Source organism: Micromonospora sp. NPDC049107, assembly GCF_040648595.1.
In the GTDB taxonomy this organism is placed as follows: domain Bacteria; phylum Actinomycetota; class Actinomycetes; order Mycobacteriales; family Micromonosporaceae; genus Micromonospora.
Genome location: NZ_JBEZEC010000002.1, coordinates 20,847 through 78,517, shown reverse-complemented (window position 1 = coordinate 78,517; position 57,671 = coordinate 20,847). Strand labels below are relative to the sequence as shown.

At 72.6% G+C, this 57,671-nt stretch carries 50 protein-coding genes (1 of these 50 only partly in view); 29 read left to right on the top strand and 21 right to left on the bottom strand.

Annotated features, from left to right (window positions below):
- The 4 genes from AB0B55_RS05520 to AB0B55_RS05505 all read right to left on the bottom strand — a co-directional run.
- On the bottom strand, positions 1-108 hold the 5' portion of the coding sequence (locus AB0B55_RS05520) for a cytochrome b N-terminal domain-containing protein (protein WP_355049385.1). It extends 1,524 nt beyond the left edge of the window; the window shows 108 of its 1,632 coding nt (coding positions 1-108); the start codon lies at positions 106-108; the stop codon falls past the left edge of the window.
- Positions 105-1,208: a Rieske 2Fe-2S domain-containing protein gene (locus tag AB0B55_RS05515; protein WP_355049384.1), complete on the bottom strand. Its 1,104-nt coding sequence runs from the start codon at positions 1,206-1,208 to the stop codon at positions 105-107. Before AB0B55_RS05515 ends, AB0B55_RS05520 begins: the two co-directional genes overlap by 4 nt.
- A 64-nt stretch (positions 1,209-1,272) precedes the next feature.
- On the bottom strand, positions 1,273-2,112 hold the full coding sequence (locus tag AB0B55_RS05510; RefSeq protein ID WP_357126730.1) for a cytochrome c: 840 nt from the start codon (positions 2,110-2,112) through the stop codon (positions 1,273-1,275).
- 72 nt (positions 2,113-2,184) lie between these two features.
- Positions 2,185-2,784 carry a heme-copper oxidase subunit III gene (locus tag AB0B55_RS05505; protein WP_357126727.1) on the bottom strand — a complete coding sequence of 200 codons (600 nt, stop codon included), beginning with the start codon at positions 2,782-2,784 and terminating at the stop codon, positions 2,185-2,187.
- Positions 2,785-2,943: 159 nt separating this feature from the next.
- On the opposite strand from AB0B55_RS05505, the gene AB0B55_RS05500 reads away from it, so the two are divergent.
- The 3 genes from AB0B55_RS05500 to trpD all read left to right on the top strand — a co-directional run bounded on the left by AB0B55_RS05500 (position 2,944) and on the right by trpD (position 5,545).
- Entirely contained in the window at positions 2,944-3,882 is a 939-nt protein-coding gene (locus tag AB0B55_RS05500; RefSeq protein ID WP_357127301.1) for a cytochrome c oxidase assembly protein, read from the top strand.
- Positions 3,883-3,991: 109 nt separating this feature from the next.
- Positions 3,992-4,387, top strand: coding sequence for a hypothetical protein (locus AB0B55_RS05495; RefSeq protein ID WP_355049380.1), 396 nt, complete (start codon positions 3,992-3,994; stop codon positions 4,385-4,387).
- A gap of 90 nt (positions 4,388-4,477) precedes the next feature.
- A complete protein-coding gene (trpD, locus tag AB0B55_RS05490) occupies positions 4,478-5,545 on the top strand; it encodes an anthranilate phosphoribosyltransferase (protein WP_357170654.1) in 1,068 nt (355 codons plus the stop codon).
- Positions 5,546-5,746: 201 nt separating this feature from the next.
- Here trpD and AB0B55_RS05485 read toward each other — a convergent pair whose 3' ends face one another.
- The 3 genes from AB0B55_RS05485 to coxB form a co-directional block, all read right to left on the bottom strand.
- Entirely contained in the window at positions 5,747-5,953 is a 207-nt protein-coding gene (locus tag AB0B55_RS05485; RefSeq protein WP_357126721.1) for a hypothetical protein, read from the bottom strand.
- Between the two features lie 292 nt (positions 5,954-6,245).
- Entirely contained in the window at positions 6,246-6,671 is a 426-nt protein-coding gene (locus AB0B55_RS05480; protein ID WP_357126718.1) for a cytochrome c oxidase subunit 4, read from the bottom strand.
- 9 nt (positions 6,672-6,680) lie between these two features.
- Positions 6,681-7,652: a cytochrome c oxidase subunit II gene (gene coxB / locus AB0B55_RS05475; RefSeq protein WP_357126715.1), complete on the bottom strand. Its 972-nt coding sequence runs from the start codon at positions 7,650-7,652 to the stop codon at positions 6,681-6,683.
- 230 nt (positions 7,653-7,882) lie between these two features.
- On the opposite strand from coxB, the gene AB0B55_RS05470 reads away from it, so the two are divergent.
- A complete protein-coding gene (locus tag AB0B55_RS05470; protein WP_357170652.1) occupies positions 7,883-9,034 on the top strand; it encodes an aminotransferase class V-fold PLP-dependent enzyme in 1,152 nt (383 codons plus the stop codon).
- Entirely contained in the window at positions 9,031-9,264 is a 234-nt protein-coding gene (locus AB0B55_RS05465) for a sulfurtransferase TusA family protein (protein ID WP_355049374.1), read from the top strand. The genes AB0B55_RS05470 and AB0B55_RS05465 overlap by 4 nt, the downstream gene beginning before the upstream one ends.
- A 114-nt stretch (positions 9,265-9,378) precedes the next feature.
- Here the strand turns inward: AB0B55_RS05465 and AB0B55_RS05460 are convergent, their stop codons facing one another.
- From AB0B55_RS05460 to AB0B55_RS05450, 3 genes are all read right to left on the bottom strand, one after another.
- Positions 9,379-10,356 carry a carbohydrate kinase family protein gene (locus tag AB0B55_RS05460; RefSeq protein WP_357170650.1) on the bottom strand — a complete coding sequence of 326 codons (978 nt, stop codon included), beginning with the start codon at positions 10,354-10,356 and terminating at the stop codon, positions 9,379-9,381.
- Positions 10,357-10,507: 151 nt separating this feature from the next.
- Positions 10,508-10,876, bottom strand: a complete 369-nt coding sequence (gene erpA, locus AB0B55_RS05455; protein ID WP_007463211.1) for an iron-sulfur cluster insertion protein ErpA — start codon at positions 10,874-10,876, stop codon at positions 10,508-10,510.
- A gap of 158 nt (positions 10,877-11,034) precedes the next feature.
- Positions 11,035-12,174 carry a glycerate kinase gene (locus AB0B55_RS05450; protein WP_357126705.1) on the bottom strand — a complete coding sequence of 380 codons (1,140 nt, stop codon included), beginning with the start codon at positions 12,172-12,174 and terminating at the stop codon, positions 11,035-11,037.
- A 68-nt stretch (positions 12,175-12,242) separates the two neighbouring features.
- Here AB0B55_RS05450 and nadA point away from each other — a divergent pair, with 68 nt between their 5' ends.
- From nadA to AB0B55_RS05420, 6 genes are all read left to right on the top strand, one after another.
- Positions 12,243-13,418 carry a quinolinate synthase NadA gene (gene nadA / locus AB0B55_RS05445; RefSeq protein WP_357126702.1) on the top strand — a complete coding sequence of 392 codons (1,176 nt, stop codon included), beginning with the start codon at positions 12,243-12,245 and terminating at the stop codon, positions 13,416-13,418.
- A 212-nt stretch (positions 13,419-13,630) separates the two neighbouring features.
- Complete coding sequence (gene murA, locus AB0B55_RS05440) at positions 13,631-14,986, top strand: UDP-N-acetylglucosamine 1-carboxyvinyltransferase (protein WP_203177790.1); 1,356 nt, start codon at positions 13,631-13,633, stop codon at positions 14,984-14,986.
- Between the two features lie 114 nt (positions 14,987-15,100).
- A complete protein-coding gene (locus tag AB0B55_RS05435) occupies positions 15,101-15,694 on the top strand; it encodes a DUF3043 domain-containing protein (RefSeq protein ID WP_357126698.1) in 594 nt (197 codons plus the stop codon).
- Positions 15,695-15,850: 156 nt separating this feature from the next.
- Entirely contained in the window at positions 15,851-16,402 is a 552-nt protein-coding gene (locus tag AB0B55_RS05430) for an XRE family transcriptional regulator (RefSeq protein WP_357126696.1), read from the top strand.
- 372 nt (positions 16,403-16,774) lie between these two features.
- Positions 16,775-21,742 carry a WG repeat-containing protein gene (locus AB0B55_RS05425; protein ID WP_357170647.1) on the top strand — a complete coding sequence of 1,656 codons (4,968 nt, stop codon included), beginning with the start codon at positions 16,775-16,777 and terminating at the stop codon, positions 21,740-21,742.
- Positions 21,743-21,786: 44 nt separating this feature from the next.
- On the top strand, positions 21,787-22,785 hold the full coding sequence (locus tag AB0B55_RS05420; RefSeq protein ID WP_357126690.1) for an aldo/keto reductase family protein: 999 nt from the start codon (positions 21,787-21,789) through the stop codon (positions 22,783-22,785).
- A 99-nt stretch (positions 22,786-22,884) separates the two neighbouring features.
- On the opposite strand, the gene AB0B55_RS05415 is transcribed toward AB0B55_RS05420, so the two are convergent.
- Positions 22,885-23,679: a site-2 protease family protein gene (locus tag AB0B55_RS05415; RefSeq protein ID WP_357126687.1), complete on the bottom strand. Its 795-nt coding sequence runs from the start codon at positions 23,677-23,679 to the stop codon at positions 22,885-22,887.
- Complete coding sequence (locus tag AB0B55_RS05410) at positions 23,679-23,879, bottom strand: hypothetical protein (RefSeq protein WP_030337978.1); 201 nt, start codon at positions 23,877-23,879, stop codon at positions 23,679-23,681. Before AB0B55_RS05410 ends, AB0B55_RS05415 begins: the two co-directional genes overlap by 1 nt.
- Positions 23,880-24,021: 142 nt before the next feature.
- On the opposite strand from AB0B55_RS05410, the gene AB0B55_RS05405 reads away from it, so the two are divergent.
- The 3 genes from AB0B55_RS05405 to AB0B55_RS05395 all read left to right on the top strand — a co-directional run bounded on the left by AB0B55_RS05405 (position 24,022) and on the right by AB0B55_RS05395 (position 28,087).
- The gene (locus tag AB0B55_RS05405; RefSeq protein ID WP_357126684.1) at positions 24,022-25,962 is read left to right on the top strand and encodes a bifunctional adenosylcobinamide kinase/adenosylcobinamide-phosphate guanylyltransferase; all 1,941 of its coding nucleotides are present in this window, start codon (positions 24,022-24,024) and stop codon (positions 25,960-25,962) included.
- Positions 25,952-26,725, top strand: coding sequence for an adenosylcobinamide-GDP ribazoletransferase (locus AB0B55_RS05400; protein WP_357126681.1), 774 nt, complete (start codon positions 25,952-25,954; stop codon positions 26,723-26,725). Before AB0B55_RS05405 ends, AB0B55_RS05400 begins: the two co-directional genes overlap by 11 nt.
- A gap of 66 nt (positions 26,726-26,791) precedes the next feature.
- Positions 26,792-28,087: a DUF2314 domain-containing protein gene (locus AB0B55_RS05395; RefSeq protein ID WP_357170645.1), complete on the top strand. Its 1,296-nt coding sequence runs from the start codon at positions 26,792-26,794 to the stop codon at positions 28,085-28,087.
- Between the two features lie 187 nt (positions 28,088-28,274).
- On the opposite strand, the gene gcvT is transcribed toward AB0B55_RS05395, so the two are convergent.
- Positions 28,275-29,405: a glycine cleavage system aminomethyltransferase GcvT gene (gene gcvT / locus AB0B55_RS05390; protein ID WP_357126675.1), complete on the bottom strand. Its 1,131-nt coding sequence runs from the start codon at positions 29,403-29,405 to the stop codon at positions 28,275-28,277.
- Between the two features lie 161 nt (positions 29,406-29,566).
- On the opposite strand from gcvT, the gene AB0B55_RS05385 reads away from it, so the two are divergent.
- Complete coding sequence (locus AB0B55_RS05385; RefSeq protein ID WP_357126672.1) at positions 29,567-31,141, top strand: leucyl aminopeptidase; 1,575 nt, start codon at positions 29,567-29,569, stop codon at positions 31,139-31,141.
- A 53-nt stretch (positions 31,142-31,194) separates the two neighbouring features.
- Here the strand turns inward: AB0B55_RS05385 and AB0B55_RS05380 are convergent, their stop codons facing one another.
- A complete protein-coding gene (locus AB0B55_RS05380) occupies positions 31,195-31,527 on the bottom strand; it encodes a hypothetical protein (RefSeq protein ID WP_357126669.1) in 333 nt (110 codons plus the stop codon).
- Between the two features lie 178 nt (positions 31,528-31,705).
- On the opposite strand from AB0B55_RS05380, the gene lpdA reads away from it, so the two are divergent.
- Positions 31,706-33,097, top strand: coding sequence for a dihydrolipoyl dehydrogenase (lpdA, locus tag AB0B55_RS05375; RefSeq protein ID WP_357170643.1), 1,392 nt, complete (start codon positions 31,706-31,708; stop codon positions 33,095-33,097).
- Positions 33,098-33,162: 65 nt separating this feature from the next.
- The gene (gene sucB / locus AB0B55_RS05370) at positions 33,163-35,007 is read left to right on the top strand and encodes a 2-oxoglutarate dehydrogenase, E2 component, dihydrolipoamide succinyltransferase (protein ID WP_357126663.1); all 1,845 of its coding nucleotides are present in this window, start codon (positions 33,163-33,165) and stop codon (positions 35,005-35,007) included.
- A 63-nt stretch (positions 35,008-35,070) separates the two neighbouring features.
- On the opposite strand, the gene AB0B55_RS05365 is transcribed toward sucB, so the two are convergent.
- Complete coding sequence (locus AB0B55_RS05365; RefSeq protein WP_357126660.1) at positions 35,071-36,006, bottom strand: SDR family NAD(P)-dependent oxidoreductase; 936 nt, start codon at positions 36,004-36,006, stop codon at positions 35,071-35,073.
- A 146-nt stretch (positions 36,007-36,152) separates the two neighbouring features.
- Between AB0B55_RS05365 and AB0B55_RS05360 the strand changes: the two genes are divergently transcribed.
- The 3 genes from AB0B55_RS05360 (at position 36,153) to AB0B55_RS05350 (ending at position 38,677) form a co-directional block, all read left to right on the top strand.
- Entirely contained in the window at positions 36,153-36,722 is a 570-nt protein-coding gene (locus AB0B55_RS05360) for a helix-turn-helix domain-containing protein (RefSeq protein ID WP_357170641.1), read from the top strand.
- Between the two features lie 45 nt (positions 36,723-36,767).
- Positions 36,768-38,105: a low temperature requirement protein A gene (locus tag AB0B55_RS05355; RefSeq protein ID WP_357126653.1), complete on the top strand. Its 1,338-nt coding sequence runs from the start codon at positions 36,768-36,770 to the stop codon at positions 38,103-38,105.
- A gap of 83 nt (positions 38,106-38,188) precedes the next feature.
- Entirely contained in the window at positions 38,189-38,677 is a 489-nt protein-coding gene (locus tag AB0B55_RS05350) for a hemerythrin domain-containing protein (RefSeq protein WP_357126650.1), read from the top strand.
- A 100-nt stretch (positions 38,678-38,777) separates the two neighbouring features.
- On the opposite strand, the gene AB0B55_RS05345 is transcribed toward AB0B55_RS05350, so the two are convergent.
- Complete coding sequence (locus tag AB0B55_RS05345; RefSeq protein ID WP_357126647.1) at positions 38,778-39,164, bottom strand: MerR family transcriptional regulator; 387 nt, start codon at positions 39,162-39,164, stop codon at positions 38,778-38,780.
- Positions 39,165-39,223: 59 nt separating this feature from the next.
- Between AB0B55_RS05345 and AB0B55_RS05340 the strand changes: the two genes are divergently transcribed.
- Both AB0B55_RS05340 and AB0B55_RS05335 read left to right on the top strand, forming a co-directional pair.
- On the top strand, positions 39,224-40,210 hold the full coding sequence (locus tag AB0B55_RS05340; protein WP_357170639.1) for an aldo/keto reductase: 987 nt from the start codon (positions 39,224-39,226) through the stop codon (positions 40,208-40,210).
- Positions 40,211-40,347: 137 nt separating this feature from the next.
- The gene (locus AB0B55_RS05335; RefSeq protein WP_357126641.1) at positions 40,348-41,247 is read left to right on the top strand and encodes a TIGR01777 family oxidoreductase; all 900 of its coding nucleotides are present in this window, start codon (positions 40,348-40,350) and stop codon (positions 41,245-41,247) included.
- Positions 41,248-41,352: 105 nt separating this feature from the next.
- On the opposite strand, the gene AB0B55_RS05330 is transcribed toward AB0B55_RS05335, so the two are convergent.
- On the bottom strand, positions 41,353-42,606 hold the full coding sequence (locus AB0B55_RS05330) for a PHB depolymerase family esterase (protein ID WP_357170637.1): 1,254 nt from the start codon (positions 42,604-42,606) through the stop codon (positions 41,353-41,355).
- Between the two features lie 212 nt (positions 42,607-42,818).
- On the opposite strand from AB0B55_RS05330, the gene AB0B55_RS05325 reads away from it, so the two are divergent.
- From AB0B55_RS05325 to lipB, 3 genes are all read left to right on the top strand, one after another.
- On the top strand, positions 42,819-44,651 hold the full coding sequence (locus AB0B55_RS05325; protein WP_357170635.1) for a DUF2079 domain-containing protein: 1,833 nt from the start codon (positions 42,819-42,821) through the stop codon (positions 44,649-44,651).
- A gap of 56 nt (positions 44,652-44,707) precedes the next feature.
- Complete coding sequence (locus tag AB0B55_RS05320; RefSeq protein ID WP_357170633.1) at positions 44,708-45,964, top strand: hypothetical protein; 1,257 nt, start codon at positions 44,708-44,710, stop codon at positions 45,962-45,964.
- 86 nt (positions 45,965-46,050) lie between these two features.
- The gene (gene lipB / locus AB0B55_RS05315) at positions 46,051-46,692 is read left to right on the top strand and encodes a lipoyl(octanoyl) transferase LipB (protein WP_355241494.1); all 642 of its coding nucleotides are present in this window, start codon (positions 46,051-46,053) and stop codon (positions 46,690-46,692) included.
- A 44-nt stretch (positions 46,693-46,736) separates the two neighbouring features.
- Here lipB and aspS read toward each other — a convergent pair whose 3' ends face one another.
- Positions 46,737-48,023, bottom strand: a complete 1,287-nt coding sequence (aspS, locus tag AB0B55_RS05310; RefSeq protein ID WP_357170631.1) for an aspartate--tRNA(Asn) ligase — start codon at positions 48,021-48,023, stop codon at positions 46,737-46,739.
- Between the two features lie 489 nt (positions 48,024-48,512).
- Between aspS and lipA the strand changes: the two genes are divergently transcribed.
- Both lipA and AB0B55_RS05300 read left to right on the top strand, forming a co-directional pair.
- Positions 48,513-49,508, top strand: coding sequence for a lipoyl synthase (lipA, locus tag AB0B55_RS05305; RefSeq protein ID WP_357126626.1), 996 nt, complete (start codon positions 48,513-48,515; stop codon positions 49,506-49,508).
- A 53-nt stretch (positions 49,509-49,561) separates the two neighbouring features.
- Positions 49,562-51,166, top strand: a complete 1,605-nt coding sequence (locus tag AB0B55_RS05300; RefSeq protein WP_357170628.1) for a hypothetical protein — start codon at positions 49,562-49,564, stop codon at positions 51,164-51,166.
- Between the two features lie 15 nt (positions 51,167-51,181).
- On the opposite strand, the gene AB0B55_RS05295 is transcribed toward AB0B55_RS05300, so the two are convergent.
- Positions 51,182-54,079 carry an AAA family ATPase gene (locus tag AB0B55_RS05295; RefSeq protein WP_357170626.1) on the bottom strand — a complete coding sequence of 966 codons (2,898 nt, stop codon included), beginning with the start codon at positions 54,077-54,079 and terminating at the stop codon, positions 51,182-51,184.
- 149 nt (positions 54,080-54,228) lie between these two features.
- Positions 54,229-54,399: a hypothetical protein gene (locus AB0B55_RS05290; protein ID WP_357170624.1), complete on the bottom strand. Its 171-nt coding sequence runs from the start codon at positions 54,397-54,399 to the stop codon at positions 54,229-54,231.
- Positions 54,400-54,605: 206 nt separating this feature from the next.
- On the opposite strand from AB0B55_RS05290, the gene AB0B55_RS05285 reads away from it, so the two are divergent.
- The gene (locus tag AB0B55_RS05285; protein WP_355049339.1) at positions 54,606-55,289 is read left to right on the top strand and encodes a DUF4191 domain-containing protein; all 684 of its coding nucleotides are present in this window, start codon (positions 54,606-54,608) and stop codon (positions 55,287-55,289) included.
- A gap of 200 nt (positions 55,290-55,489) precedes the next feature.
- Here the strand turns inward: AB0B55_RS05285 and AB0B55_RS05280 are convergent, their stop codons facing one another.
- Positions 55,490-55,828 (bottom strand): RDD family protein, encoded by a 339-nt coding sequence (locus AB0B55_RS05280; protein ID WP_357127298.1) that lies wholly within the window; start codon positions 55,826-55,828, stop codon positions 55,490-55,492.
- 332 nt (positions 55,829-56,160) lie between these two features.
- On the opposite strand from AB0B55_RS05280, the gene glnA reads away from it, so the two are divergent.
- Positions 56,161-57,585 (top strand): type I glutamate--ammonia ligase, encoded by a 1,425-nt coding sequence (gene glnA / locus AB0B55_RS05275; protein ID WP_357170622.1) that lies wholly within the window; start codon positions 56,161-56,163, stop codon positions 57,583-57,585.
- Positions 57,586-57,671 lie beyond the last annotated feature (86 nt).

Below are 57,671 nucleotides of genomic sequence, written 5' to 3'. Positions count from 1 at the left end.
GACCTTGTTCAGCAGCTTGCGCAGCGGCGTGGCCACCGCGAAGCGGTCGTCCACCCCCGCCGCGGCCTTGCCCGGCGTGGCCGCCAGGTCAAACTTTCGACGCTTCATGGCCGCTCCCAGAAATCAGGCCCGACGGTCTCGGTGTAGTCGGACTTCGCCACGAAGAAGCCCTCGGAGTCCAACTCGATCGGCAGCTGCGGCAGCGACCGGCTGGCCGGGCCGAAGACGGGCCGGGCGTTGTCGGTGATCAGGAACTGGGACTGGTGGCACGGGCAGAGCAGCCGGTTGGTCTGCTGCTCGTAGAGGCTGGCGGGGCAGCCGGCGTGCGTGCAGATCTTGGAGAACGCCGCGTAGTTGCCCCACATGTAGTCCTTGTGGTGCTTCTGCGTCTCGCCGGGGCGCGAGTTGGCCTCGCGGGATTTCTGGGCGTCCGCGTCGCGCAGGTGGATCAGCAACGTCGGCGAGTCGGCGTGCCGGTTGCTCACGCCGTGCTCGATGCCGGGGAAGACGGTCAGCTGACCACCGGCGCTGATGTCCGCCGGGCGCACCGGGCGGCCGTCCTCGCGGACCAGGCGGATCTTCTGCCCGTTCTCCGTCGGGGCGAACCCGGTGGTGAACATCTGGTTGTTCTTGTGCGGCTGGGAGATCAGGCCGCCGACCAGCGGCGCCGCCGCGACCGCGGCGACCGGCGCGAGACCGGCCAGCAGCGAGATGCCGAGCAACGGACGACGCTTGATGCCCATCTCGTCGGCCAGGTAGAGCATGGTCTGGCCGGTGATGGTGCGACCCTCGGAGTCGACCTGGCCCTCGTGCCGGTCCTGGATCGAGACCTCCTTGGGCAGCAACTTCTTGCCCCAGGTCAGGATGCCGAAGCCGACGGCGAGCAGGGCCACGCCGAGGGTGGCGCCCAGCAGCGGCGTGTAGAACTTGTCGCCGCCGCGACCCGGCTCGTACTGCCACGGCCACCAGATGTAGATGGCCAGGAAGGCGGTCGCCGCCAGACCGGTGATCAGGAAGAACCCGGCCACCACGCGGGTGAGCCGACGCTCCGCCTTGGTGCCCGGCAGCACCTGCGGCTCGTAGTGGACGATCTCGATGTCGTCCCGACGCGCGCCCTCGCGGACGATGTCGAACCGGCTCAGCCTGGGGTCGTTCACGTCGAGCGGCTCCGGGCCCTGCGAGGCCTGGTGCTCGGTGTGCGTGCTCATGCCGTCACCTCGCTACGGGTGGCGCCGAGCGGCACCACGGCGGTGGAACTGAAGATCCGCTCGGTCACGACTTACCCGCAATCCACAGGCTAGCGAACACGAGCGCCACGATGCCAACCAGGAAGATCGCCAGGCCCTCGGTGGACGGCCCGTACCGACCGAGGTTGAACCCGCCCGGGTCCTGGTCGGTCTTCAGCGTCTCCTGGATGTAGGCGATGATGTCGGCCTTCTGCTCCGGAGTGATCTGGTTGTCGCCGAACACCGGCATGTTCTGCGGACCGCTCAGCATCGCCGCGTAGATCTGCCGGTCCGTCGCGGGGTGCAGGCTCGGGGCGAACTTGCCCGAGGAGAGCGCACCGCCGCCACCGCCGAAGGCGTGGCACTGCGAGCAGTTGATCCGGAACAGCTCGCCACCGGCCGCGACGTTGCCGCTCTTGTGCAGGTCCTCTTCGGTGCCCGGGACGACCGGACCGCCGCCGAGTTCCTGGATGTACTGGGCGAGCTGCCGGGTCTGCTCGTCGGTGAAGACCGGGGGCTTGCGGTGCGCCTGGGCCTCCTGGCGGGCCAGCGGCATCCGGCCCGAGCTGACCTGGAACTCGACCGAGGCCGCGCCGACGCCGATCAGGCTCGGCCCGCGGCCCTCGACGCCCTGGGCGTTGCGCCCGTGGCAGGTCACACAGCTCACGTCGAACAGCGCCTTGCCCTCGGCTGCGGCGCCGGTGAGCGGCGGATTGTCCTGCGCCTGCGCACCGGGCGCGAAGACGGTGTAGGCGCCGCCGGCGAGCATCAGCGCCGCGATCAGCCGGACCGCGGCGCCCAGCCGGCGGCGGCCCCTGCTGCGCGCGGCGGGCCGCCCGCGCAACCGCGCGAGCAGGCCGCGTCGGCGGTCGTTGTCAGAAGTCATGAGCTGTGTCCTTAACCGGTTGGACCTTGTCTCAGGGGACGGAGCAGCGGCGCGGTTCGTGACGCGCCAAGATCACTGAAGCCAGTAGATCATGGCGTACAGGCCGATCCACACGACGTCGACGAAGTGCCAGTAGTACGACACGACGATCGCCGAGGTCGCCTGCGCCGGGGTGAACCGGCCCATGGTCGTGCGGACCATGAAGATGATGAAGGCGATGAGACCGCCGGTCACGTGCAGGCCGTGGAAACCGGTCGTCAGGTAGAACATCGAGCCGTAGCCGTCGGCGTTGATCCTGACGCCGTCCTCCACCAGGTGGCGGTACTCGTTCACCTGGCCGAGCACGAAGATCAGGCCCATCACGAAGGTGACGGTGAACCAGCGGCGCAGCGCGTGCACGTCACCCTTCTCCGCCGCGAAGACGCCGAGCTGGCAGGTCACCGAGGACAGCACCAGGATCACCGTGAAGGTGGTCGCGTACGGGATGTTCAGCGACTCGGTGTGCTTCTCCCACTGCTCCGGCGCAGCCGCGCGGATCGAGAAGTACATCGCGAAGAGCGCCGCGAAGAACATGAGTTCGCTGGAGAGCCACACGATCGTCCCCACGCTGACCATGTTGGGTCGCGTCAGAGAGTGGATCCGGCTCTTGTCAATGGCTGGGGCCGCAGTCACGCCGTCATTATTGCCCCTGATCGGGGCCGGCGATCAGCGGGGTGGCAAACCTGCGCCTTCCGTGGCCCGGGCGTCAGGGTCCGGTTCGCCTGGCCTAGCCTGAAAAGCGTGCTGCACGTCGATCCCATCCTCGCCGCCACCTCGGCCCTCCCGGCCGATGTGCTCGCGGCCACCTCGGCGGGCCCGTCGACGCTGGCCGCCGGGGCCGAGGCGACCCCGCCACCGTTCACCATCGGCGCGGTGCTGACCGAGACCCGGTTGGACAGCTGGCTGGCCCTCGGCCTGGTGCTCGCCGCCGGCCTCTACCTGTACGGGGTGCACCGGCTGCGCATCCGGGGCGACCGCTGGCCGGTCGCCCGTACCGTCTTCTTCCTCGGCCCCGGCCTCGGCGGCATCGCGCTCGTCACGGTCAGTGGGCTGCACGCCTACGACACCGCGCTGCTGTCGGTGCACATGGTCCAGCACATGGTGCTCTCCATGGTGTCGCCGATCTTCCTGGCGCTGGGCGCGCCGATGACGCTGGCCCTGCGGACCCTGCCGGTCGGGCCGCGCAAACGCCTCCTGGCGATCGTGCACAGCCGGATCGCCCGGGTCTACAGCTTCCCGCTGGTGGCGTTCGCCATCTTCGTGGTCAACCCGTTCGCGCTGTACTTCAGCGACCTGTACCGCTTCACGCTGGAGCACGCCTGGGCGCACGAGCTGGTGCACGCGCACTTCATCATGACCGGCTGCGTGTTCTTCTGGCCGCTGCTCGGCCTCGACCCGCTGCCCGGCCGCTGGCCGTATCCGGCGCGGGCGCTGCTGATGCTGCTCTCCGTGCCGTTCCACACCGTGCTCGGGCTCACCATCATGCAGAGCACGACGCTCTTCGGCGGCGACTGGTACCCGTCGCTCAACCTGAGCTGGTCCGACCCGAAGGCCGACCAGGTGGTCGCCGGCGGCATCCTCTGGGCCGGCGGCGAGTTCGTCAGCGTCACCATGCTCGCGGTGCTGGTCGTGCAGTGGGTCAAGCAGTCCGAGCGGGAGGCCCGCCGCGTCGACCGCGAGCTGGACCGCCAGGAGGCGCGCGAGCGCGCGGCCGAAGCCCCGACGGCCTGAGCTGCGCAGACGGCACGCCCGACGCGCGGGAAGCGGGCGGCGTGTCAGGTACGTCACGTCGGCCGGTACGATCGGCGGGCAGCTACGAGGTTGGAAGCGGAGTGTCGGCATGAGTGAGCGTCTGTGCACCGTCCTGCTCTACAGCGACGACCCGCAGGTCCGTGACCGGATGCGGCTCGCCGTGGGCACCCGGCCCGCGCCCGGCCTGCGGATCGAGTTCGTCGACGCGTCGACCTACGCCGAGACCATCCGGCTGGTCGACGACTACGAGATCGACCTGCTGCTGCTCGACGGCGAGGCCAGCCCCGGCGGCGGCATCGGCATCGCCCGGCAGATCAAGGACGACCGGGACGACGCGCCTCCCACCTGCCTCGTGATCGCCCGCGCCGCGGACCGATGGCTCGCCGCGTACGCCGAGGTCGACGCGACGCTGGTGCACCCGCTCGACCCGGTGACCACCGGCAGCACGGTGGCCGAGTTGCTGCGGACCCACGCACCCGCCTGACGTCCCCGCGCCAACCGGCACCGACACGGCGCCGGCCGAGCCTGCGCCGGTTCCAGCCCACCCGCACTTCGTACGCTCGGGAGGCCCGCCATGGGCGATCGGACCTGGCCGCACCTGCTCAACTCGCTGCTGCGCGGCGAGGAGCTGTCCACCGGCGACACCGCCTGGGCCATGGGCGAGATCATGGCCGGCTCGGCGGGTGCCGCCCAGGTGGCCGGCTTCGCGGTGGCGCTGCGGGCCAAGGGTGAGACCTCGGCCGAGCTGGCCGGCCTGGTGGAGACGATGTTGAGCCGGGCCGTCCCCGTCGACCTGCCCGACGATCTGCGTTCCACCGCGCTGGACGTCGTGGGCACGGGCGGTGACCTCGCCCACACGGTCAACATCTCCACCATGGCCGCGCTTGTCGTCGCGGGCGCGGGTGTCCGGGTGGTCAAGCACGGCAACCGCGCCGCGTCCTCCTCCTGCGGCACCGCCGACCTGTTGGAGTTCCTCGGCGTCCCGCTCGACCTCGACCCCGACGCCATCGTGCGGTGCGTCACCGAGGCGGGCATCGGGTTCTGCTTCGCCGCCCGCTTCCACCCGGGCATGCGGCACACCGGGCCGGTCCGCCGGGAGCTGGGCGTCCCCACCGTGTTCAACTTCCTCGGCCCGCTGACCAACCCGGCCCGACCCCGCGCCGGCGCGGTCGGCTGCTTCGACGCGCGGATGGCCCCGGTGATGGCCGGCGTGTTCGCCGCCCGTGGCGACTCGGTGCTGGTGATGCGCGGCGAGGACGGCTTGGACGAGTTCACCACCGCCGCGCCGACCCGGGTCTGGGCGGCGCAGAACGGCACCGTACGAGAGGCCGTGCTGGACGCGAGCGACCTGGGCGTACCCCGGGCCACCCTGAGTGACCTGCGCGGCGGTGACGCCGCGTACAACGCCGGTGTGGCCCGTCGCCTGCTGGCCGGTGAGACCGGCCCGGTGCGCGACGCGGTCCTGGTCAACGCGGCGGCGGCGCTCGCGACGCAGGGGCCGCTCGACGGCGACCTGACCGAGGCGCTGCGCGCCGGCCTGGACCGCGCCGCCGAGTCGATCGACTCGGGCGCGGCGGCGGGCGTCCTGGAGCGCTGGATCGAGACCGCGACCACCACGGCCGAGGCCGCGACCACCGCCTGATCCGCGCGCCCGTCCCACCGGATCGGCCGGCACGCGCGGCCGCGTCTGACCAGGTAGGCGAGGTGGGGGCGACAGCACAGCCAGCCACCGCCACATCGTCGACCTGGCGGCGACAGCACAGCCAGACACCGCCACATCGGCGATCTGGGCACGGCGTCGCGTCGGTCGCCGCGATGTCCGGGCGGCCGAGGGCGGCGGGCGTCAGGCGGCGTGGCGGCGGGACGGCTGGCGGCGTCGGCGCTCGGCCAGCCGAGTGACGGGCGCGACGAACGTGGTGATCACCACGGCCGCGCCGCAACCGGCGCAGACCAGCTCGGGACAGTCGCTGCCGTGGCCGTCGACGCAGGGCGGCGCCTCGAACGGCGTCACGCCCGCACAGACGTCGCAGTAGAGATCGCGGTGCGACATCGGGCGTCTCCTCTCACTCCAGGCGACCCGCCCCCGGAACGTGACAACGACGCACAACGGAAGCGAAGAACTACTCGCCTGTAGTTTCCCACGCGGGTCCGACAAGTCTCCGCGCCCGCCCCCGGACCGCGCCGCCTCGGGTGATCCACCCCGACATCACTGAAGGCGGGGTGTTCGGGCCACCCGGACACCCCGAATTCCGGGAACCCGGGTCGATCAAGCGCACCTCACGACGAAGGCCCGCTCCCCCGGTCGGGGTGCGGGCCTCCGTGGCGGTACGCGATCTCGTCGATCAGTGCTCGGCGGTGCGCCGGGTGCCGCTGTAGTACTCGAACAGCAGGCCGCAGGCGGCGAAGACGACCGCCACCAGGCCGAGACCGATCAGCCAGAACTGCCAGAACACCAAGCCCAGCGCGGCGATCGCAGCGGCCAGCGCCAGACCGAACGGCCAGTAGCTGCCCGGGCTGAAGAAGCCGACCTCACCGGCGCCGTCGGCGATCTCGGCGTCGGCCCGGTCCTCGGGGCGCAGGTCGATACGGCGGGAGACGAACCAGAAGAAGCCACCGCACATCGAGCAGAGCAGGAACGACAGCGCCAGGGCGACGGTGCCCACCCACTCGATGTTGCCGGACTCACCGTGCGTCCAGGCGCCGTAGAGGATGGTCGCGCCGAAGAGGAACCCGGCGATGATCAGGAAGATACGCCACTCGGTCTTCATGCGGCTGCCTCAGCTTCCCGTGCCGGCCGGAGCGTCGTCCGGGTTGAAGTTGCTCTGCGTCCGTCGGGTGTCGAACGGCTTCGTGGTCTGCGCGTACGGCTCCTCGCCGATCTGGGCCAGCGCCTCCTGGGTGGACTTGCCACCCTGCTTGGCCGCGAGGAACTGGTCGTACTTCTCCGGCGACACGACCCGCAGCTCGAAGTTCATGAACGCGTGGTAGCTGCCGCACAGCTCGGCGCAGCGGCCGACGTACGCGCCCTCCGCGTCGAGGCTGGAGACCTCGAAGACGTTACGGATCTTGCCCGGCATGACGTCCCGCTTGAACAGCAGCTCCGGCACCCAGAAGGAGTGGATGACGTCGCGGCTCGTCTCCTCGAACCGGATGGACCGGTTGGTCGGCAGCACGAGCACCGGGATGACCTCGCTGGTGCCGAGCGTCGACGCGGTGGTCTTGGCCTCCGTGCCCTGACCGTCGCGGTAGTTGAACTGCCAGTTCCACTTGAACGCGACGACCTCGACCGTGACGTCCGGGTTCTTCGACAGCTTGTCGACGTCGGTCTGCACGATCGCCGTGTAGTAGAAGAGCACGGAGACGATCAGGATCGGCGCGATGGTGTAGAGGAACTCCATCGGCAGGTTGTAGCGGGTCTGCACCGGCAGCGCGTTGCCACGCTTGCGGTACCGCACGACACACCAGAAGATCAGGCCCCACACGAAGACGCCGACCGCGAGCGCGGCGACGCAGGAGGCGATCCACAGGTCGTACATCCGGTGCGACTCGGGCGTGATGCCGCCCTGGGGCCAACCGAAGCCGTCGAACGTCTTGCCGACGTCACAGCCCGTGAGCAGAACCAGCAGCGCCACGCCCCCGAGACCGAGCCCGGCCAGCCGACCGGCACCACGTCCCCGGCGTCCACCGACCCGTGGGGCAGCACCGTGCCGTACGGCCGACGGCCGTACCTCCGAACTCCTTGCGACCACCTGGTCCTGCCTCCCTAGCGCGCCGCGGTGCGTCGTTCGTCAGCACCGGCGGCAAAGGCGTCACCGACGGTCGCAGATTACTCGACCATGACGGACTCGGCCGTGGTGGGGTCACTGTCCGCCCCCATCGGGGGGATCCTGGGCATAACGTCGCGATAGCGTGGGGACCCGTGAGTGCGAGGAGTGAGCCGGGGTTGCGAGCCCCGCAGTCGCGAGCAGAAGGCGGCGCCGTGAGCGCCTCTTCGGTGTACCTGGACGCAGCGACGGCCGCGCCGCTGCATCCGGTCGCCCGGCAGGCGCTGCTGGCTGCCCTGGAGGACGGCTGGGCCGACCCGGGGAAGCTCTACGGCCAGGCACGCCGCGCGCGCCAACTGCTCGACGCCGCCCGCGAGGCCGCCGCGCAGACGCTCGGCGTCCGCGCCGACGAGCTGTCCTTCACCCCCAGCGGTACGACCGCAGCCCACGGCGCGGTGCTCGGCGCGCTCGCGGGACGGCGTCGGGTCGGGGCGACGCTGGTGCACTCGGCGATCGAGCACTCCGCCGTCCTGCACGCCGCCGAGCGGCACGTCTCGGCCGGCGGCGCCGCCACCGCCGTACCTGTCGACCGGATGGGCCGGCTGGACCTGACCGGCTGGTCGGACGCCGTCGGCGCTCCCGGGGTCGCGCTGGCGGCGCTGATCAGCGCCAGCCACGAGGTGGGCACCGTGCAGCCGGTCGCCGAGGCGGCGGCCGTCTGCGCGGACGCCGGGGTTCCGCTGTACGTCGACGCGGCGCAGTCGGTCGGACGGGTGCCGCTGCCGGCCGGCTGGTCGGTGCTCAGCGCCAGCGCCCACAAGTGGGGCGGGCCACCCGGGGTGGGGTTGCTGGCGGTGCGCAAGGGCACCCGCTGGGAGTCGCCATGGCCGGCCGACGAGCGGGAGGGTGGCCGTACCCCCGGGGTGGTGAACCTGCCCGCGGTGGTGGCGGCGGCGGCGAGCCTGCGCGCGGCGGCGGCCGACGCGGCCGCCGAGGCGGCCCGGCTGTCCCCGCTGGTGGATCGGATCCGGGCGCGGGTCGCGGCGGAGGTGCCCGACGTGGAGGTGGTCGGCGACCCGGTGCTGCGCCTGCCGCACCTGGTGACGTTCTCCTGCCTGTACGTGGACGGCGAGACGTTGCTGCACGCGCTGGACCGACGGGGGTTCGCGGTGTCGTCCGGTTCGTCCTGCACGTCGTCCACGCTGCGGCCGTCGCACGTGCTGGAGGCGATGGGGGTGCTCTCGCACGGCAACGTGCGGGTCAGTCTGCACCTGGACACCAGCGACGAGGACGTCGAGCGGTTCCTCACCGAGCTGCCCGGGATCGTCGCCGGCCTGCGGGCCGACGCCGGGGTGGTCGGGCTGTGACGATGCCGGACGAGGTGATCGACTGCCGGGGTCAGCGCTGCCCGCTGCCGGTGATCGCGGCGGCCCGGCGGATGCCGCAGGTGCCGGTCGGCACGGTCGTCCGGGTGCTGGCCGACGACCCGGCGGCGGCGGTCGACCTCCCCGCCTGGTGCCGCATGCGCGGCCAGGAGTACCTAGGCGCCCTAACAGGCCCCGAAGGCCCCGCCTACGACATCCGCCGCACCCACTAACCCCCACCCCCTCCCCCGCGATCTTGCACTTTCGGTGCCGACAAGAGCGGACACAAGCCGCGAAACGGCGACACAAAGTGCAAGATCGGCGCGGGGTCAGGGTGAGGGTGAGGGTTACGGGAGGAGGTGGGGGCGGATCTCTTCTGCCGCCACGTCGCCGTAGGACTCGGCGAGGCGCTTGACGAACAGGTCGCGGCGTACGTCGTACTCCTGGGTCCCGACCGTCTCCAGGACGAGCGTGGCCAGCAGCGAGCCGACCTGGGCGGCCCGCTCCAGGCCAAGACCCCAGGAGAGCGCGGTGAAGAAACCGGCCCGGAAGCCGTCGCCGACACCCGTGGGGTCGACGGCCCGGATCTCCCGGGCGATGGGTACGTGGATGGGGTCGATGCCCCGACCGGCGATCTCGACGCCGTCCTTGCCCAGCGTGGTGACCCGCACCTTCACCAGGTCCAGCAACTGCTCGTCGCTGAGCTGCGCCTTGCTCTGCAGCAGCGACTTCTCGTAGTCGTTGGTCATGAGGTACTCGGCGCCCTCGATCAGCGCCACCACGTCCTCGCCGGGCATCCGGGCGAGCTGCTGGGAGGGGTCGGCGGCGAACGCGTACCCGCGGGTGCGGCACTCGGCCGAGTGCCGCAGCATCGCCTCCGGGTCGTTGGCGCTGACCAGCACCAGGTCCAGCCCGCCGAGCCGGTCGGCGACCGGGGCCAGTTCGATGTTGCGCGCCTCGCTCATGGCGCCCGCGTAGAACGAGGCGATCTGGCACATGTCGGTGTCGGTGGTGCAGACGAACCGCGCGGTGTGCGCCACCTCACTGACGTGCACGGAGTCGCAGTCCACGCCGTGCCGCTCCAGCCAGGAGCGGTAGTCGGCGAAGTCCGCGCCGACCGCCCCGAGCAGCACCGGACGCAGCCCGAGCTGCCCCATGCCGAAGGAGATGTTCGCCGCCACCCCACCGCGGCGCAGCACCAGGTCGTCCACCAGGAAGGAGAGCGAAACCTTGTGCAGCTGATCGGCGATGAGCTGGTCGGCGAAGCGACCCGGGAAGCTCATCAGGTGATCGGTGGCGATCGAGCCGGTCACGGCGATCTTCATGTCAACCTCAGGGTCGGGAGCGGGGCGCGGTCAGCCTACCGGCCCGGTAACCGGGGCGTGTCCGGTCCGTCGGGCGACGGCAACCAGCTCGTCACGACGAAGGGGCCGCCCCGAAAGGGACGGCCCCGTCATCGCTGGTGTGGTGCGTGACTCAGTTGAACGAGTCGCCGCAGGCGCAGGAGTTGCCCGCGTTGGGGTTGTCGATGGTGAAGCCCTGGGCGTCGATCCGGTCGGCGAAGTCGATCGTCGCGCCGGACAGGTAGGGGGCGCTCATCCGGTCGACGACGACCTCGACGCCACCGAAGTCGGTGACGACGTCACCGTCGAGCGACCGCTCGTCGAAGAAGAGCTGGTACCGCAGGCCGGAGCAGCCGCCCGGCTGCACCGCGACCCGGAGCCGCAGGTCGTCGCGGCCCTCCTGCTCGATCAGGGCCTTGACCTTCTGCGCCGCGACGTCGGTGAGGACGACGGAAGTAGGGGCCTGGGCCTCGGTCGACTCGGTCTGCGCTGGCGTGGTCACGTGGAAGTCTCCCTGCGCGGTTTTGGGTCCGGACGCACTGGCCAACGTCGTACGCCGTCCAGTGATTCCCGGTTGTGGTCCGGTTCCGATGGTACGCCGCCCCGGCCGGACGTACCCGCGTGGCGGGCACCCGGCCCAGGTGGGACGGGGGCGCGCGCTCAGCGGCTCCACTGCCGGGCCAGCCGGGCGCCCAGTTCGCGCAGCCCGTCGGCGGGGCGGCTCAGCGCTGCGGCGAGCCCGCCGGTCTCCTCGCCGCCGAAGTGCTCCACCAGGCTGTAGGCGTCGGTCACCCCGGCCGAGGCGGCCTCCCGCCGACCGGTGCTGACCTGGCCAGCGACCACCACGCAGGGCACCCCACGGTCCCGGGCGGCCCCGGCCACCCCGGCGACGACCTTGCCGCGCAGCGACTGGTGGTCGAAGGACCCCTCCCCCGTGATCACCAGGTCGACGGTGTCCAGGGCGGCGTCCAGCCGGTTGGCGCGGGTGACCAGCCCGATACCGGACTCAACGGTGCCGCCGAGCGCGAGGACGGCTGCGCCCAGGCCGCCGGCCGACCCACCGCCGGGCAGTGCGCCCAGGCCCGCCGGGCAGCCGGGCAGGTCCCGTTCCAGCACCGCCGCGAAGCGTTCCAGGGCGGCGTCGAGCAGCAGCACGTCGGCCCGGTCGGCGCCCTTCTGCGGACCGAAGACGTTGCTCGCGCCGTGCAGGCCGAGCAGCGGGTTGTCCACGTCGGTGGCGGCGACCAGCAGGGCGTCCCGCAACCGGGGTACGCCGTCCAGCGCGTCGACCGCGGCCAGCGCGGCTCCGCCGTACGGCAACGCCGCGCCGGTCCCGTCCAGCGGAGTCGCGCCCAGCGCGGCGAGCATGCCCGCGCCGGCATCGTTGGTGGCGGAGCCGCCCAGCCCGATCACCACCGTCCGGGCCCCGCTCTCCACGGCGGCGGCCACCAGCAGTCCCAGCCCGTACGACGTGGCGGCCTTCGGGTCGCGCTCGTCGGCGGCGAGCAGGTGCAGTCCGCACGCCTGGGCGCTCTCCAGGTAGGCGGTCGTGCCGTCGGCGGTGAGCAGGATCTCACCCGCCGCCGGGCGGCCCAGCGGATCGACCGTCGACACCGGCAGCCGCCGGCCGCCGAGCGCTTCGGCGAGCACCTGGACGAAGCCCGGCCCGCCGTCGGCGAGGGGCCGGATCAGCAGGTCATCCGTGTCGGTGACGGTGCGCCAACCGGCGGCGACCGCGGCGGCCACCTCCGGTGCGGACAGGGTGCCGGCGAACTTGTCCGGGCAGAGCAGCACGCGCATGGCGAGCAGTGTGGCAGCACACACCGAGCGGAGCTGCGGCGCGCTCGTGCTGTGGGACCATGGGCTACGTGACTTCGACCTGGGTGGAACCCTCCAACACGGCGACGGCTCTGCTGCTGCTCGGCCGGGGCAGCGACCCCGACACCGAGCGCGGCGTCGAGTGTCCGGGCGACCTGCCGGCGCCCAGCGATCCCGACCTGGTGGCCCGCGCCACGGCGGCGAAGGCGAAGCTGGGCAGCAAGGTCTTCGTGCTGGGGCACCACTACCAGCGCGACGAGGTGATCCAGTTCGCCGACGTGACCGGTGACTCGTTCAAGCTGGCCCGGGAGGCGGCGGCCCGTCCGGAGGCGGAGTACATCGTCTTCTGCGGCGTGCACTTCATGGCCGAGAGCGCCGACATCCTCACCACCGGCACCCAGCGGGTGATCCTTCCCGACCTGGCGGCCGGCTGCTCGATGGCGGACATGGCCGTGCTGGGTCAGGTCGAGGCCGCCTGGGACACGCTGACCGAGCTGGGCATCGCGGGCGACACCGTGCCGGTGACGTACATGAACTCGTCGGCGGACATCAAGGGCTTCGTGGGGCGCAACGGCGGCGTGGTCTGCACCTCGTCCAACGCCAAGCGCGCCCTGGACTGGGCGTTCGAGCAGGGTCAGAAGGTGCTCTTCCTTCCGGACCAGCACCTGGGCCGCAACACGGCGGTGCTGGAGATGGGCCTGTCGCTGGACGACTGCGTGCTCTACGACCCGCACAAGCCCGGTGGCGGGCTCACGCCGGAGCAGCTGCGCGACGCCAAGATGATCCTCTGGCGGGGGCACTGCTCGGTGCACGGCCGGTTCACGCTGGACAGCGTCAACGACGTACGGGGGCGGGTGCCGGGCGTCAACGTGCTGGTCCACCCGGAGTGCCGGCACGAGGTGGTCACCGCCGCCGATCACGTCGGCTCGACCGAGTACATCATCAAGACCATCGAGGCGGCGCCGGCCGGCTCGGCGTGGGCGCTGGGCACCGAGCTGAACCTGGTCCGCCGGCTGGCCCTGGCCCACCCGGACAAGCAGATCATGTTCCTCGACAAGGCGGTCTGCTACTGCTCGACGATGAACCGGATCGACCTGCCGCACCTGGTGTGGGCGCTGGAGGAGCTGGTCGCGGGCCGGGTGGTCAACCAGATCACGGTGGACGCCGACACCGCCCACCACGCGCGGGTGGCGCTGGACCAGATGCTCGCTCTGCCCGGCGCATGACCACGATCCGTGACGTCCCTGGTACACAAAAGTGCCGGATCACCGATTAATGCCACACACGCCGGTCTGACCGAGTCCTTTTTCGTCACCGAGGGCTATGCTGCCGGAGCGACGACGCGAGCGGGCCGTTTCGATATGGCCGCATCCGGGGTAGCGACAAGGTTCACGCTCCCCACCATCAACACAGCAGCACCGAAGCGCTGGAGGTTGCGTTGACCGACGACGTCCTGGTCGTGCATGGAGGCACTCCGCTCGAAGGGCGGATCCGCGTGCGCGGCGCGAAGAACCTGGTTTCGAAGGCGATGGTCGCCGCACTGCTGGGCGACAGCCCGAGCCGGCTGTTCGACGTGCCGAAGATCCGCGACGTCGAGGTGGTCCGGGGTCTGCTCGGTCTGCACGGCGTCAAGGTGACCGACGGCGCCGAGGACGGTGAACTCGTCTTCGACCCCGCGAACGTGGAGAGCGCCAGCACCGACCAGATCAACGTGCACGCCGGTTCGAGCCGGATCCCGATCCTGTTCTGCGGGCCGCTGCTGCACCGTCTCGGCCACGCGTTCATCCCGGACCTGGGCGGCTGCCACATCGGCCCGCGTCCGATCGACTTCCACCTGCAGGCGCTGCGGGAGTTCGGCGCGACCGTCGACAAGCGGCCCGAGGGGCTGCACCTGTCCGCGCCGAACGGGCTGCACGGCACCAAGTTCGCCCTGCCGTACCCGAGCGTCGGCGCCACCGAGCAGGTGCTGCTGACCGCGGTCATGGCCGAGGGCGTCACCGAGCTGCGCAACGCCGCCGTCGAGCCGGAGATCATCGACCTGATCTGCATCCTGCAGAAGATGGGCGCGATCATCAAGGTCCACACCGACCGGGTGATCGAGATCCAGGGCGTGCCGAAGCTGCACGGGTACACCCACCGGCCGATCCCGGACCGGATCGAGGCCGCGAGCTGGGCCGCCGCCGCGTTGGCCACCCGTGGTCACGTCGAGGTCCTCGGTGCCCAGCAGGCCGACATGATGACCTTCCTGAACATCTTCCGGTCCGTCGGTGGCGAGTACGAGGTCACCGACGCCCGCGCGCCGAAGCTGGGCGACCCGGGCCAGGAGGGCGGCATCCGCTTCTGGCACCCGGGCGGCGAGCTGAACGCCGTGGCGCTGGAGACCGACGTGCACCCGGGCTTCATGACCGACTGGCAGCAGCCGCTGGTCGTGGCGCTGACCCAGGCCCGTGGCCTGTCGATCGTGCACGAGACGGTCTACGAGCAGCGGCTCGGCTACACCGAGGCGCTGAACTCGATGGGCGCCAACATCCAGGTCTACCGGGACTGCCTCGGCGGCACCCCGTGCCGCTTCGGCCGGCGCAACTTCAAGCACTCCGCGGTGATCGCCGGGCCGAGCAAGCTGCACGCCGCCGACCTGGTCATCCCGGACCTGCGGGCCGGGTTCAGCCACCTGATCGCGGCGCTCGCGGCCGAAGGCACCTCCCGGGTGTACGGCGTCGACCTGATCAACCGGGGCTACGAGGACTTCGAGGCGAAGCTCGCCGACCTGGGCGCGCACGCCGAGCGCCCGTAACCTCCCGCACCAATCGTTCGATCCCGACGGCTCCAGGTCGCGCTGCGACCTGGAGCCGTCGGCCCGTTGCACCGCGATGTGCACCGGGCACGGACCGTTGGCTACCCTTGCCGCGTGCCGTCGCTCTTTCGCCGCAAGTCCACCGACCTCGTCGACGAGGCCGTCACCTCGGTGACCCCCGAGGAGACCGCCGATCGTTCCCGGGGCTACACCCCGGCCAAGGGTCGGGAGACGCCGAAGCGGCCCACGGTCGGCCGGCGTCCGGCCGGCCCGAGCCGCCCCCTCACCAAGGAGGAGGAGCGGGAACGGCGTCGTCAACTGCGCGCCGAGGCCGCCGCCGACTTCCGCCGCGAGGGTGGCCCGCGCGACCGGGGCCCGGAGCGGCTGCTGGCGCGCAACGTGGTCGACTCCCGTCGTACCGTCGGCACCTGGTTCTTCGGCGGCGCGCTGATCGTGCTGATCGGCTCGAACGCCGCGATGCCGCCGGTGGTCCGGTTGATCTCCAACGTGCTCTGGGGCGCCCTGGCCCTCGGCGTGGTCGTCGACTCGGTGCTGATCTGCCGCAAGATCAGCAAGTTGGTCCGGCAGCGTTTCCCGAAGACCGACCAGCGGATGGGCTCGCTCTACCTCTACGCCGTGATGCGGTCGATCACCTTCCGGCGGATGCGCACTCCGGCGCCCGCGGTCAAGCTCGGCGACAAGGTCTGATCCCGGCGACCCGTCGCCGGGACACCCGCTCTGGCCGCGTTGGTGGCAAAGGACGTCGGGCGGTTGCCGTTCGTTGTACCGTGCGCGTAGTCCCGCACGGTGAACAGGCCCCCGTTGTTCGTGACCGCGAACGATGATCCAGTGGAGCGAACACGCATGCCCGGAGAACCATCGGCCAGCGTCGCCGCCGCCCTGCGCCGCGAACGCGAGCGGGCCGGTGTCTCGCTGACCGAGCTGGCCGCGCGGGCGGGGACGCCCGAGTCCACGCTCTCGGCGCTGGAGTCGGGGACCGGTGACCCGAGCGTGGAGACGCTGTGGGCGATCGGCGTGGCGCTGGGCGTGCCGTTCAGCCGGCTCGTGGAGCCGGTGGCCGACAACCTTCGGGTGATTCGTGCCGGCGAGGGCCCCCGGGTCCGCTCCGAGCGGGCCGACTTCACCGGGACGCTGCTCAGCGCCGGAACGTCGCGGGTACGTCGGGACATCTACCTGATCGAGCTGGAGCCGGGAGCGGTCCGGGAGGCGGACGGACACACGCCGCACAGCGTGGAGCATGTGGTGGTGGCCGCCGGACGGCTGCGGGTGGGCCCCGAGAGCGACGTGGTCGACCTCGGCCCGGGCGACTACGCGACGTTCCCCGGCGACCTGCCACACCGGTACGAGGCGCTGGTCCCCGGGACGTTCGCCGTCCTCGTCATGGAGCATCCCTGACCCGGCGCTCCGGTCCGTTGGGGCGGCGGGTGGGGTATCGTCAAAGGTCAGATTCGGTTATCGACCTAAATGTCCGGAACCATCGGATAACGTTTGCGCTCGTGGGCGCTGCCACAGTGGCGGTGAACGAGCCCGCGCCGTTACCCTCCATCCGCAGCCACGCCCTGCCGGAACCGGGCGACCCAACCGGCACGCGAGGCCCCAGCGCGACAATGTGCAACGAGGTGACAACGCCGTGAGCGAGCGGACGCGAGCCGGCCACCGGAGCGTGGCAGGCGGCGACCGGACGCCCAACGGCCAGCGGGACAGGAGCGCCACCTCACCGTCGACGGGGAGCGGCCGAACGGTCGGGTGTGGCGACGGGCTCGACGGATGAACGGCCGGTACACCGACCGGTGGCGGGATCCCAACGAACCGTCCTGGGTGGTCGAACCGACCACCGAATGGCAACCCCAGTTCCCCGGCCAGCGCTACCCCGGTGACATCGGCGCCACCCACCAGTCCCCGCCCCCGCGCGGTCGGGCGAGCGCGGTGGGTCGTGCCGAGGTCCCCCCGCTCGCGCCGACCCGCCCGGACGGCACCTACCTCGGCCGCTCCTGGGCCGACGAACCTCCGGCCGAACCCGAGGGCCGGTGGCGGACGGACGACGAGCCGGACCAGTCCTACGGCTGGCCGCGCGGCGACGAGCGGACGCCCGACTCGTCGCGACACGGCCGCTCCGAGCCCGCGTACTACGACCATGAGCCGTACCGCCGGCCGCTCCCCGAGCCGCCCCGGCGCGAGGAGCGCCGCTCGCCCGAGTCGGACCGCCGTACCGCCTGGTCCGACCGACGCCCCGGCGACGACCGGGCACCCGGCCGGGAGGCCGCGTGGCACCGCGAGCAGCCCGCTTCCGATGGGTACGACAACCGCCGACACCGACCCGAGCCGACCGACCGGGACCGGGCGTACCCGACGTCACCGCCGGTCTCCCCCGGGCCCTACTCCCCGGCCCCCCGTGGTGACTCGGGATGGGTGTCCGAACCCGACGAGCCACCGCGCCGACGCGGCACGTCGGAGCGGCCGGCCGCCGCCCACGACCGGCAGCCCGGCGACGGGTACGGCGTCCGGCCGACCCGGAACCCCGAGAGCCGCCCGACTGACGGCTGGGCCGCCGAAGGCGCCGGCCAGTGGGCGCCCATCGACAGCCGCAACCGCTACCGGGCCGACGGCCAGCCCGACCGTCGCCCCGACGAAGCCCGCCGGTCGGATCGCTTCCCGGACGACGAGGTCCGCCGTGCGGAGCGCCGGCCCGACGACGCCCGCCGGCCGGAGCGCGGCGGTGCCGACGAGCGGTCCCGGGTGGAGGCTGGCCCCGGCGGGTCCGGCGAGTGGCAGCGCCGCCCGGACGAGATGTACGGGCCGCCCCAGACCTCCGAGGGCGGACGGCGACGCCGCCCCGAAACGGACGCGCCGCAGCAGCAGCCCCGCCGCGACGACGACCGCCGCCGTCCCGACGTCGAACCGCACCGCCAGCAACCCCGCGAGGCGGCAGCGCGCGCCGAGGCGTACCCGGACCGTCGTCCGCGCGAGACGGCCCGACCGGAGCCGTACCGCGAAGAGACCCGCCGCGACGAGGCCTACCGCGAGCCCCGCTCGGGTGGCGGCCTGCCCTGGCCGGCGCCCGGCCCGGTGCATCCGGACCGTACCCGGGAGCCGGGCTACCGGCCCGAGCCGTACCGCGACACCGAGCCGCGCGTGGGGTCGCGGCCGCCGACCGCCCCCGCACGGCCAGCGACGGAGCCTGGCCGGTACGACGAGCGGCCGGTCCGCCCCGCCGCGAGCGCGTCACCCACCTACAGTCGGGCCACCCCGGTCCCGCCCACACCCGTCTCCCCGGCCGCGCCGGGCACCGACCGGCTGCCGTCGGACCGGCCCGTCTCCCCCGCCGCCCCCGGACGGGACGCGCCCGTCTCCCCCGCCGCCCCCGGACGGGACGCACCTGTGTCCCCCGCCGCTCGCGGGCGGGACCGGCCTGTCTCCCCCGCCGCCGGGTGGGAGGAACCGCTGTCGGCGACGCCCGTCTCCCCCGCGCCCGCCGACCACGAACGGCGACCGCCCACCTCGTCCGGCCGGCCGGAGTACAACCGGCCGGAGTACGACCGGCCGGTGTCGGGCCTGCCGGTCTCGCCGGCTGTGGACGCTCCGATCTCCGGTCCACCGGCCGCGCGGCTCCGGGTGGAGTTCCTGCCCGCCCCGGTGGAACCCCCGTCGGCGGACGAACAGTCGGCGTCGCCGCCCCGGCCCGAGCAGCGACCTACCGAAGCCGCGCCGACCGCGGACGCCCGGCCCACCACCGCGCCGCGTTACCCCGGCCCGGACAGCCGCCCGCCGGTCGCGCCGCCACCGACCTGGCGGCGACCGGAACCGCCCGCCACCCCAGCGACGCCGAGGTCCTCCACACCCGACGCCGAGCCGTCACTCCCGGTCGCCCCGGGGGTGCCGCGTCGCTACGTGCCTCCGACGCCCACCGAGACGTCCGCGCCAGTTAGCCCGGAGCCGGCGGCGGCACCGGTGCGGGGGCCCGATGCCTGGTTCAGCCCCGGCACCCAACCGGTCGAGCCCGATCAGGCCGTGCCGCCGACAACCGACAAGGCGTCGACGGCCGCCGCCACGGCCGAGGACCGGGCCCTCGTCGACGTACCGGCAGGGCCACCACCCGGGACCGGGGACCCGCACGGCACGATCGCGTCGACCGAACCGCTGGTCGACCGCCCGGCCACCGACCAGCGACCCGACGCTGGCGAGGCCGTCGCGGCGTCGGTCTCCGCGCTCCCGGTCTCCGCGCCGCCGGTCTCCGCGCTCCCGGTCTCCGTGCCGCCGGTCTCCGCGCCGCCCGCCGCCGCGCGGCCCGTCTCCGCGCCGCCGATCGGGCCGGTCGACGCCGGGCGTCCATCCTGGTCCGGCGAGCTGGTCGACGACGCGACGCCCGCTGCCGAGCCGACCCCGAGCGGGATGGACCCCGTGTCCGGTCCGGCGGCGCAGTCCACTGCGGTCGCGCCGCCCGCCTGGTCGGACGACCTGGGCGACACCAGCAGCCGCGAGCCGCTGACGACCGACGGCGCAGCCGCCAGGGATCGCCGCCCGGTCTCCGGCGAGCCGTCGGAGTGGCAGAGCGAGTCCACCGCGGACGACCCCGACGAGGTGGCCGCCCGCAGAAGCACGCCGCCCGTCGACGGTGCCGCCGGCCGGGAATCGTCGGACCGGCCGTCGTCGTCGCGCGGGCCGAACGCCGCGGACCCGTCGACCGCCACGCCGGGCACCGACGCGGAGCCCGCGCCGTCGACCGAGGCGGATCGCACGACACCCGAGCCCGCAACGAAGTGGCCCGTCGACGCGGACTCCGTCGCGGCAAGCACACCGGCCACACCCGTGTCGGCACCACCGGCCACACCCGTGTCGGCACCACCGGCCACGCCCGTGTCGGCACCGCCGGCCACACCCACGACCGCCTTCGCGGCGCCCACTTCCGCACCACCCGCCGCCGCGCCTGAACCCCTTCCCGCGCCGGAGAGCACGGCAGAGGGCACGGCGGACGGCATGGTGGCGGGCGCCACCACGGCACCCTCCACATCCGATGTCGCACCGGAACCCACCTACGCGTCGCCCGCGCCCGAACCAGCCTTCGCACCGCCCGCCGTCGTCAAGCCCGTCTCCGGACCACCCGCCGCCCCCGAACCCACCACAGCACCGGCCGCCCCCGAGCCCCCTCCCCCGCCACGGGCTGCGGCGGAACCCGTGCCCGCGCCACCCGTCGCCACCGAACCGGTTACCACGCCGGCCGCCCCCGAGCCCGCCTCCGGGCCGCCAGCGGCGTCCCCGACCCCTCCCGCGCCACCCGTCACCGCAGAAGCCGCCCCCGCAGAAACCGCCCCCGCAGAAACCGCCTCCGCAGAAGCCGTGTCTGCCGTACCGGCCGTCGTCATCCCCGGGCCGCGTGACCCGTCCGAGGCAGACGCGCCCGTGTCGGCGCCGCCGGGCACGGCGACCGGGCCGGTGCGTCCGTCGCTGTCCGACGAGGGCGACCCGGAGCAGGTCCTGGCCGCCTACCGCTGGCGGCTGGACCCGGTGACCCTGCGCGAGGAGCTGACCGAGCCGGACGGCATGCGGGCCATCCGGCGGCGGCTGACCGAGAAGTTGGGTACGGCCATCGACAACCGGGCCCGCGCGCGGCTGCTCAGCCTCCGGGCGGTGGCCTCGCGGATCCTCGGCGACCTCGACGACGCGTTGGCCGACGGACGCCTCGCCGTCACGTACGCGGAGGCCACCGGTGAGCTGCGCCGGACCGCGCTCGCACAGGCGCGGCTGGCGCACGTGCTGCGGTGGCGGGGTGACTTCGCCGAGGCCGACCAGCTCTTCACCGAGGCCAACTCGGTCGAGCTGCCCGACCGGTTGCGCGCCGCCCTGCACGAGCACGCCGGACGCTGTTGTTACGACCAGGGCCGCCTGATGGAGGCCTGCCACCACTTCGAGCGGGCGCTCGATCTGCGCGGCGCGGCCGACGCCGAACTGCTGGACCGGGTGCGGGTGGCCCTCGACGCGGTCACCGTGCGAGCGGCGGACGGCTTCGGGCCGTACCCCCGGGGTCGGGACGAGGTGCTCGACCGTGACCGGCCCCCGCAGCCGGACCGCGACGGGCCGCTGTGGGGTTACACCGACCAGGCCGGGAACGTTGCCGTTCCCGCCCGGTACGCGGAGGCGCAGCCGTTCCACGACGGGCTCGCCTGGGTCCGGCGGCCGGACACCGACCGGTGGTCGCTGATCAACATGTTGGGTACGACGGTGATCCCGCCGTCGTACCGGGCGGTGCGTCCGTTCAGTGACGGTCTGGCCTGGGTGGTCACCGACGGCGGGTGGACGGCGATCGACCCGACGGGCGCGGTGCAGGTCCCGCCGAACTTCGCCGACGTACGACCGTTCCGCCGCGGACTGGCCCCGGTGAAGCGCGAGGGCTGGGGGGCGGTCGACCGGACCGGACGGATCGTGGTGCCGACCCGCTACCACGCCTTCGTCACCGAGTTGACCGACGCGGGGCCGGTCGACGGCTTCACCGAGGAGGGTCTCGCGGTCTTCGACGTGGCCGGCCGGCGCGGTGTGGTGGATCGCACAGGCACGGTGCTGGTGCCACCGTCGTACCCGGTGGTGGTCATCCACCCGGTGGCGTTCCTCGTCAGCGGCGGCGGTCGGTGGGGCGCGCTGGACCGTCGTGGCGCGTCACTGATCGACCTGGTGCATCCCGATCGCGGGGCGGTGCTGGAGGAGATCGACCGACTGTTGACCGACGCCAATCCCGTGCTCTGAGCCGCCACTCGGCGATCGTGATCCACCGGAGTTAGGGTCGGGACATGGAATTCCGACACCTGGGCCGTTCCGGCCTGATGGTCAGCGAGATCTCGTACGGCAACTGGATCACCCACGGTTCTCAGGTCGAGGAGGACGCGGCGTTCGCGTGTGTGCGGGCCGCCCTCGACGCGGGGATCACCACCTTCGACACCGCCGACGTGTACGCCGGCACCCGGGCCGAGGACGTGCTCGGCCGGGCGCTGGAGAGCGAGCGTCGCGAGGGCCTGGAGATCTTCACCAAGGTCTACTGGCCGACCGGGCCGGGTCGCAACGACCGTGGCCTGTCCCGCAAGCACATCATGGAGTCGATCAACGGCTCGCTGCGCCGGCTGCGTACCGACTACGTGGACCTCTACCAGGCCCACCGGTACGACTACAGCACGCCGCTGGAGGAGACGATGGAGGCGTTCGCCGACGTCGTGCACTCCGGCAAGGCCCACTACATCGGCGTCTCCGAGTGGACCGCCGAGCAGCTGCGCGCCGCCCACCCGCTCGCCCGGGAGCTGCACGTTCCGCTGGTCTCCAACCAACCCCAGTACTCGATGCTGTGGCGGGTCATCGAGGCCGAGGTCGTACCGGCCAGCGAGGAGCTGGGCATCGGTCAGATCGTCTGGTCGCCGATGGCGCAGGGTGTGCTCTCCGGCAAGTACCTGCCGGGGCAGCCGCCGCCCGCCGGCTCCCGCGCCACGGACGAGAAGTCGGGCGCGAACTTCATCGCCCGGTTCATGAACGACGACGTGCTCACCCGGGTGCAGCAGCTCAAGCCGCTCGCCGAGCAGGCCGGGCTGAGCATGGCCCAGCTCGCCGTGGCGTGGGTGCTGCAGAACCCGAACGTCTCGTCGGCGATCATCGGCGCGTCCCGCCCCGAGCAGGTGCACGACAACGTGAAGGCGGCCGGGGTCACGCTCGACGCCGAGCTGCTCAAGGCCATCGACGACATCGTCGAACCGGTCGTGGAGCGAGACGCGGCGAAGACCGAGTCTCCCGCACAGCGGCCCTGACGTGGGTCCGGTCCGGTCGGCGCGACAGGTTCGCGCCGACCGGACCGGTCAGCCGCACGGGCCGGGTCAGCTCAGCCGCCTCGGGCCGGGCCGGACAGCTCAGCTCTGCCAGAAACGGATCAGGTCGAGCCCGGTGGCGTACAGCCAGGACGGCAGGCCGAGCAGGTCACCGACCGCGAAGACCGCGTCGAAGAACCAGCCGCCGATGCGCGGGTTCCACAGCAGCGCGAAGAGCAGGATGAAGCCGTACGGGGCGAACAGGTCGTACATCCTGCGCCACTGTGGATTCAGCCACGGCTGGATCATGTTGCCGCCGTCCAGGCCGGGCACCGGCAGCAGGTTGAGCACGCTCGCGGTGAGTTGCAGGAACGCCAGCAGCGCCACCCCGGCCCAGAACTCGACCGGGCCGCCCGAGGTCGCGCCGAGTCGTACCGCGAGCACCAGCAGCAACGTGAACAGCACGTTTGTCGCCGGGCCGGCGAGGCTCACCAGAGTGTGCCGCAGCCGCCCCGGAATGGCGTGCCGGTCCACCCACACCGCGCCGCCGGGCAGGCCGATGCCGCCGAGCAGCACCACCACCACCGGCAGCACGATCGACAGCAGCGGGTGGGTGTACTTGAACGGGTTGAGCGTCAGGTAGCCACGGTGGGCGATGTCCCGGTCACCGGCCCGGTAGGCGACGACCGCGTGGGCGTACTCGTGCAGGCACAGCGACACCAGCCAGCCGGAGACCACGAACAGGAACACGTCGAAGCGGACGCTGCCGTAGCCGTTCCAGGCCAGCGCCCCGCTGGCCACGAAGAGCGCGACCAGGCCGAGGAAGACCGGGCTGGGCCGGAACGCCGCGCTGGGCACGCCGAGCACCAGCTTGTCGCCCGGCCGGTCGTACGCCATCACTCGGCCGTGGGCAGCAGGCTCATCCGGTACTCCACCCGGTCGTCCTCCACGAGCGCGACCGAGGTGACGCCGGACGCCGCGAGTTCACGCCAGGTCTGACCGATCCAGGATTCGGCGTCGGCCTGGCTGCCGAACGACTCCGCCGGTCCCTCGACCGTCTGGCCGTCCGTGCCCTCGTACCGCCAGCTCCACGCCATGCCGCGTCTCCCCTCGCCGCTGAAGTCCCGGTGGGACGAACCCCCGCCAGCGTAGTCGGCCCGACGCGCGACGGCCCCTCACCCGTCGCGCGAGCGCCGGGCCGGCAGGCAGAGCGACCCCGGGCGGCCTTAAGGTACGGGCATGTCCGTTGACGGGTGGAACACGGTCCTGGTGCTCGGCGGCATCCGGTCCGGCAAGTCCGAGTTCGCCGAGTCCCTGGTCGCCGACGCGCCGGTGGTCCGCTACGTCGCCACCGCGCCCGAGGGCGACCCGGAGGACACCGAGTGGGCCACCCGACTGGCGACGCACCGCGCCCGACGCCCGGGTAGCTGGACCACCGAGGAGACCGCCGGGGAGCCGCGACGGTTGGCGGACGTGCTCGCGTCCGCCGAGCCGAACGAGACGCTGCTCGTCGACGACCTGGGCGGCTGGGTGACCGTGCTGCTCGACCCGGAGCACCAGCCCGCCGACGACGTGGCCACGATCGCCGAGCTGGCCGAGGCGATCCGGGCCTGCACGGCGCGGGTGGTGCTGGTCAGCCCCGAGGTGGGACTGTCGCTGGTGCCGACGACCCCGCTGGGGCGGGCGTTCGCCGACGCGCTCGGCGCGGCGAACCGCGCGGTCGCGGACGCCTGCGACGCCGTGGTGCTGGTGCTCGCCGGCCAGCCCGCCTGGTTGAAGCCGGCAGCGGTCGTCACCTCGGCGCCGTCCACGCCGGTGGCCGCGACCGGGAGGCACGCCGTCGCCAGCGAGCTGGGCACCCCGGGCCCGGCCACTCCCAGCCTGGGTGACACCGAGCCCACGCCCGAGGTGCAGCTCCCCGAGGTGCTGACCCACACCCCACCGGTCGCGCCGAACCAGGAGCCCGGCAACCCCTGGGCCGCGCCGACGATGGCGCTGCCGATGGTGGCCACCGGACTGGTCATCCAGCCGGGCATGGAGCTGCCGATGCCCGACGAGTACGCGGGCCCGCAGGCGGTGGACCGGCTGGCCAGCCTCGACGTGCCGGGCGCCGGGCTGGGCGTCCTGGACCGGGTGGTCGGCTTCGCGGCCGCCACGCAGGGCACGTCGACCCCGTCCGCCTGGGGTTCGGTACGGGTGCTGCTGCTCAACGGCGACCACGCGGGCGGCGCGTCCGCCGGCACCGTCGCCGGCGAGTCGGCACGCCGCGCCGCGCAGGCCCGCGCCGGCCGGGGCGCGCTGGCCCGGCTGGCCGCCGAGGCGGGCGCGAGCCTCCAGGTCGTGGACACGCCGGCCGCCGCCCCGATGGAGACCCAGCCGGCGCTGGCCGGCGAGCAGGTCGAGTCGGCGCTGCGCTACGGCTGGCGGCTGGCCGAGCAGGCGGCCGACGCGGGCGTACAACTGCTGGTCCTGGGCGCCTGCGGCGCCGGCACCGAAGCGGCGGCGGCGGCCGTGCTGGCGGCCACCGCGGGCGCGGAACCGCCGTCGGTGCTGGGTCGGGTGATCACCGATTCCGGTGAGATCGACGACGCGGCCTGGATGGTCCGCTGCGCTGCCGTGCGGGACGCCCTGCACCGCACCCGCCGCTCGCCGCGCTCCGCCAAGGACGTGCTGGCCGAGTTGGGTGGCGGCGACGTGGCGGTGGCCACCGGCGTGCTGCTGGGCGCGACCGCCCGCCGGGTGCCGGTGCTGCTGGACGGGCCGGTCGGCCTGGCGGCCGGGATGATCAGCCGCGACCTGGCCGGGCAGGCCCGGCACTGGTGCCTGCTGGCCGACCACGGCCAGCACCCCGCGGTGCGGCTGGCGGCCGACGTGCTCGGCCTCACCCCCCTGCTCGACCTCCGCCTGGACCTCGGCGAGGGCGCGAACGCCCTGGTCGCGCTGCCGATGCTGCGCTCGGTGCTGGCGCTGGCCGCCGCCCTGCCGGTCCATCCGTCGCTCGGCGGCGACGCCGACCCGGACGGCACCGACGAGCCGGAGCCCGACTACGCCGACGACGAGCCGGCCTACACCGGGCCCGACTACACCGACCCGGAGTTCGTCGAGCCGGAGCCGGCCGGGCCGGGCCCCACCCGCACGGGCGGCGACGAGCAGCCGGCGTCGGGCTGGCGTGCCGGCTGAGTCGCGGTTCGTCGCGGGCGTCCGGCTCGCCGTCACCACCTTCAGCACGCTGCCGGTACGCGCCGGACGGATCGACCGCCCGGTGGCGGGTACGGCGATGGCGCTCGCCCCGGCCGTCGGCGCGCTGCTCGGCGTACTCCTGGGGGGTGTCCTGCTCCTGGCCGGCCTGCTCGCACCCCCGCTGGTCGCGGCGGGCGTGACGGTGGGGGTCGCCGCCCTGCTCACCCGGGGGCTGCACCTGGACGGGCTGGCCGACACGATGGACGCGCTCGGCTCGTACCACCGGGGCGCCGCCGCGCTGGAGATCATGAAGAAGCCGGACGTCGGACCGTTCGGTGTCGTGGCGCTGGTGGTCGTACTCCTGGTGCAGGCCGCGGCGCTCGCCGACCTGGCCGGGCGGTCGTGGCCGGCGTGCCTCGCGGCGGTGGTCGCGGCGACGGCGGCCGGCCGACTGGGCGTCACGGTGGCGTGCCGGCGGGGTGTGCCCGCCGCCCGGCCGGACGGCCTGGGCGCGCTGGTGGCCGGCACGGTCGGCCCGGCGGCCCTGACCGTGGGCGCGGTCGCCGTCGTGCTGCTGGCGGCGCCCGCGGTGCCGGGCCGCCCGTGGCAGGGGCCACTCGCCGTCGTCGCCGCGCTGGCCGTCGCCGGGGCGCTGCTGACCCACGTGGTACGCCGGCTCGGCGGGATCACCGGCGACGTGCTCGGCGCGACCGTCGAGGTGGTCACCACGCTGGTCTACCTGGGTGTGGTGCTGTCCGGCTGAAGCCGGCGCGCGCGGCCGGGTAGCGTTCGGCTCGACAGCACCGGCACGGCCACCGGGGGAACCCACATGCTCATCACGGACGACTTCCTGCCCGTACCGGTGCCGGAGTCGCTCAGCGCGACCTACCTGGTGCCGATGGCGGGGCTGCCGAAGGTCAGCGCGAAGACGGCGGTGGCGTCACTGGCCGGGCGGCTGGCCGAACCGGTGCACGGGCTCGCCACCCAGATGCTGGACAGCCCGCTGATGAGCGTGGACACCCGGCCGATCGCCGAGTTCCCCGCGCTTCCGCCGGATCTGCTCACCGCGTTCGGCGCCACGCCGGAACAGTTGGCCCGGCTGGCGGCGGCGACGCACCTGGTGGTGGTGCAGGCCGAGTACCGACCCGGTTGGCCGCCGGCACACGAGTGGGCGGCTCGGGCGGTGGCGGCGGCGGTCGCCGAGTCCGTCGACGGCGACGTGGTGGACGTCTTCGGCCTCCAGTTCCTCGACCCGGCGACCGCGCTGCGTTCCCTCCCCGACGAGCAGGGCCGGATCCGGCTCGTCGACTGGGTGCTGGTGCCGTACTCGTCGGACGCCGAGGGGTTGTGGTTCACCACGAAGGGGCTGCGTCGCTTCGGGCTGCTGGAATTGCAGACCCAGGGGGTGCCCGACCACCTCACCCGCGCCTGGGGCGCGGTGATGACCGGCGCGGCCCGTCGGCTGCTGCGGGACTGGACCGACGGCCTCAACGGCGCGGAGGTGCCCGCCTTCGTGCAGCTACCGGTGCTCGCCACGGTCACCGGGCACGACATCGCCGTCGCGTACGGCAACCCGGAGCAGCACGGCGCGACCGCCCCGGTGCTGCTGCGCCTCGAGCTGGACCCGGCGACCGACCCGGAGGCCGACTCGTTCCTGAGCCTGCGCCCACCGGCCGGGCACCCCGGCCCGGACGGTCGCTACTACGCCGCCGCCTGCGCGACCCTGTTCTCCGGCATCCAGCCGGACGTGCGCTACGCCCGCTCCGGTGACGCCATGAGCCGTGCGGTGGCCACCGCCCGCGCCGCGCTGGGTGACGCGCGGGCCCGCTTCGTCGCCGGCCGGCTGCCGACCGAGTCGCAGCTCGTCGTGAAGTACGGCCTGCCGGGCGACGACGGCCCGGAGTACGTCTGGGCGGGCGTCACCTCGTGGGAGACCCCGGAGCGGATCGTCGGCGTCAGCGCCAGCGACGCGAACACCGACGAGAGCGTCCGGATCGGCGCCCCGGTGGTCGTGGAGTCCACCGACGTCGTCGACTGGGCGGTCCTGGACGCGACCGGGGTCATCGAAGGAGGCTGGACCCAAGCCGTCCTGGACTCCGGCGAACCCCCCACCCCAACCCCCTAACCCCACCCCCCTGCCCACCCACCCCACCCACCCCACCCCACCCCACCCCACCCCCGCTCGACCTCGTTGATCAAGAGATTCGCGTCATTTTTCGGCGGGATTTTGACGCGAACCTCTTGATCAACGAGTGCGGGTGGGGCTCGTGCAGCGCGGTGGGGTGGGGTGGGGGTGGGGGTGGGGGTTTGGGTTAGTGGGTTGAGGGGGTTACGAAGGGGGGTTTGGTTACGGTCAGGGGGGCGCGGCGGCCGCGGATGTCGATCTCGACCTCGGCGCCTTCGGGGAGGTTGGCGTCCGTGTCGACCAGGGCCAGGGCGATGCCCTGCTTCCTCGTGGGGCTGAAGGTGCCGCTCGTCACCACGCCGACCTGCTGGTCGCCGACGTGCAGGGTCATCCCGGGGCGCGGGATGGCGCGGTCGACGGCCACCAGGCCACGCAGCGTACGACGAGGGCCGGCGGCCTTCTCGGCACGCAGCGCGTCACGGCCCCAGAACGCCGGCTTGTCCCAGCCGACGGCCCAACCGGAGCGGGCCTGCACCGGGGTGATGTCCAACGAGAGGTCCTGCCCGTGCAGCGGGTACCCCATCTCGGTGCGCAAGGTGTCCCGGGCGGCGAGGCCGCAGGCGCGCAGCTCGAACGCCTCGCCGGCGGCGAAGAGCGCGTCCCACACGGTCACCGCCTGCTCCGCCGGCACCACCAGCTCGTAGCCCAGCTCGCCGGTGTAGCCGGTACGGCAGACGGTCAGCTCCACGGCGGCGAGGCTGGCGGCGTCGAAGCTCATGTAGCCGTGCTCGGTGGGCAGATCGAGGGCGGCGAGCAGGTCGGCGGAGCGGGGGCCCTGCACGGCCAGCACCGCGTACGCCTCGTGCTCGTCGGTGACGGTGATCCGCTCCGGCGCGGCGGCGCGCAACCGGCGTACGACCTCGGTGGTGTTCGCGGCGTTCGGGATGAGGAAGACGTGGTCGTCGGCGTACAGGTAGGCGATGATGTCGTCCACCACGCCGCCGGTGGCGTCGTCGCAGCACAGCGTGTACTGGGCGCGGCCCGGCCCGATGCGGCCCAGGTCGTTGCTGAGGCACGAGTTGACGAACTCGGCCGCTCCGGGACCGGTCACCCGGACCTTGCCCAGGTGCGACACGTCGAAGACCCCCACCGCCGTCCGCACCGCCGTGTGCTCCTTGAGCACCCCGCCGCCGGCGTACTCCAGCGGCATCTCCCAGCCCCCGAAGGGGGCGAACTTGGCGCCGGCGGCGGTGTGCCGCTCGTGCAGCGGGGAACGTCGCAGCCGGGTCGCGGCGGCGGCGGAGGTCACGTCGGTCATGGGTGGCAACTTACCGGGGGTTACGCCGCTGGTTAGCATCGGCGGGACCCCGTTGCGTGATCGACGGGACAGCCCTGACGTCCGGCGGGTAGGTTCCGCCGGAGACCTTCACCGCTGGTACGCGACGACGCGACCGGCCCGGCCCGCCCGGAGTAGCTTCAGTGACAACCCCCCGCACGACCACCCTGAGCCTGGTCGACACCGACCCGGCGGAGCTCGCCGTCGACGCGATCGTGATCGGCGTGCACAGCCAGACCGGAGAGCAGGACGCCACCAGCGGCCTCGCCGGCACCCTGCTGCTCGGCAGCGGCGCGGAGAGCATCGCCGTCGCGTTCGACGGCAAGCTGACCGAGACGCTGGCGCTGCTCGGCGCGACCGGTGGCCCGGGCGAGGTGATCAAGCTGGCCACACTGGGTACCGTCACGGCCCCACTGGTCGTCGCGGTCGGGCTCGGCCCCGAGCCGACGGGCGCCGCCCCGGCGCCGGAGACGCTGCGCCGCGCGGCTGGCGCCGCGGTGCGGGCCCTGGCGGGCGCGCCGAAGGTGGCGCTCAGCCTGCCGTTGCCCGACGACGCGGACGCGCTGGCGGCGCTGCGCGCGGTCGCCGAGGGCGCGCTGCTCGGCGGCTATCGCTTCGCCGGTTACAAGACCCGGCCGCAGCCGGCCCGGCGGGAGCCGGTGGCCGAGGTGCTCATCGCTGTTCCGGACGCCGCCGACACGGGCGCCCAGGCGGAGATCACCCGCGCGCAGGCGGTCGCCGGCGCGGTCCGGACCAGCCGGGACTGGGTGAACACCGCCCCGAACGAGCTGCGTCCCCCGTCGTTCGCCGACGCCGTGGCCGCCGCCGCCCGGGACGCCGGCCTCGGCGTCGAGGTGCTGGACGAGGCGGCGCTGGCCGCCGGCGGGTACGGCGGCATCATCGCGGTCGGGCAGGGTTCGGAGGCCCCGCCGCGGCTGGTGAAGCTCACCTACACGCCGCAGGACGCCGGCAACGGCAAGCGGGTCGCGCTGGTCGGCAAGGGCATCACCTTCGACACCGGCGGCATCTCGATCAAGCCGGCGCAGGGCATGTGGGAGATGAAGTCCGACATGGCGGGCGCCGCCGCGGTGGGTGCGGCGATGCTGGCGATCGCCGCGTTGAAGCCGAACGTGGCGGTCAGCGCGTACCTGCCGATGGCCGAGAACATGCCGTCCGGCACCAGCTACCGGCCGGGCGACGTGATCAGCATGTTCAGCGGCAAGAAGGTGGAGGTGCTCAACACCGACGCCGAGGGCCGGATGGTGCTGGCCGACGCCATCGCCCGCGCCTGCGCCGACGGCACCGACTACCTGTTCGAGACGTCCACCCTGACCGGCGGTCAGGTGATCGCGTTGGGTAAGCGGGTCGCCGGCGTCATGGGTACTCCCGAGCTGTGCGAGCGGGTCCGCACGGTCGGCGACTCGGTCGGCGAGCCGGCCTGGCCGATGCCGCTGCCGGACGACGTACGCAAGGGCATGGACTCCGACGTGGCGGACATCTCGCAGGTCAACGCGGGGATGGACCGGGCCGGGCACATGCTGCAGGGTGGCGTGTTCCTGCGCGAGTTCGTGACCGACGACGTGGCGTGGGCGCACATCGACATCGCCGGCCCGGGCTACCACTCGGGCGAGCCGACCGGCTACTGGACCAAGGGCGGCACCGGCGTGCCGGTCCGCACCCTGGTGCAGCTCGTCGAGGACGTCGCCGCCAACGGCTGAGGTGTAAGGAAGGGCCCCCTGTTAACGCCTAGCGTCTAACAGGGGGCCCTTCCTTACATGTGCTGCTCGGGGCGGCGCTTGCGGCGCTCGTTGAAGTCGCGCATCCGCTGCGGGTAGCCCATCAGCCGGACGTCGTACACCGGGATGCCCATCCGGTACGCGAAGCGACGCGCGCCGTCCGGACCGTCGATGCGCCGGCGGGTCCACTCCCCGTCGTCGGCGATCAGGATGACGGTGGTCTCGGTGACCGTCGTCCGGGGCTCGATGAACGCCTCGACACCTCGCCGGCTCCGGATGAAGTTCTCCAGATGGGCCAGATCACCACGATCGGCCGCACGGTCGTGGCTCGCCACACGCGTCTGTTTGCGACGCCGGAACAACCCCACCGGACTTCTCCCCCACCTGACGTCATCGACAACGGTGCCAAGGGTACGTGTCGATGACGTGTCGTTGGGCACCTCACTACGCACCCTGTGCCCAGTGGTGACAAGATGACCGAGGTGGGGTGTGTCCGTGTTACACCTCCGTGACCCCCGATGCAGTGACGCGACCTGGGAGTTGGACGTGAGCGAGCCGAACGAAGCGACCTTCGACATTGTCATCCTCGGAGGTGGCAGCGGCGGCTACGCGACCGCGCTGCGCGCCGTCCAGCTGGGCCTGAAGGTCGCGCTGGTCGAGAAGGGCAAGCTCGGCGGGACCTGCCTGCACAACGGCTGCATCCCGACGAAGGCACTGCTGCACGCGGCCGAGATCGCCGACCAGACCCGCGAGTCGGAGCAGTTCGGTGTGAAGGCCGAGCTGGTCGGTATCGACATGGCGGGGGTCAACTCGTACAAGGACGGCGTGATCGCCCGCCTGTACAAGGGCCTCCAGGGCATGTTGAAGGGCAACAAGTCGATCACCATCGTCGAGGGCCACGGCAAGCTCGTCGACAAGAACGTGGTCGAGGTCGACGGCAAGCGCTACACCGGCCGCAGCATCGTGCTGGCCTCCGGCTCGTACGCGAAGAGCCTGCCCGGCCTCGAGGTCGACGGCGAGCGGATCATCACGAGCGACCACGCGCTGACCCTGGACCGGATCCCCTCGTCGGTGATCGTCCTCGGCGGTGGCGTGATCGGCGTCGAGTTCGCCAGCGTGTGGAAGTCCTTCGGTGTAGACGTGACGATCGTCGAGGCGCTGCCCCGGCTGGTCGCCGCCGAGGACGAGGAGTCGTCGAAGGCGTTGGAGCGGGCGTTCCGCAAGCGCAAGATCAACTTTAAGGTCGGCAAGCCGTTCGAGAAGGTCGAGAAGACCGACAACGGCGTCAAGCTGACCATTTCCGGCGGCGACACCGTCGAGGCCGAGCTGCTGCTGGTCGCGGTGGGTCGCGGTCCGAACACCGCGAACCTCGGGTACGAGGAGCAGGGCGTCAAGATGGACCGCGGCTACGTGCTGACCGACGAGCGGCTGCGCACCAGCGTGCCGAACGTCTACGCGGTCGGCGACATCGTGCCCGGCCTCCAGCTCGCGCACCGGGGCTTCCAGCAGGGCATCTTCGTCGCCGAGGAGATCGCCGGCCAGACCCCGGCCGTCATCGACGAGGTGGGCATCCCGCGCGTCACCTACTGCGACCCCGAGCTGGCGTCGGTGGGCCTGACCGAGGCGAAGGCCAAGGAGCAGTACGGCGCCGACAAGATCCAGTCGTACAACTACCCGCTCGGTGGCAACGGCAAGAGCCAGATCCTCAAGACCACCGGCTTCGTAAAGCTGGTCCGGGTCAACGACGGCCCCGTGGTCGGCGTCCACATGGTCGGCGCCCGGGTGGGTGAGCTGATCGGCGAGGCTCAGCTCATCTACAACTGGGAGGCCTACCCGGCGGAGGTCGCCCAGCTCGTGCACGCCCACCCGACCCAGAACGAGGCCCTGGGCGAGGCGCACCTGGCCCTCGCCGGCAAGCCGCTGCACGCGCACGCCTGACAAATCAACCGCGGCGTCCGGCGACGGGCGAAGATCCCACCAGGGGAATGAAGGAGTCTCAGAAAATGCCGGTATCGGTCACCATGCCCCGGCTCGGCGAGAGCGTCACCGAGGGCACCGTCACTCGCTGGCTCAAGCAGGAGGGCGACACGGTCGAGGTCGACGAGCCCCTGCTCGAGGTCTCGACCGACAAGGTCGACACCGAGATCCCGTCGCCCGCGGCGGGTGTGCTGAGCCGCATCGTGGTCGGCGAGGACGAGACCGCCGAGGTCGGCAGCGAGCTGGCCGTCATCGCCGGTGAGGGCGAGTCGACCGGCGGTGGCGAGGCCGCCCCGCAGGAGCAGCAGCAGGCGCCGGCCGAGTCGGTCGAGCCCGCCGCCGAGCCGACCGCCGCCGCCGAGGGCACCGCCGACCAGGTGGCGCAGGACGAGGCCCCGGCCGAGGCGCCGGCTCCGGCCGCCGCGTCGTCGGGCGAGGGCACCGCGGTCAAGATGCCGGCCCTGGGCGAGAGCGTCACCGAGGGTACGGTCACCCGCTGGCTCAAGCAGGTCGGCGACACCGTCGAGGTGGACGAGCCGCTGCTGGAGGTCTCCACCGACAAGGTCGACACGGAGATCCCGTCGCCGGTCGCCGGCACCGTGCTGGAGATCAAGGTCGCCGAGGACGAGACCGCCGCGGTCGGCGCCGACCTCGTGGTCATCGGCGTCGCCGGTGGGGCCCCGGCCCAGGCGAAGACCGAGCCGAAGCCCGAGCCGAAGGCGGAGGCCGCGCCGGCCCCCAAGGCCGAGCCGAAGCCGGCGCCGAAGGTCGAGGAGCCCACCCCGGGCATGTCGTACAACGAGCCGGCCGCCGAGGCGGAGGCGTCGGCGCAGCCGGCGAAGGCCGAGCAGGCCGCCCAGCCGTCCGCGCCGACCGCCGCGCCGCAGCGCCCGTCCGCGCCGGCTCAGGGTGGCGAGGAGGCGGCCGGGTACGTCACGCCGCTGGTCCGCAAGCTGGCCAACGAGCACGGCGTGGACCTGGCCGCGCTCAACGGCACCGGTGTGGGTGGCCGGATCCGTAAGCAGGACGTCCTCGACGCGGCCGAGAAGGCCAAGGCCGCGGCGGCCACGCCGGCTCCGGCGGCACAGCCCGCCGCCAGTGCGGCGACCCCGGCCAAGCCGGCCGCGAAGCCGCAGCCGAGCGGCAAGCGGGGCACCACCGAGAAGCTCCCCCGGATCCGCAAGGCGATCGCCAACCGGATGCAGGAGTCGCTGCACGAGATGGCGCAGCTCACCACGGTGGTCGAGGTGGACGTCACCCGGGTCGCGAAGTTGCGGGCGCAGGCGAAGGACTCGTTCGTGCAGCGGCACGGCGTCAAGCTGTCCTTCCTGCCGTTCTTCGCTCTCGCCGCCGTCGAGGCGCTGCAGACCTACCCGATCGTCAACGCCCAGTTGGACCTGGACGGCGGCACGATCACCTACCCGGCCGCGGAGCACCTCGGCATCGCCGTGGACACCGAGCGGGGCCTCGTGGTGCCGGTCATCCACAACGCCGGTGACCTCAACCTCGGTGGCATCGCGAAGCGGGTCGCCGACCTGGCCGAGCGGACCCGGACCAACAAGATCAGCCCGGACGAGATCGCCGGGGCGACCTTCACGCTCACCAACACGGGCAGCCGGGGCGCGCTCTTCGACACCCCCATCGTGCCGAAGCCGCAGTCGGCGATGCTCGGCACGGGTGCCGTGGTCAAGCGGCCGGTCGTGGTCAACGACCCGGACCTGGGCGAGGTCGTCGCGGTCCGGTCGATGGTCTACCTGGCCATGTCGTACGACCACCGACTGATCGACGGCGCCGACGCGGCCCGCTTCCTGAGCGCGGTGAAGGAGCGGCTGGAGGCCGGCAACTTCGAGTCGGAGCTGGGCCTGGCCTGATCCGTCGTAACGCCGAAAGGGGCGCCCCGGTCATCGACCGGGGCGCCCCTTCGTCTGTGCCGCTCAGCCCTTGAGCAGGTCGGTTGAGACCTTCCACAGCCGCTCGGCCGCCTCCGGGTCCAGCGCGTAGTCCGCGACGCCCGTCCGCGTGTCGGGTCGGGCCGGCGCGGCCTGCTGGCAGTCCTCGAAGTAGCGTCCGCCGACCTCGTCGAGCAACGGGGACGCGGCCACCAGCACCGACGTGGCGGCGCCCTGCTCGACGGTCTTCCAGGCCGCCGCGTTGCCGGCGCGCAGGCGGTTCAGCTCCTCCTCGCTGACGTAGCGCTGGAGGTTGGTGCGGATCGCGCCGGGCATCAGCGAGTTGGTGTAGATGCCGTCGTCGGCCCAGCGGCGGGTCGCCTCCACGGCGAAGAGCACGTTGGCCGTCTTCGACTGCCCGTACGCCTGCCAGGGCTCGTACTCGCGGCGGTCGTACTGGATGTCCTCGAAGACGACGGGCGAGCGCAGGTGGGCGGCGGAGCTGACCGAGACGATGCGGGCCCCGTCGGCGGCGGCGAGCGCCGGGCGCAGCCCGGTGGCGAGCGCGAAGTGCCCGAGGTGGTTGGTGGCGAACTGCATCTCCCAGCCCTGCGGGGTGCGGCTCAGGGGCGCGGCCATGATGCCGGCGTTGTTGACCAGGATGTGCAGCGGGCCGTCCCAGTTGGCGACGAAGTCGGCGACCGAATTCTGGTCGGCTAGGTCGAGCGGGGCGACCAGGACGCGGTCGTTGCCGGTGGTGCCGGTGATGTCGTCGGCGGCCTTCTGGCCGGCGTCGGGGTTGCGGACGGCCAGGGTGACCTCCGCGCCGGCGCTGGCCAGGGCACGGGCGGTCTCCACACCGATGCCGGACGACCCGCCGGTGACGATCGCCCGTCGGCCGACCAGGTCCACGCCCCGGATCACGTCCATGGCGGTGGAGTCGTGGGCGAACGACGTGGTGATCGGGTTGCTCGTCGTCATGATCCATCCTTGTCCGAGCTGGGGGCGGGCCGGTCGGCCCGCCGGTACGATGGAAGCGGAGGATCCTCCGCTGCGGTCGAGACTAACCGGAGTTCCCTCCGCTTGCCATGGCCGGTGCGTTACACCCACTCAGCGAGGAGGAGACGGTGCCGGAGTCCAGCCCCCGCCCACTGCGGGCGGACGCGCTGCGCAACCGTGAACGCCTGCTTCGGGTCGCGGTCCAGGCTCTTTCCCGCCCCGGGCCGGAGGTAACGCTCGACGCCATCGCCCGCGAGGCAGGGGTGGGCATCGGCACCCTGTACCGCCACTTCCCCACCCGCGAGGCGCTGATCGAGGCGGCGTACCGCAACGAGCTGGCCCGGCTTTGCGACGCCGCGCCGCGGCTACTTGGCCAGTTGCCGCCCGACCGGGCGCTGCGAGACTGGATGTCCCGTTTCACCGACTACCTCGCCACCAAGCGGGGCATGGCCGACGCGCTGCGCCTCGTCATCGCGTCCGGCGCCAACCCGTACGCGCAGAGCCGCGACCTGCTGCTGGCGGCGCTCGACCAGTTGCTCGCCGCAGGGGTCGCGGCGGGCACCGTCCGAGCCGATGTCGCCGCCGGTGACGTGCTGGCGGGCCTCAGTGGCATCTCCCTGGCCGCCGGCGAGCGCGCCCAGGCCGACCGGCTGCTGGACCTACTGATGGACGGACTGCGCTCCCGCGACGCGGGCTGACCCGTTCCGTCCTCCGACCAGGCCGGACGCTGCCAGAGTGGGACCGTGGGCGGTAACCGGCGGCGCGGACAACTGGGACCCGCCGTCCCCATCGCCCCCGGGGCCCGGGTGGACAAGTTCGAGGTCTTCTTCGACCTGGTCTTCGTCTTCTCGTTCTTCATCATCACCCGCGCGACGGCCGCGAACATCTCCGGTCGCCAACTGCTGCACGCCGCCCTGGTGCTCGCCGTGCTCTGGTGGATCTGGGTGGTGCACAGCCTGGTCGCCACCCGGGTCCGGCTCGGCGAGGGCTACGTACCGGCGCTCATGGTGATCTCGATGGTCGCGCTGTTCGCGTTCGCGCTGGGGCTGCCGCAGGCGTTCAGCGAACCGGGAGGCAGCGCCGCCGGGCCGATGCTGGTGGCCATCAGTTACGTCGTGGTGCGAGGCATCCACTGGATCCTGTACCAGCACGTGGTGCGGGACAGCCCGCAGGAGCGACGCCAGCTCCGACGCTTCGCCCCGGAGCTGGCGGTGAGCATCCTGCTGCTGCTCGCCGCCGCGTTGATCCCGCCGCAGATCACCGACCCCGACCGGGCCGCCCTGGTCCGGGACGGGCTGTGGATCGCCGTGGTGGTGGTGCAGTACGCCACCGGCTTCATCGTCGGCACCTGGGGTTGGGGGGTGACCAGCGCGGAGCACTGGACCGAGCGCTACGACCTCATTCTGATCATCGCGCTCGGCGAGTCGATCATCTCCACCGGAGTGGGCGGCAACCTGCTCGGCAAGCCGGTCACCTGGCCGGCGGTGGCCGCTGCCGCGCTCGGCATCGTGATCACCGCCGCGCTCTGGTGGGCGCACTTCGACTTCGTCGGGCCCGCCGCCCGGATCGCCCTGCACGCGGCGGAGGGCGCTCCCCGGGTGGCGATGGCCCGCGACGCGTACGCGTACCTCTACCTGCCGATGATCGCCGGGGTGATCCTCTTCTCGATCGGCAACGAGGAGATCCTGCACAAGATCACCGACCCGGCCGGCGGTATCGCGGAGAAGGTCGAGGGGCCGGCCGTGCCGATGCTCTTCGGCGGGTTGATCACCTACTTCGCCGTCAACATGCTGTTCCAACTGCGCACGCTGCACACCGCCACCTGGAGCCGAGTGGGCGTCATCGTGGCGCTCACGGTGGCCCTGCCCATCGGCCTGCACCTGCCGGCGCTGGGCGCGCTCACCCTGGCGACCGTGATCTGCGTCGGGCTGGTGGCCGTCGAGGTGCTGGTGATGGCGGACTCCCGGCACGCGCTGCGGTCCGCCGTGTTTCAGGAACGGACGACGCACGAGGCGCACGAGGCGGCGTGGCGTGCCCGCTGGCACGACGTCCGGGAGCCCGACGAGCCGACCACGCCCTGACGATTCCGGTCTAGAGTGTCGGACAGCGTCGCGGTGTACCCGGCACGATGGCCGCCGAGGGCATGGAGGCGCGGGGACGCAGCATGAGGACGAACGTGCACCCAACGGGTTCACCGACCGATCGGCTCGCCGCCGTCGGCAACCAGATGATCGAGATCCACCTCTGGCTCCGCACGGAGCTGGCCCGCCTCCGGGCCAACCTGGACACTCCCTCGCGGGACCTACGGGCCCACTGCCTGACCTTCTGCGCCGCGCTCGGCCGCCACCACAGCGGCGAGGACGCGGGCGCGTTCCGGGTCCTGGCCGACGAGGTGCCCGAGCTGCGCCCGGTCCTGGCCAACCTGATCGTCGACCACGAGGTGGTGGCGGGGATCCTCGCCCGGGTCGAGGAACTGCTGGGCGACGACCGTCCGCTGCCGACCGCTCAGGTACGCGCCGAGCTGGACGGGTTGGCCGCCCTGCTGGAGACACACTTCCGCTACGAGGAGAAGCGGCTGGTCAGCGCGTTGAACGCGCTCGCCGGCCGGCCCGGGACAGCCGAGCAGTTGCTCGGCCTGACCGCGCCGGGCTGAGCCGCACGTCGGCCGCGCGCGCCGGGCTGAGCCGCACGTCGGCGGCGCGCGCCGGGCTGAGCCGCACGTCGGCCGCGCGCGCCAGGCTGGCCCCCCGCGATCACCGGCCCCCGTCGGGGGCGGGCGGGCCGGGCAGCCGCTCGTAGAAGCGGATCTTCTCCCGCAGATGGTCGTACTGACGCCGCAGCAGGCGCATCTGCTCCTCCACCTGCGCCGCGTGCTGTTGCAGCAGCTCACGCCGCTCGTCGACGGTGTGCTCGCCCGCACGGGCCAGCGACGCGTACCGGCACATCTGGGCGATCGGCATCCCGGTGTCCCGCAGGCAGCGGAACAGCAGCAGCCAGCTCAGGTCGTCGTCGGTGAAGACGCGCTGGCCACCCGGCGTACGACCCACGTCGGCCAGCAGGCCGATCTTCTCGTAGTACCGCAGGGTGTCCAGGCTGAAGCCGCTGCGCCGGGCGGCCTCGGCGGGGGCGTAACCGGTCATGCCCCGGATGCTAGCCAGCCCTTGACCTGGAGCGCACTCCAGATTGGAGGCTGTTCCGCATGACGACGACACGCACGCTGGGACGCAGCGGCATCGAGGTGAGCGCGATCGGGATGGGATGCTGGGCGATCGGCGGTCCGCTCTGGGGGGACGGCGGGCAGCCGTTCGGTTGGGGCGAGGTCGACGACGACGAGTCGATCCGTACCATTCACCGGGCTCTCGACCTCGGCGTCACCCTCTTCGACACGGCCAGCAACTACGGCGCCGGGCACAGCGAGCGCGTCCTCGGCCGGGCCCTCGCGGGCCGCCGGTCCGAGGCGGTGATCGCCACCAAGTTCGGCAACGTCAGCGACGAGGACACCCGACGGTGGCTCGGCACCGACGCCAGCGGAACGTTCGCCGTCCGCAGCCTGGAGGACTCGCTGCGCCGCCTCGGCACCGACCACGTCGACCTCTACCAACTGCACATCAACGAACTGCCGACGTCCGCCGCGCTCGACCTGGTCGACACCCTCGAGGGCCTCGTCGACCAGGGCAAGATCCGGGCGTACGGCTGGAGCACCGACAACGCGGCCTCGGCGGCAGCGTTCGCGGCCGGCGGACCGCACTGTGCCGCCATCCAGCACGACGAGTCGGTGCTGAACGACAACGCGGCGGTCCTGGCCGTCTGCGACCGCCACGACCTGGCGAGCCTCAACCGGGGGCCACTGGCGATGGGGCTGCTCACCGGCTCGACCCGGGCGCCCGGCGCGGACGACGTACGCGGCCGGGCGCCCGAGTGGTTGCGGTGGTACACCGACGGCCGTCCGACGCCGGAGTGGGCGGCCCGGGTCGAGCAGGTCCGTGCGGCGCTCACCGCCGACGGACGGACCCTCGCCCAGGGCGCGCTCGGCTGGCTGCTGGCCCGCAGCCCACGGACGGTGCCGATCCCCGGTCTGCGCACCGTCGCCCAAGCCGACGAGAACCTGACAACCCTGAAGCTGGGCCCTCTCCCCCCAGAGGCATACGCCGAGGTAGAACACCTCCTGTCCGACCTACGCCCCTGACCCGACCTCGTCGATCTTGCACTTGCTGTCCCGACAGAACGGACCTTCCCGGGCAGAACGGCGACACTAAGTGCAAGATCGGCGAGGAGTGGGGCCGGGGCGCGTCCGGGAGTGGGGTTTTCGACGAAGATAACGGCATGCGGATCCTCATGGCCGGCGCGTCCGGCTTCCTCGGCACCCGACTGGGCGACCGGCTCGTCGCCGACGGGCACCAGGTCACCCGACTCGTGCGACGCGCGCCGCGCGAGCCGCACGAGCGGCAGTGGGACCCGGCGGCCGGCCAGCTCGACCCGGCCGTGGTCGCCGAGTCGGACGCGGTCATCAACCTGGCCGGCGCGGGCGTCGGCGACAAGCGCTGGAACGACGACTACCGGCGGTTGATCCGTACCAGCCGGGTGGACAGCACCACCACGCTCGCGACGACGATCGCCGGCCTCCCCGACAGCGACCGACCCCGGGCGCTGCTCAACTCGTCCGCCGTCGGCTGGTACGGCAACACCGGCGACCGGGTGGTCGAGGAGGACGCCCCCGCCGGCGACGGTTTCCTGGCCGACGTCTGCCGGGTGTGGGAGGCCGCGACCCGACCGGCCGAGGACGCCGGGGTACGCGTGGTCCGACTCCGCACCGGCCTGCCGCTGCACCGCGACGGCGGTCTGCTCAAGCCACAGTTGCTCCCGTTCAAGCTGGGCATCGCCGGGCGGCTGGGCAGTGGGCGGCAGTGGCTGCCGTGGATCTCCATGCGGGACTGGCTGGACGCGACCCTCTTCCTGCTGGCGCACGACGAGATCGCCGGCCCGGTCAACGTGGTGGGCCCGAACCCGGTGACGAACGCCGAGTTCACCCGCGAGCTGGCCCGTCAACTGCACCGCCCGGCGATCATCCCGATCCCCGCCCTGGCGCTCAAGGTGGCCCTGGGCGGCTTCGCCCACGAGGCCCTCACCAGCACGAGAGTCCACCCCAAAGTCCTGACGGAAGCCGCCTACCCCTACCGCCACCCCACCCTCCCCGAGGCCCTGAAGACGGCCCTCCAGGACTGACCAGCCCCGCCGCCATTCGCGTTGATCAAGAGGTTTGCGTCATCCGGGTGCCGGAATCTGACGCAAACCTCTTGATCAACGGGGTCTAGCCTCGGCGTCGCGGGGTCAGCAGCCGATCACCCAGTAGTTGGGGGCGGTCTGCTTGAGGGTGCTCGTGTAGAAGGTGTTGTAGAGGCCCATGCGCTGGTTCGAGCCGTTGGCGTAGGCGTAGCCGCCGGACTGGTACGCGCGGCCGGCCGTCACGTGGGCGTAGTTGGTCGCCGTCACACAGGTTGGCGGCGTGGTCGGGGTCGGGCTCGCCGTGGGCGACGCGGTGGGGGTGGGCGACGCGGTGGGGGTTGCGCTGGCCGTGGGGGTGGGAGACGCGGTGGGGGTGGTGCCGCCGTTGTTCAGGCCGAAGAAGAGCGCGTCGCGGTACGTCGAGCAGATGGTGTCCAGGAAGTACGCGGCGGCGGTGCCGCACTGGTCCGCCCCGGAGCCCGGGTCGACCGGCGTTCCGTGGCCCATGCCGGAGACGCGGTAGAGGCGTACCTCGTCGTTGCCGTACACCTCGAGGCTGGTGTTGCCCGGCAGCGACGACGTGCTGGTCGGCGTCTGCGAGATCCCCCGCACGTTGGTCCACTGGTCGCGTGACTCAGTGCCGTTCAGCGGTGTCACGGTGGTGTCCGACGTGCCGTGCCAGATGGCCACCCGGGGGCGGGGGCCGGTGTAGCCGGAGTAGGCGCCCCGGACCAGGTCGCCCCAGGCCGCCGGCGTCTTGTCCGTGCCCGGGTTCATGCAGCTGAACGCGTTGACCATGCTGGTGGCGCAGCGGTACGGGATGCCCGCGATGATCGATCCGGCGGCGAAGACGTCCGGGTAGGTGGCCAGCATGACGGCGCTCATCGCCCCGCCCGCGGAGAGCCCGCTGACGAAGACCCGCGAGCCGTCGACGGCGTAGTTCGCCTTGGCGTGGTCGACCATCTGCTTGATGGACAGCGCCTCGCCCTGGCCCCGGGCGGTGTCGCCGGCCTCGAAGAAGTTGAAGCAGGAGTTGGCGTTGTTGCCGGCGGGCTGCTGGGCGACGATCAGCGTGAACTTCCACTGGTCGGCGTACTTCTGCCAGCCCGAGTTGGCGAAGTAACCGGAGGCGTTCTGGACGCACCCGTGCAGCAGCACCACGGCGGGGGAGTTGGCCGGCAGGTTGTCCGGCCGGTAGGCGTACATGGCGAGGTTGCCCGGGTTGGAACCGAACCCGGTGACCTGGGTGAGGCTGGCGGCCTGGGCGGGCGTGGCGAGGGTGAACGCGCCCGCCACGGCGAGGACGAGCCCGGCGACCGCACCGGTCAGCCGGGTGAGGAGGGACGAGGAGCGGCGCACGGAGGCCTCCTGACGGAGCAGACTGTGAACTGGGTCACGGTCAAGTTGCCGAGACGTTACGACGGTGTGTCCCCGGCCCGATATGGGGCGCGTTCACACATTCACGACAGCCGTTGTGTACGCCGAACTCCCCCCACCACGGCAACACCCGGAGCCGACAACAACCGCCGGTCTGACCGGCTCGTCCAGATCCGATTGGTAACGTCCGCTGCGTGCCGTCCTCCCCGTCGCTGGCCACCGGGCCCGCACCAGCGTCGTCACCGCGTACCCATCGGGACCTCCGGGCCGACCTGATCGTCGTGCTCGTGGCGCTCGCGCTCGCCGTCTGGGTGACCAGTGGGCTGTGGCGGGACCCGAACGTCCGCACGATCACCGTCAACTCCAGCGACCAGGCGCTCTTCGAGTGGCTGCTGGCCTTCGGTGGGCACGCGGTCACCCACGGGGAGAACCCCTTCTTCACCTACCTGATCAACGTCCCGGACGGCGTGAACCTCGCGGTCAACACCTCGATCACGGTGTACGCGGTGGTCTTCGCCCCGCTCACGTACCTCGTCGGGCCACCGGTGACGTTCCTCGTGATCCTCACCCTGAACCTGTTCGCCACCGCGCTGGCCTGGTACTGGCTGCTCTCGCGGCACCTCGTCCGCAGCCGCCTCGCCGCCGCCGTGGGCGGCCTCTTCATCGCCTACTCCCCCGGCATGGTCTCGCACGCCAACGCGCACCTGAACTGGACCGCGGGCTGGCTGGTCCCGCTGTTGATCTGGCGGCTGTTCGCGCTGCGGCGGCCCGGGAACTGGCTGCGCGACGGGGTGATCCTCGGCGTGCTCGTCGCGGTGGCCTTCTCGATCGCCGCCGAGGGCCTGTTCTTCGCCGCTCTGGCGCTCGGCGTGTTCGTCGCCGTCTGGGCGTTGCACCCGGCCCACCGGGCCGAAGCGCGCGCCGCGCTACCCACGTTCCTGCGCGGGCTCGGTGTGACCGCCGTGGTGGCCGGCGTGCTGCTGGCGTACCCGCTGTGGTTGCACTTCGCGGGGCCGCAGCGGTTCCACGGCACCGGCTTCGACCCGGTGATCCACTCCGAGGACATCGCCGCCTTCGCCGCGTTCCCGCGCCGGTCGCTGGCCGGGGAGGTCGGACTGGGGACCGCGCTGGCGCCGAACCCCACCGAGGAGAACTCGTTCTTCGGGGTTCCTCTGCTCGTCCTCGCCGTGGTCTGCTTCGTCGCGCTGTGGCGACGCGCCGACCCCGGCCGCCGGGCGGTTCTCTGGGCGCTGGGCGTCGTCGCGGTGATCTTCTCGGTGCTGTCCTTCGGGCCGGTCGCGAAGGTCGACGGGCGGCGTACCGACCTGCCGATGCCGTTCGACATCCTCGGCCAGTTCCCGGTGGTGAACGCCGCGTTGCCCGCCCGGCTGGCGCTGGTGGTGGCCCCGGTGATCGGGGTGCTGCTGGCGTACACCGTCGAGCAGTTGCGCACCTCCCCACCCCGGCACCGCTCGACGGAGTTGGCCTGGGCGATCGGCTTCGCGGTGGCCCTGCTGCCGCTGCTGCCCACCCCGCTGCTGACCGACGAGCGGGAGCCGATCCCGGCGTTCATCACCTCCGGCAACTGGCGGCAGTACGTCTCCGACGGCAACACGTTGACCCCCGTGCCGCTGACCGTGGACATCTATCCGGACGGCCAGCGCTGGCAGGCGTACGCCCTGTCGCACCGCCAGGGCGAGTTCGCCATTCCGGGCGGCTTCTTCCTCGGACCCGGCGGGCCGGACGGGCGCGGCCGGATCGGTCCGGTGCCACGCACCCTGAGCGCGCTCATGGACCAGGCCGGCCGCACCGGGCTGGTGCCGATCATCACCGACGGCACCCGATCGGAGGTCCAGTCCGACCTGCGGCACTGGCGGATCGAGACGCTGGTCCTCGCCGACGCGGTGCACGGCGCGAAGTTCGAGGTCGACGAGGCGGCGGTCCGACGTACCGCCACGGCGCTGTTCGGCGAACCGCAGCGGGTCGACGACGTCTGGCTCTGGCGCATTCCCCCGGCCGGTCGGTAGGAACGGCGCAACCGGACGGGACACCCGCACAGACTTTCATCGCGTCTAATGGCCCGATGGGAATGATGGGCCGCCAACTGGGGCGCGGGGTCGCGGCGGCTGGCGCGCTGGCCCTCGTGGCTCTCAGCGCGCCAGGCGTTACGCCCACGGCCAGCGCTGCCGCCGACCCCACAGCCAACGTGGTGCCGACCCGGGTGCACAACCCCTGGCTGTGGCAGGCCACCGTGGGGCAACGGCCCGCCGGTCCGGCGGCGCTGGTGTTCTTCACCGATCGCACCCGCTACTTCGAGTCGACCGGGGTGGTGGTGGCCCGGGACGGCGCGTACCGGCTGATCCCGATCGGCATCGGCGAAGGGCACGGGCTGCTCTCCCCGGACGGACGGCACTATCTGCGGCCACAGTCCGGCGAGTTGCTCGACCTCACCACCGGCCGGCAGAGCCGCCCCATGACCGTCGGGGTGGACGCGCTGGCCTGGTCGCCGGACGGGCGGCGCGTATTGGGCACCCGCAGCAACGACGACGGCGTGATCACCTACGGGCCGGAGAACCAGCAGCTCAACGATCCGGAAAAGTCCGACGACCTGCTCGTCATCGACCCGTTCCAGGGCGCCGAGCGGGTGGTCGACATCGGCACCTTCACCCAGCACACCGCGGCGGCCTGGTCACCCGGTGGCGACCTGATCGCCGCCACCGGCTGGCCGGACGTGCCAGCCCGATTCGCCGAACGCCAACGACTGGTAGTCGTCGACCCGACCGGCGCCGCCCCTCGTTGGCAGGTCGACCTGGGCGACAGGCGAATACTTGCCGGGCCGGCCGCCTGGCATCCCGACGGCCGGCGGCTCGCGCTGCTCGCCTTCGACGGCTGCGCCGGGCCCAGGTGCACGTCCGAGCAGATCGCGGCGCGCACCTGGCGAGTCGAATTTCTGGACGCGGCCACCGGCCAAGCTGTCGGAACGGCCCTGCCGGCGGGCACCTCGGTGAGCGGCATCCTCGGCTGGCGTGGTGCCGACCCCGTCGTGCGCTACCTCAGCGACACGGAGCAGGACACCGACCGGCGTGCCACCCTCGCCGCGCTGTCGCCCGACGGTCGTCGCGAGGTGCTGGTGACCACGCCGGGCGGGTCGACCGACCTGATAGTGCCGGGCGACCTGCTGATAAGAGCCGCGTTCGGCGGGCCGGAGCCACGGCCGTCACCGTTCGCCGCCTCGCTCTGGGTGTACCTGACACTGGCCGCGCCGACGCTGTTGGCGTTCGTCCTCGTCATGCGGCGCATGCGTCGTCGCCGCATTGCGAGCGGTCCCGCTTCGGCGTGACAACGACCTCCCGAGTGGTTCAGCGTGGGCCCTGGTGAGACGTCTCACCAGGGATTCGAACCGTGCGCGGGACTAGGCTGGATGCCGTGACGACGACGACCCCCGGCCTGACGGCCGTCCGCGCCGGCCTGCTCGACTACCAGGCTGCCTGGGACGAGCAGCGGCGCCTGCACGAGTCGGTGGTGGCCGGCGAGCGCGGCGACACCGTGCTGCTCCTGGAGCACCCGAGCGTCTACACCGCCGGAAAGCGCACCGAGCCGTGGGACCGTCCCATGGACGGCACCCCCGTCGTCGACGTCGACCGTGGCGGCAAGATCACTTGGCACGGCCCGGGTCAGCTCGTCGGCTACCCGATCCTGCGGCTGCCCGACCCGGTGGACGTCGTCGCCTACGTCCGCCGGACGGAAGACCTGCTCATCGGCGTGTGCGACGAGTTCGGGCTGACCGCCGGCCGGGTCGAGGGGCGCAGCGGCGTCTGGGTGCCCGAGGACGACCGGGGGCCGGCCCGCAAGGTCGCCGCCATCGGCATCCGCGTCGCCCGAGGCGTCACCCTGCACGGCTTCTCGATCAACTGCGACTGCGACCTGGCGTACTTCGACCGGATCGTGCCCTGCGGCATCCGCGACGCCGGCGTCACGTCGCTCACCGCCGAACTGGGCCGTCCGATCACCGTCGCCGACGTGCTCCCCGTGGTCGAGCGCCGCCTCGCCACCCTCGTCGAGGTCTGAGCCCGCACGGGCCGACGTCACCGGACGCCGACCCGTGCCCCCGCTCACGGCGTCAGGCGGTGCAGGTCCCGTGGGAACGCGGTGACCTCCCGGACGTTGGCCGCGCCGACCAGCCGGGCCACGAACCGTTCCAGACCGATGGCGAACCCGCCGTGCGGCGGCATGCCGTGCCGGAACGCGTCCAGGTAGCCGGCGTAGGGCTCGACCGGCTCACCCCGGGCCGCCAGCGCCGCCAGGTAGTCGGCGTGCCGGTGCAGCCGCTGTCCCCCGGTGACCAACTCCACGCCGCGAAAAAGCAGGTCGAAACCGTTCGAGTACGCGGGCTGCGCCGGGTCCGGATGGGTGTAGAAGGGCCGTTTCGCCATCGGGTAGCCGGTGACGAAGAGGAAGTCGGACCCGTGTTCGCGCAGCGCCCACTCGCCGAGTGCCCGTTCGTGGGCGGGCGCGAGATCCGGCTCGTCGGCGGGCGCGCCGGCGATCGTCAACGCCTCGGTGAAGTGCACGGCCGGGATCTCCGCCGGCACCTGCGGCGGCGTGACGCCGAGCGCGGCCAGCGCGCCGCCGGCCCGCTCGCCCGTCGTGCCCAGCATCTGCGCCACGGTGTCACGCAGTACGCGCATCACGTCCCGGTGGTCGGTCACGAAGCCCAGCTCCGCGTCGAGCGACGTGTACTGCGCGAGGTGCCGCACGGTGTCGTGCGGCTCAGCCCGGAAGACCGGCCCCACCTCGTAGACGCGCTCGAAGACGCCGACCATCAGTTGCTTGTAGAACTGCGGCGACTGGGCCAGGTACGCGGGCCGGCCGAACCAGTCCAGCGCGAACACGTTCGCCCCGCTCTCCGTGCTGGAGCTGACCACCTTCGGAGTGTGGATCTCCACGAAGTCGCGCGCGTCGAGCGCGGCACGGAAACCGGCCACCGCCGCCGCCGAGATCCGCAACGCGGCCGACCGGGTGGGGTGCCGCAGCGCGATCGGCGCGTTGTCCAGCTGGGTGGGCAGGCTCGCGGTGAGCGCCGGCCGGTACAGGTCGAACGGTGGCGGCACGGCGGGCGGTCCGAGGGGACGTACCGTCGGGTCGGTCAGCTCGACCCCGGCGGGCGCCGTGGTGTTCGACGTGGCCGTGCCGACGACCTCGACGACCGTCTCCTCGGTCAGTTTCTCCAGCTCGGCGCGGACGGCCGGGTCGGTGACGACCACCTGGGCCAGGCCGGCCGCGTCGCGCACGATCAGGAAGGCCACCGACTTGAGCAGTCGGCGTCGGTGCACCCAGCCGGCGATCCGCACGGTCGAGCCGATCTCGGCGGCCAGGTGGTGGGACAGGGTTCGTCGCATGGCGGACTCCTCGGTCGTTCGCCACGCCGTCGCCGCCCGGGGGAAGCGATGCGTCGCGTCAGCCCCAGGGAGGTGTGGGCGAGCGGGAACCTCGCGGTGCCACCACACCTTCACCCCCGCCGAAGCGGAGGCCTCGTTCGTCGCCTGGTGACCGGGGCCAGCCGGGCGGGCTCTACTAGGCGTTAGGAAGGTGCCCTTCCTCTACCGCAGGCGTTAAGAAGGGGCCCTTCCTTACCGTTCTTCCCGCAGCTCGGGAGGGTCTTCACTCCCCGGCGCCAGACCGCCTCTCAGCACCGGCGGCTCTCTGCGCTGGCGGGGTCGGGGTGCTACTCGGCTCCGTCGTCGCTGTTGCCGGCGACGCTAACATCCCGACCGGGAGCGTGTGACGCCATTTTTCGGCTTACCGGTGTCCGGCGTCACAACGTCAGCGGCGTGATGCCGGTCGCCTGACGCACATAGACGGCCACCATCCGGCGTAGGCTCGTTTTCGTGACGATCGAGCACTCCGCGCCGACGACCGGCCAGGCAGCGCGTACCGCAACGGCCGCCCCCGAGGGGCGTCGCCTGCTGCGTATCGAGGCGCGCAACGCCGAGACGCCGATCGAGCGCAAACCACCGTGGATCAAGGTCAAGGCCAAGATGGGCCCGGAGTACACCCAGTTGCGCGGGCTCGTCTCGCGCGAGGGTCTGCACACCGTCTGCCAGGAGGCCGGCTGCCCCAACATCTACGAGTGTTGGGAGGACCGGGAGGCCACCTTCCTCATCGGTGGCGACCAGTGCACCCGGCGCTGTGACTTCTGCCAGATCGACACCGGCAAGCCGGCCGAGTTCGACGCCGACGAGCCGCGTCGGGTCGCCGAGTCGGTCGTCTCGATGGGCCTGCGCTACGCCACCATCACCGGCGTCGCCCGCGACGACCTGCCGGACGGCGGCGCGTGGCTCTACGCCGAGACGGTCCGGCAGATCCACGCCCTCCAGCCGGGCTGCGGCGTCGAGCTGCTGATCCCGGACTTCAACGCCGTCCCCGAGCAGTTGGCCGAGGTGTTCGGCTCCCGCCCGGAGGTGCTGGCGCACAATGTGGAGACCGTGCCGCGCATCTTCAAGCGCATCCGGCCCGCGTTCCGCTACGACCGCTCCCTGGACGTGATCCGGCAGGCCCGCGCCGACGGCCTGGTCACCAAGAGCAACCTCATCCTGGGCATGGGCGAGGAGCGGGCCGAGGTGTCGCAGGCGCTGCGCGACCTGCACGAGGCCGGCTGTGAGCTGATCACCATCACGCAGTACCTGCGCCCCTCCCCCCGGCACCACCCGGTGACCCGCTGGGTCAAGCCGGAGGAGTTCGTGGAGCTGCGCGAGGAGGCCGAGGAGATCGGCTTCGCCGGGGTGATGAGCGGGCCGCTGGTGCGCTCGTCGTACCGCGCCGGCCGGCTCTACCAGCAGGCGATCGACGCCCGCGCCGCCGCCACGGTCGCCACCGCGGGCTGACCCGCCGACAGCGCCGCACGGACCGTGCGGCGCCCGGGTGTCATGATCGTGCGATGACCGCCGGGGTACGCGACCAGCCGCGCGGCGCGGATCGACCGCGTCCGCGGCCCGGCGCGCGCCTCGGCCCGGTCGGCTGGCTCACCGGGCTGGCCCTGCTCGCCGGGGTCGGCTACCGGCTCTGGCTGCTGGGCCACGCCACTCCGCCGACGAACAGCGACGAGGCCACCATGGGGTTGGCCGCGCTGCACATCGCCCGGGGCGAGGACTTCCCGGTCTGGTTCTACGGCCAGCAGTACATGAGCACGCTGGAGGCGTACCTGGCCGCACCGGTGTTCGCGCTCGCCGGCCCGTCGCTGGTCGCTCTGCGGCTGCCCACGCTGGCGCTGTACGCGCTGTTCCTGCTACTGGCCTGGCGGCTGACGCTGCGGTTGACCGGGGACCGCTGGTTCGGCCTGCTGGTGGTTGTCCTGCTCGCCCTCGGGGCCGACCGGGTCGTCAAGAACCAGTTGATCGCCGGCGGCGGCTATCCCGAGATGAACGCCGTCGGCGTGGCGCTCGCCCTGCTCGCCGTGGACCTGGCCGCCGGCCGATCCGGTTGGCGGCTGACGCGCTGGGCGACCTGGGGATTCCTGGCCGGCCTGATGCTCTGGGTCGATCCGCTGGTGCTGCCGTACGTCGTGGCGACCGGAGCGGTGCTCGTCGGGTTCTGCCACCGCGAGCTGCGCGGTCGGGCCGGCGCGCTGGTCGGGGTGGGCGTCCTGCTGGGGGCCGCCCCGCTGCTCACGGACAGCCTGTTGACCGGCCGGAATCCGGTGCACGCGGTGCTCGCCGCGGGTGGTGCCGACGCCACCGCCGGGTGGGCCGCCCGGCTGCACGGCGGGTTGCTGGTCGGGCCGCCGCTCGGGATGGGCTTCTGCGACCCGGGCGCCTGCGCCACCTGGCAACTGTGGTGGGCGTACGCGCTGCCGGTGTTGCTCATCGTCGCGGCCGGCACGGCCTGGCGCGCCCTGCGCCGCCCAGCGGCTCCGGCCGACCCGGGCCGGGTGTCATCCCGCGTCGCGGGGGCGGTGCGACTGGCTCTCGTGTTGGCCGCGGTGGCGACGCTCGTCGCGTACACCGTGAGTAGTTCCTCCGGCCTGACCCCGGCGGAGAGCGCCCGGTACCTGTCCACCCTGCTCATCGCCGTGCCGGCGCTGCTCTGGCCGGTCTGGACGCTGACCCGGTCGGGGTCGACGGCGGCCCGGCCGGTCGCGCTCGCCGTCCTGGCCGCCACGCTGCTCACCACCGCCTGGGCCACCGCGCAGGCGGCGCGGACGGCCCCGGCGACCCGGGCCGCCGAGACCCGGCACGCCGCGCTGGTGACCACGCTGCGTGACCTCGGTGTACGGTACGTGCGCGCCGGCTACTGGACCTGCAACCGTCTCACCTTCGCCAGCGCGGAGCGGGTGGTCTGCGCGGTCGTCGACGACGACCTGCGCCCCGGCTTCGACCGCTACCCCGCGTACCGCCGCGAGGTGGAGCGCGCGGCGACGCCCGCCTGGGTGGCGCCGACCGGGTCGCCGCTGGCGGCCCGGCTCGACGCGCGACTCGGCGCGGGCCCGGACGCCCTCGACCTGGTCACCCTCGACGGCTGGCGGATCTACCTGCCGCGCGGCTGACGGTGGCCGCTGCCGTCAACGCTGGGTGGCGGGCTCGGCCAGCAGGCCGAGGCGGTGGGCCAGCGCGGCGGCCTCCCCCCGGTTGGTGACGTCCAGTTTGGCGATGATGCGGGAGACGTGCACGCTTGCCGTCTTCGGTGAGATGAACAAGCGCTCGGCGATGCGGCTGTTGCTGTGCCCCTCGGCGACCAGCCGCAGTACCTCCCGTTCCCGGGACGTCAGCACATCCGGGCAGGCCCCGCCGGCGCCCGCCCCGCGCAGACCGACCCGCCGCGCCAGGGTGGCGGCGGCCCCGGCCAGCGGCGTCGCGCCGAGCCGCCGGGCGATCTCGGCCGCCTCGGTGATCGCCGCCGACACCTCGTCCCGCTCGCCGGCCAGGGCGGCGGCCTCGGCCAGCGCCAGCAACGCTTGGCCCAGCGGGTACGGCTGCCCGTCGGCCCGCCACGCCCGCACTGCCGTCCGCCACGCAGGCAACGTCTCATCGTCGGCCGCCAGCAGCGCGTTGACCTGGTCGGAGTGCGCCCGAGCGGCCGGGTGCCGCGCCGGCAGGTCGGCCGCGAGCGCGGCCACGGCGGCGGCCAGCTCGACGTCACCCGTGCGGGCGGCGGTACGCGCGGCAGCGCTCAGCACCGGCCAGCCCTCGCGGGGTAGCTGCGGCAGGCTCCCGTCGGCCACCGCGACGCGAGCCGCGCGTACCGCCTCGGACACGTCGGCGGCGGCCAGCGCGGCCTCGATCCCCAGCTCGTGCAGGGGCAGTCGGTGGTTCGGCCACAGGTAGGGCCGGCCGAGGAAGGCCAGCGCGCGCTCGACCAGTTCGTCGGCGCCCGGGTGCGCCCGGGCCAGCCGCAGACCGGCGCACACCTGGAGCCAGTGCAGGCCGGTCACGCCGGACAGGTCGATCCGGGCCGCCTCGGCGCACACCGTCTCCGCCTCGTCCCAGCGGCCCAAGGCGATCAGCGCCTCCGCCCGGTTGGACAGCAGGTACGCCCCGGTCGAGCGGCTGATCCCCACCCGCCGCGCCTCGGCCATCCCGGCCTCGGCCGCCTCGGCGGACTCGGCGTAGCGGCCCGCCTCGCAGAGCAGGTCCGACTGGAACACCTTGGCGAGCACCAAAGCCGGCACGTCACCGGACGCGCGCGCCGCCGCCTCGGCGCGGTCCAGCTCCGCGAGCCCTCGTCCGTCGTCCCGTTCGCCCTGGCAGAGCAGCGCGATCCGGGTCGCGAGCAGGGCCGGTTCCGCGCCCAGCGCCTGGGCGTCGGTGGCAGCCTCGGCCGCCACCCGCGCGGCCTGCGCCGCATCGATCTTGACCAGGTGGGTGGCGATGTCGGCGAGCAGCCGGACCCGCTCGACACCGGGCGGACCGCCGGCCGCCAGGCGGTACGCCTCGTCCAACTCCCGCCTGCCGTCGCTCTTGCCCAGCAGGGCCATCAGTCGGCCCCGCTGGTTGAGCAGGCGGGCGGCGCGCAACGGCGCGGCGTCGGCGTCCACCTCGGCCAGTCCGGCGCGGGTCAACGTGATGGCCCGGCTGAAGTCGCCGGCCGTCACCGCCGCGTCCAGCGTCTGCTCCAGCAACGCCAGATGGTCCATGCCCAGCAGGTCGGCCGCGTCCGGCACCAACTCCCACAACTCCAACGCCCGCTCCAGCAGGCGGCGCTGCTCGGCGTAGGCGTACCGGTCGGCGGCGGCGCAGGCCGCGACCCGTGCGGCGACGAGGGCCCGGGGATGGTCGTGCGCCGCGTACCAGTGGTGGGCGATCTCGGCCGGGGCGCGGCCGGCGACGACCAGGTGCGGCTGCGCCTCGATCGCGGCGGCGAACCGCGCGTGCAGCCGGGCGTGCTCGCCGGGCAGCAACTCGTCGTGCACGGCCTCACGGACCAGAGCGTGCCGGAACTCGTAGTCGCCGTCCCGGTCGGCCACCACCAGTTGGGCCGCGACGGCGGCGCGCAGCGCCTCCTCCAACTCGGCCTCGGGCAGGCCGGCGACCTCGGCGAGCAGATCGTGGGCGAAGCGCGTGCCGCCGGCCGCAGCGATCCGCAGCACCCGCTGGGTCGGCTCGGGCAGCCGGTCCACCCGGGCCAGCAGCAGGTCACGCAGCGTCTCGGGGATCGCCGCGCAGCCGATCGGGTCGCCGGCCACCGCCAACTCCTCGATGAAGAACGGGTTGCCCTGCGTACGCTTGTGCACGTCGTCGACGGCACGCGGTGCCGGCTCGCCGCCGAGCAGGTCGGCGAGGATCGCGGCGGTGCCGTCGCGGTCCAGCCGGCCCAGCTCGACCCGTTCGACACCGCGGGCCCGGTCCAGCTCGGCGAGGAACGGGCGCAGCGGATGCCCCCGCTGCAGCTCGTCGGTGCGGTACGTGCAGACCAGCAGCAGCCGGCCCGGCCGCGCGGCCCGGACCAGGAAACCGATCAGATCCCGGGTGGACCGGTCCGCCCAGTGCAGGTCCTCGATCACCAGCAGCAGCGGCCGAACGTCGGCGAGCCGCTGGAACAGCTCGGCGACCAGGTCGAACAGGTATCCGCGCGGGGCGTCGGTCAGCGGTCCTGTTCGCGACAGGGTCGACGCCGTCGGCGTCCGGCCCAGCTCCGGCAGCAGACGGGCGAACTCCGCCTCGAAACCGGCGAAGACCTCCGGGCCGTCGGCCCGCAGCACCGCGCGCAGCGCGGCGGCGAACGGGGCGAACGGAAATCCCGCCTCCCCCAGTTCCAGGCACTGGCCGACCAGCACCCGGGTGCCGGAGGCGGTGGCCAGGGCCGCGAAGTCCTCCAACAGCCGGGTCTTGCCCACCCCCGCCTCACCACCCACCAGCACGGTGGCCGGCTCGCCCTTGCCGGCCCGACCCAGCGCGTCGTGCAGGGCCGCGATCTCGCGCTGGCGGCCGACAAGGACGGAACTCGCGGCACGGAGGGTCACGCGACCGAGCATGCCATGACCGGACGACACCGCGACCCCGCCGGCCGGCCCGCGCCATGGCGGCCCGGCCGGCGGTCGCGGCCCCGTCCCGCCGCCCCCGTCTGGCGACGGGACGGGCCGGTCGGCCGTGTCGGCTGGCGCGGTCGCGGTCACCGGCGGTCGTCGCCCGTGCGGCGGACCGGCTGGCGGCGGCCGGTCCAGGTACGGCCGGCCCGGCGCGTCATCGAGCGGGCCAGTCGCTCCGCGGCGGCCTCGGCCCGCAGCTCGGCGGCCTGGGTACGGTGCAGGGAGAGCAGGAAGTCCACGTCGTTGCCGAACATGTCAGGCTCCTTCGTCGCGTCGTCGTTCGCTACCGACAACTCTTCGCGTGAAGGCCCCAACCCGGCATGGGCACACCGCCTCATCTCTCCCAGCGGCACCCTCCTTACTCGCCCGATCCGGGCCGCTGAGGGGACGTAAGGTACTCAGCCGGGCGGCACCCGGACGCGGATCAACCCGGGCGACGGGGACCACTAGACTCTGCGGCATGGCAAAGCCCCAGGAGAAGGTCTCGTTCGGCCAGCGGCTGAAGCAGATCGGGATGGTGTTCCAGTTCACCGCCAAGCAGGACCGGTGGTTCGCGCCGCTGGTCGCCGCAGCGGTGCTCATCCCGCTCGCGCTCACCGTGGTCGCGGTGATCCTCTGGGGCTGGATCTGGCTGCCGCTGGGCATCCTGTTCGCCCTGCTCGCGGTGCTGATCGTGCTGAACCTGCGGTCCAATGCGGCGATGATGAACGCCGCCGAGGGGCAGCCCGGCGCGGCGGCGCAGATCATGGACAACATGCGCGGCGACTGGCGGGTCACGCCGGCCGTCAGCTCCACCACCCAGATGGACATGGTCCACCTGGTGATCGGCCGGCCGGGCGTGATCCTGCTGGCCGAGGGCAACCCCCAGCGCGTACGCGGCCTGCTCGGGCAGGAGAAGCGTCGACTGGCCAAGGTCATCGGCTCCGCCCCGCTGCACGACTACGTGATCGGCCAGCAGGAGGGCGAGCTGCCGATCCGCAAGCTGCGCAACACCCTGCTGCGGCTGCCCCGCGCGCTCAGCGGCAAGGACGTCAACGCGCTGGACAGGCGCCTCAAGGCGCTCACCGCCCGTCCGCAGATGCCCAAGGGCGCGATCCCGAAGAACATGCGCCCGCCGGGCGGCGCCCGTCAGCCGCGACGCTGACCTCGTACCCGAAGAGAGCCGGACCCCCACGGGTCCGGCTCTTTCTCGCATGCCCTCGGGCCCCGGGCCCAAGATCTGCGCACCTTCCCCGATGTTGCTGCCTCCGACGCGCGGGAAGCAGCAACATCGGGGAAGCTGTGCGGATCTTGCGGGGCCCGGCCGAGCCGCGTCGGTCCCGGGAGGCGGGCGGGGCTCGGGCGTCAGGCGCGGGGGGCGTCGACGACGACCGAGTCGACGAGCCGGTCGTGTACGCCCCGGCGGTGCTGGTCCATGATCAGCGCGGGGACGACGAGCGCCAGCAGCACGCCCCGGGCCAGCGCGCGGAGCACGCCGATCCGACCCCCGTCGTGCCAGTTCACGCAGCGGACCTTGGTGATGTACATGCCCGGCGTCTGGGCGAACAGGCCGAGGAAGAGGCCGTACTCCAGGATCAGCACGAGCACCGGCGCCCAACCGTCGCGTACCGGGTCGGCGAAGATGTTGGCCACCAGCAGGCAGAGCACCCAGTCCACGATCAGCGCGCCGAAGCGCCGGCCCAGGCTCGGCGGGGTGAAGGTCGGGTCGGTGGCCGGCGCTGCCGGGACGTGCGGATTGGTCACAGCGATCAAGGGTATCCGCGTCCGAATCGAGGCCACCGAGGAGCCGTCGAGGAGCCGTCACCACAGCGTGCCGATTCGGGCCAATGACCTCAAGTGTCATTACACTGGCACAGCCGGTACGACGTTCGCGCAGGCTGAGTGCGTGGACAGGAGCATCCCTGACGCTCCGCGAGGGACGTAACACGGCAGAAACACTGAAGACATGGCCGGGCAACTCCCCGGCCATAGCGTCCCCAGGACGCTAGCCACCCGTGGACGTGCCAGGAGGATGTGTGTTCGCCAATCCCGAGGAACTGCTGCGATACCTCAAGAACGAGGACGTGAAGTTCGTCGACGTGCGTTTCTGTGACCTGCCCGGTGTGATGCAGCACTTCAACCTGCCGGTCGAGTCCGTCAACGACGACCTCTTCACCGACGGCCTCGCGTTCGACGGTTCGTCGATCCGCGGTTTCCAGGCGATCCACGAGTCGGACATGCTCCTGCTCCCGGATGTCGCCACCGCGTTCATCGACCCGTTCCGCGCGCAGAAGACGCTCGCGCTGAACTTCTTCATCCACGACCCGTTCACCCGCGAGGCCTACAGCCGCGACCCGCGCAACGTCGCGAAGAAGGCCGAGGCGTACCTGGCGGCCAGCGGCATCGCCGACACCGCCTACTTCGGCGCCGAGGCGGAGTTCTACATCTTCGACTCGATCCGCCACGAGACCTCGGCGCACCAGTCGTTCTACTACATCGACTCGATCGAGGGCGCCTGGAACACCGGCCGCGATGAGGCGGGCGGCAACCTCGGCTACAAGACCGCCTACAAGGGCGGCTACTTCCCGGTGCCGCCGGTCGACCACTACGCCGACCTGCGCGACTCGATCGTGCGCCGCCTGGTCGACACCGGCTTCACCGTGGAGCGCTCGCACCACGAGGTGGGCACCGCCGGCCAGTCCGAGATCAACTACAAGTTCTCGACGCTGCTGCACGCCGGCGACCAGCTCCAGCTCTTCAAGTACATCGTGAAGAACGAGGCCTGGGCCAACGGCAAGACCGCCACGTTCATGCCCAAGCCGCTCTTTGGTGACAACGGCTCCGGCATGCACACCCACCAGAGCCTCTGGCTCAACGGTGAGCCGCTGTTCTACGACGAGACCGGCTACGCCGGCCTGTCCGACACCGCTCGCTGGTACATCGGCGGTCTGCTGCACCACGCGCCGTCGCTGCTGGCGTTCACCAACCCGACGGTCAACTCGTACCGTCGCCTCGTGCCCGGCTACGAGGCCCCGGTCAACCTGGTCTACTCGCAGCGCAACCGCTCCGCCTGCACCCGCATCCCGGTCACCGGCGCCAACCCGAAGGCCAAGCGCGTCGAGTTCCGCGTGCCGGACCCGTCGGCCAACGTCTACCTGGCCTTCTCGGCCATGATGATGGCCGGCCTGGACGGCATCAAGAGCAAGATCGAGCCGCCGACGCCGATCGACAAGGACCTCTACGACCTCCCGCCGGAGGAGTGGGGCGACGTCAAGCAGGTTCCGGGCTCGCTGCCGGCCGTGCTCGACTCGCTCGAGGCCGACCACGACTACCTGCTCGAGGGTGGCGTCTTCACCCCCGACCTGATCTCCACCTGGGTCGACTGGAAGCGCGCCAACGAGGTCGACCCGGTGCGTCTGCGCCCGACCCCGCACGAGTTCGCCATGTACTACGACTGCTGAGCAGTCCACCGCTACACCAGCCGGGGCGGCGCGCCGGGACGTGGGGCGGCCCGGCCCGCGGGGGGGGGACCCCCCCCAAAACATCG

Excerpts from the sequence above, each read along its gene's own strand:
- AB0B55_RS05335 (WP_357126641.1), top strand. The coding sequence starts at position 40,348 with ATGCGGATCCTCATGGCCGGCGCGTCCGGCTTCCTCGGCACCCGACTG.
- AB0B55_RS05495 (WP_355049380.1), top strand. The coding sequence starts at position 3,992 with ATGAGTGAGCGTCTGTGCACCGTCCTGCTCTACAGCGACGACCCGCAG.
- AB0B55_RS05430 (WP_357126696.1), top strand. The coding sequence starts at position 15,851 with ATGCCCGGAGAACCATCGGCCAGCGTCGCCGCCGCCCTGCGCCGCGAA.
- AB0B55_RS05510 (WP_357126730.1), bottom strand. The coding sequence starts at position 2,112 with ATGACTTCTGACAACGACCGCCGACGCGGCCTGCTCGCGCGGTTGCGC.
- AB0B55_RS05290 (WP_357170624.1), bottom strand. The coding sequence starts at position 54,399 with ATGTTCGGCAACGACGTGGACTTCCTGCTCTCCCTGCACCGTACCCAG.
- AB0B55_RS05415 (WP_357126687.1), bottom strand. The coding sequence starts at position 23,679 with ATGGCGTACGACCGGCCGGGCGACAAGCTGGTGCTCGGCGTGCCCAGC.
- trpD (WP_357170654.1), top strand. The coding sequence starts at position 4,478 with ATGGGCGATCGGACCTGGCCGCACCTGCTCAACTCGCTGCTGCGCGGC.
- aspS (WP_357170631.1), bottom strand. The coding sequence starts at position 48,023 with ATGCGACGAACCCTGTCCCACCACCTGGCCGCCGAGATCGGCTCGACC.
- gcvT (WP_357126675.1), bottom strand. The coding sequence starts at position 29,405 with ATGACCGACGTGACCTCCGCCGCCGCCGCGACCCGGCTGCGACGTTCC.
- AB0B55_RS05395 (WP_357170645.1), top strand. The coding sequence starts at position 26,792 with ATGCTCATCACGGACGACTTCCTGCCCGTACCGGTGCCGGAGTCGCTC.
- AB0B55_RS05480 (WP_357126718.1), bottom strand. The coding sequence starts at position 6,671 with ATGAAGACCGAGTGGCGTATCTTCCTGATCATCGCCGGGTTCCTCTTC.
- AB0B55_RS05405 (WP_357126684.1), top strand. The coding sequence starts at position 24,022 with ATGTCCGTTGACGGGTGGAACACGGTCCTGGTGCTCGGCGGCATCCGG.
- AB0B55_RS05365 (WP_357126660.1), bottom strand. The coding sequence starts at position 36,006 with ATGACGACGAGCAACCCGATCACCACGTCGTTCGCCCACGACTCCACC.
- sucB (WP_357126663.1), top strand. The coding sequence starts at position 33,163 with ATGCCGGTATCGGTCACCATGCCCCGGCTCGGCGAGAGCGTCACCGAG.
- AB0B55_RS05425 (WP_357170647.1), top strand. The coding sequence starts at position 16,775 with ATGAACGGCCGGTACACCGACCGGTGGCGGGATCCCAACGAACCGTCC.
- AB0B55_RS05450 (WP_357126705.1), bottom strand. The coding sequence starts at position 12,174 with ATGCGCGTGCTGCTCTGCCCGGACAAGTTCGCCGGCACCCTGTCCGCA.
- AB0B55_RS05350 (WP_357126650.1), top strand. The coding sequence starts at position 38,189 with ATGAGGACGAACGTGCACCCAACGGGTTCACCGACCGATCGGCTCGCC.
- AB0B55_RS05340 (WP_357170639.1), top strand. The coding sequence starts at position 39,224 with ATGACGACGACACGCACGCTGGGACGCAGCGGCATCGAGGTGAGCGCG.
- AB0B55_RS05410 (WP_030337978.1), bottom strand. The coding sequence starts at position 23,879 with ATGGCGTGGAGCTGGCGGTACGAGGGCACGGACGGCCAGACGGTCGAG.
- AB0B55_RS05300 (WP_357170628.1), top strand. The coding sequence starts at position 49,562 with ATGACCGCCGGGGTACGCGACCAGCCGCGCGGCGCGGATCGACCGCGT.
- AB0B55_RS05285 (WP_355049339.1), top strand. The coding sequence starts at position 54,606 with ATGGCAAAGCCCCAGGAGAAGGTCTCGTTCGGCCAGCGGCTGAAGCAG.
- AB0B55_RS05460 (WP_357170650.1), bottom strand. The coding sequence starts at position 10,356 with ATGAAGATCGCCGTGACCGGCTCGATCGCCACCGATCACCTGATGAGC.
- AB0B55_RS05420 (WP_357126690.1), top strand. The coding sequence starts at position 21,787 with ATGGAATTCCGACACCTGGGCCGTTCCGGCCTGATGGTCAGCGAGATC.
- AB0B55_RS05320 (WP_357170633.1), top strand. The coding sequence starts at position 44,708 with ATGGGAATGATGGGCCGCCAACTGGGGCGCGGGGTCGCGGCGGCTGGC.
- AB0B55_RS05345 (WP_357126647.1), bottom strand. The coding sequence starts at position 39,164 with ATGACCGGTTACGCCCCCGCCGAGGCCGCCCGGCGCAGCGGCTTCAGC.
- AB0B55_RS05515 (WP_355049384.1), bottom strand. The coding sequence starts at position 1,208 with ATGAGCACGCACACCGAGCACCAGGCCTCGCAGGGCCCGGAGCCGCTC.
- AB0B55_RS05485 (WP_357126721.1), bottom strand. The coding sequence starts at position 5,953 with ATGTCGCACCGCGATCTCTACTGCGACGTCTGTGCGGGCGTGACGCCG.